Origin of the sequence: Steroidobacter agaridevorans (genome assembly GCF_009932555.1) — a bacterium.
Lineage (GTDB): Bacteria > Pseudomonadota > Gammaproteobacteria > Steroidobacterales > Steroidobacteraceae > Steroidobacter > Steroidobacter agaridevorans.
In genome coordinates this window covers 1,385,240-1,442,910 of the sequence record NZ_BLJO01000001.1, presented here as the reverse complement: position 1 = coordinate 1,442,910, position 57,671 = coordinate 1,385,240, and the positions used below count along the sequence as shown (strand labels likewise).

The following is a 57,671-nucleotide window of genomic DNA, read 5'->3' as shown; positions in this document are numbered from 1 at the left end:
GCATCGATGAATACGGCGTTCGTGAGTACTCGCGCCTGCCGGTCGAGCGGCGCCCGGCGCTGATTTCGAATCTGCTCGGCGCGCAGCTGTGTATCGCCGTCGTCGCGGTGCTCGTGCTCCTCGGATACTTATTGATTACCCAGCCGAGGCCGACGACGCTGACCATCATCGTCTCGATGAGCGTTTATCAGCTGGGCGCGGCGTTCTCGGCGACCCTGTTCGTTCCGGCGATGGCCGAACAACACATGCTGGCGCCGGCCATCATCAATCTGCTGGGCCGGGGTTCCGCGTTCGTCGTGACCGGGCTGCTGATCTGGGTGTTCGGCTGGTCGTTGCACGCGGCTTCGATCGCGTTCGCATGCGGCGGCTTGTTGATGCTGATCCTGGCGTTGCGCTCGGCCGCGTCGTTCAAGGCGCGTCTGCTGCCCAACCTCAGCGGCCGAAACGTGCTCGAAGGCACGCGGATGCTGTGGTCGTTCGCGGCGGTGAGCTTGCTCGGGCAGTTGTTGAATCGTATCGGAGTGATTGCGCTGTCCCTGCAGATAGGGGAAGCCGCCGCCGGCATCTATACGACTGGACTGAAGCTGGTCGAGGTGGCCTGCCTGCCGCTGTTCTTCATCGGGGTGGCCATCTATCCGCGCCTGTGTCACGCCTTCGCGGATGCAATGGCATTTCAAAGACTGGCACGGCACGGGCTCATCGTCGGCATCGCGCTCGCGGCCATTCTCGCTTTGGCGATGTATCTGCTGGTGCCGCCGCTGCTGGTGCCGGTGCTGGGCGAGCGCTTCGCCGGTTCCGAAACAATCATCGCCGCCATGGCGGCCATCGTGTTCGTGCAGGGCATGGAGATCGTGCTGGGCCGGCTGATGCTGGCGGCCAACTTGAACGTGGCGCGGGCGGTGCGCATCACCGTGGGCACCCTTGTCTGCGTGCTACTGACGGTGGGCTTTACACCTTTGTTTGGCATCGGCGCGACGATCGCGGCGCTGGTGGTTTCTTATCTGCTGGTCGATTTACTCTATTTCGGCAATTTGTTCGGCGCGCTGCGCCGACGCAGCTACGCCCCGGCCTGATATGAAACAGTTGACCAAGGCCCTGTTGAAAAGACTCAGTCGCGCCGCGCGGCCCTACCTGCAATCGTCAGGGCTTCTGCAAGTCTCGGGCGTCTACAATCATTCGGCCATGGTATGGCAGCCCGGCGCGGAAAAGATATTGGTCCTCGCGCCCCACATGGACGATGAAACGATTGGCTGCGGTGGGACGTTAGCCTTGCATGCACAGCGCGGAGCGCAGATCGCAGTGGTGTTTCTCACGGATGGGCGCAATGGAAGCAGTGAGGTAAACACCTTGTACGGCGAAGAACGAGAGCGAAAACAGCGGGAGCTCATCGAATTGCGCACCACCGAAGCCCGGGCGGCGCTACAGCGGCTCGGCGTGAACCGGATGATTTGCCTGGATGCCGAGGACGGCGCGCTCGACCGATGCGACTGGGCGGCCGGGCAACTGCGCGACGTCTTGTTGAAGCATCGGCCGGACATCGTGTACCTGCCGTTCTATCTGGAAGAACATCCGGATCATCGTGCCGCCAGCCGTGTATTGCTCGATGCGGCGGAGGGCACGTCGCTGCAGTTTCATTGCATGGGCTACGAGGTCTGGACGCCGCTGTTCCCGAATTGCCTGGTGCGCATCGACAGCACCGTCGAGACCAAGAAACAGGCGCTGCAGGAGTACCGCAGTCAACTCAAACAATGCGATTACCTGCATGCCAGCATCGGCTTGAATGCCCATCGCTCGGCGGGGCTGCTCAATCCCCCGGGATTCCAGGGCGGCTACGCCGAAGCGTTCTATGCGACGCCTTTGTCACAGTATCGCGAACAGTTCACGGCCTACCGTAACCATCGATGAGCGGCGATGAGTTGATGTCATGCGCTTAGGAATCATGTTGCGTCATTTCGATCAGCATGAAGGCGGGGTGAAGGTCTACACCCGCGAAATCGTGCGCTCGCTGATCGAGCAGAATCGCCAGCACGAGATCGTGCTGTTGTTCCGCAACCGGCAGCGTCTCGGCACTTATCGAGGCGTCGACGGCGTGCAGGAGGTGCTGCTGGAAGGCGGCCCGATCCTGTTGTGGGATCAGATCAAGGTGCCGCGCGCAGTGGACAAACTGGGCATCGATGTGCTGTTCAATCCGAAGTACTCCATTCCATTGCGAGCAAAGTGCAAGACCTCGTGGGTGTGTCATGGCCTGGATTGGTACGCCATGCCGCAGGCCTCGCCGCTGCTCGATCGGATGAGCCATAAATATCTGGTGCCGCGCTATGTCACCAAGGCCGATGCGCTGATTTCGGTGTCCGCCGTCACGACCGACCACCTGCAGAAATATCTGAGCGTGCCGCGCGAGCGGATTCACACCATTTATTCCGGGCTGAGCGATGGCTTCCGCACGCGGTTGTCGCCCGAGCAGCTCGAACAGGTTCGGCAGCGATTCTCATTGCCGCCGCGCTTTCTGCTGTACTGTGGCGCGATCTATCCACCAAAAAATTTCACGCGCTTGATCCAGGCGTACGCCAAAGTCGGTCCGGCTCAGGGGATGCCGCTGGTGATCGCGGGCGGGGGCAATCGCTATCTTTCCGCGCACGAGCTGGACGAGCCCAAGCGGCAGAACATCGCCGAGTGGGTGAAGTGGCCCGGCTGGATCGAGAACAAGGACCTGCCCGCGTTCTACCAGCTGGCCGACGGGCTGCTGTTGCCCTCATTATATGAGTCGGTCGGCATGCCCATCATGGAAGCCATGTCGTGCGGCTGCCCCGTGCTCACTTCCGATCGATTCGGAACCAAGGAGATCGCGGGCGATGCGGCATTGCTGGTCGATCCGGAGTCGGTGGACGCGATTGCCGCCGGCATCGATCAGTTGCTCAACGACCAGGAGCTGCGTACTGCCAAGATCGCGGCGGGCGAGGCTCGTGCCCGGCAATTCACCTGGACCCATACCGCCAGTGAATTGCTGCGCGTTCTGGAAAGCCTGTAGCATGATCCCCACTGCAGTTGAAGTAACTGCGCACTACCACGCGGGGATGCCATGCGCGTTCTGGAAACCGAGAGGCTGGTGCTGCGGCGGCTGACGCTCGACGACGCTGAGTTCATTTTCAGACTGGTCAACGAGCCGGCATGGCTGCGCTACATCGGCGACAAACACGTGCGCAATCTGGACGATGCGCGCAACTATCTGCGAACCGGGCCGTTGGACATGTACGACCGCTTCGGCTTCGGCATGTTTCTGTGCGAACTGAAGAGCACCGGCGAAGCGGTCGGCTCGTGCGGCCTGCTCAAGCGCGACACTTTGCCCGATCCCGACATCGGCTACGCTTTCCTGCCGGAGCACTGGGGCAAGGGCTACGCGCTGGAAGCCGCCTCTGCCGTGCTCAAGTACGGCCATCGCGAGCATCGCCTGCCGCGCATTCTCGCCATCACGTCGCCGGACAACGAGCGCTCGATCCAGGTGTTACAGAAGTGCGGCATGCACTTCCAGCGCTTCATCGAGATGGCGGAAAAGGACCAGGTGAAGCTGTTCGCGCTGGAGTTCGTCGGCTGAAGATTCAACGTCGCCGGCCGAGCACGGCGGCGAGGCTTTGTTGGGTGAAGGGCTTGCGGATGCGCGGGACGTGCGCGAGCTCGTCGGGGAAAGCTTCGTTTTCTCCGTAACCGGTCATGAACGCGAACGGCACGCCGAGCGCGAGCAGCCGGTTTGCGACCTCGAAACTGTTCTCGATCCCCAAGTTCACATCCAGTACTGCGAACTCCGGCTGGCGTTCTTCGATCATGCCCAGTGCGGCACTGACATTGCTCGCCGGCCGCACATCGCGAGCGCCTGCCTTGCGTAGCGCATCTACTGCGTCCAGAGCGATGATGAGATTGTCCTCGACCAGCAAGACATCCTGAGGTATCGGCAACTCGTCGGGCGCGATCGTTGCCGCCGCGGTCGGCTGTGCCGCGGCTTTGTCCATGCATTGCACGTAGGCTGACGGAATCAGGAAACGTGCGTGCACTCCGAGCGGCTCGAAGTCGATCTGCGCCTCGCCCTTGATATCGTATGGAATCGTTCGCTCGATCACGGCGCTGCCGAAGCCGCGACGCTTGGGTGTTTGCACCGGCGGACCGTCCCGCTCGCGCCAGTCGATGATGAGATTTGCCGATTCGTCGAGTTGCGTTGCGACGGTCACTGTGCCGCGCCGGTCGGAGAGCGCACCGTATTTGGCGGAGTTGGTGATGAGCTCGTGAATCACGAGCGCCAGCACATTGAATGCCTGAGGTTGCAGACGCGCGTCGGGGCCGGCGCGCTGGATGCGCATGGCGTCGCCGGATAGATAAGCGCCAGCCTCGGAGTCGATCAACGCGCTGAACAGCGACGGCCCCCAATGATCGGCTGTGATCAAGTCGTGCGCCCGAGCCAGCGCCTGCAGGCGAGAGCCGACCACGTCCATGAACTGCACCGAGGACAGATTCGGGTCGTGACTTTGATTGATCAGCCCGCGGATCAGGCTGAGGATGTTCCGGACGCGATGGTTGAGCTCGGCGATCAACAGGTCCTGTCTTTGCATCGCGCGACGCCGTGCTTCTTCGGATTGATCGGATTGGCGCAAGATCGCTTCGAGCAGGCTCATGCGCAAAGCGTTGGCGATGCGAAGGTCTGCCGCCGACCACGGCACCGCTTGTCCGGAGACCGTCTCACGCCACGACTCGAAGCTTTTGCGCGGCGTCAGCCGATCGCCGAGCGGGCCCGCCACGACCGGTTTGTTGGGATCGCCGGCCCAGGTGACCGTATGCGCCACTTCACGCCGAAAGAAGACCAGATAATCGCGCGGCAGCCTGGAGAGCGGCATCACCAGCATGCCGGCGGCGCGGCCCTGAAATTCCGAGGCTTGCGGGTAGTCGGCACGAATCGCGTTGATCGCATGGTTGCCCGATGTGGTCGTCGACGCGCGGATGTGCTCGATCAAGTCCACGAATTGCCGGGGTTCCGGCGTCATGCCATTCAGTGTGACTTTGCCGTCGATCGACAGGCCGATGCCGTCGCAGTTCAATTGGGTGGCGATGTCGCCCAGGCGCCGGGCGATGCCTTGGGCGCGGTTGTCCTCGCCGGTCAGCGCCTGCACCAGACGGTCGTTCAGCTCGCGGGCGCGATTTTCGTAACCGCTTTCGGTCTCGCGCTCACGATTTTCCATGAGCAGCGAGAACATCTGCCCGAACAGTTCCGCGGCCGTGCGCCGCTCGAAGCTGACGTGCAGAGGGGAGTAGTGATGACAGGCGAACAAACCCCACAAGCGTCCTTCCCTGAGGATCGACACTGACATCGAGGCGCGCACGCCCATGTTTCTCAGGTATTCGATATGAATGGGCGAGACGCTGCGCAATACGCTGTGCGAAAGGTCCAGCGGTTTGCCGGCCGAGTCGAGCGTCGGTCCAATGGGCGAAGGCACGGCCTCGATGTCGGGGATGATCCGCAGCCAATTCCGCTCATACAACAGGCGCGCCTGCCGGGGAATGTCGCTGGCCGGATAGTGCAGGCCCAGGAAAGATTCGATGCCGGCGTCGGTCGACTCGGCGATGACTTCGCCGGACTCATCCGGCGCGAAGCGATAGACCATGACCCGATCGAAGCCCGTCAGCGCGCGCAGTTCCCGGGCAGCGTTGCAACTCAGCGTGGATGGATCGCGCATGCCCTGCACCCGATTCATCATGCCTCGGACCAGCGCGCTCGCGTTCACCGAGCTGTCGGCGGCAGAGAGCTCGCACTCGATGACGACTTGCCCAGGCTGCGTATGCACGGCCATGTCGAAGCGGCGTGGCGAGTCGTCGATACGAATGCCGAACAGGCGGGCGGCAGTGCCCGTCACGTTCACGATTTGCAGTTGATTGCGCAGCGTGTGGATGGCGTCGACATGGATGAAGTCGAGCAGCCCACGGCCGAGCATGTCGGCCGGTGCGACTTTGAGCCAGTCGCCGACATTCGCCGACACGCGTTGTACCAGCCAATCCGGCGTCGATACTGCGATCAGAAATCCAAACGGCTGGATCGCGCCCAGCAGATGAATGGGCTCGCGATCGCAACTACTCGGATCGACGGACGCGTTGGCGGCAGTCATCGCTGGATTCTATGAGCGTCGAAGAACCGGGACCAAGCTTGTCCGTGCTGCCACTACAGTGGATTTCGCAACATTCGCCGTTAGGCAGAAGCCCTAAACGTCGCGTCCACAACGTAAAAAAATCCGGCGCTGACTCTGGTATGGCTCCAGGGAGCTACGCCCAAAGGCTAGATTTTTGAGATGCGTTGCGCAAGGGCGCGAGCAACTCATGCCAGAATAGCGGCAGCCCTCCGCCATTAGAGTTGCATGACAAGCGACCCCATTTTTCCCAAGCTACGTATCGGATCGCGCCTGGGGCCTTATCGCCTCATCGAGCTGATCGGCCGTGGCGGCATGGGAGAGGTGTATCAGGCCGAGCGTGCCGACGATCATTATCATTCGCGCGTTGCCATCAAGCTGGTGCGCGTCGATCACGATGCCTCCCGGGTCGCCTGGCGGTTCCGTTCCGAGCGGCAGATCCTGGCCCAGCTGGAACATCCCAATATCGGGCGTTTGATCGATGGCGGCGCGACCGAAGAGGGCGTGCCGTATCTGGTCATGGAGCTGATCGCCGGCCAGCCCATCGATGTCTATTGCGAAGAGCGCCATCTCACGATCTCGCAGCGGGTGCGCCTGTTTTTGCAGGTCTGCGCAGCGGTCAGCTTCGCCCATCAGCGCCTGGTCGTGCACCGGGATCTGAAGCCCGGCAACATCCTGGTCACCGCCGAAGGCACAGTGAAGCTGCTCGACTTCGGTATCGCCAAGCTGCTCGAGACCGAGCAGCCCACCACGCCTTCGGATATGACGGCGACTCACGTGCGCGTGATGACGCTGGAATATGCGAGTCCGGAACAGGTGCGGGGCGATCCCATCACTACAGCCAGCGATGTGTATTCACTGGGCGTCGTGCTCTATCGGCTGTTGACTGGCCGCAGTCCCTATCGTGAGGACAATGCCGCCGAGCGCGCGGTCGAGATCCTCAGCGATTCGCCGCTGAGCAAGCCGAGCACGGCCGTCAATGAAACGCGTGTCCGCACGCCCACTGGCGAGCTGACACCGCAAATGCAATTCGCCCGCAAGCGAGCCCGACGCGCGCTGCAGGGCGACCTCGACAACGTGCTGCTCATGGCTCTTCGCAAGGAGCCAGAGCGGCGCTACGCAAGCGTCGATCAGTTTGCCGAAGACCTGCGCAACTATCTCGACGGCATGCCGGTGCGCGCGCGAGGCGACTCGCTGCGCTATCGCGCCACCAAGTTCATGAGCCGTCACAAATACGCGGTGACGGCCGCGTCGCTGGGCGCGCTCGCGTTGGTTGCGGGCATCGTGACCACGACCTGGCAAGCACACATTGCGGCCGAGCAGACACTCATCGCTCAAGAGGAAGTGAGAAAAACGCGCGCGGTGCAGTCGTTCATGACCGCATTGTTCGAAAAGAACACCCGCCTGCAGCCCGATGCGCTCAAGGCACGCAACATGCCCGTGCACGAGTTGTTGGTGTCGGCGAGTGACAAAGTTCTCCATGACCTCACGGACACGCCGGCGGTTCGCATGGAAGTGATGAACACCGTCGCGCGGCTGCTGATCGATATCAACGAATTCGATCGCGCCGGCACTCTGTATCGGGAGTCGGTGAAGATCGCCCGCGAGATGCATCTCACGAACGGCGACGCTTACGTCGAAGGCTTGATCGGCGTCGCCTTCGCGGGCCGCTTGCTCGGCCGGGGCGAGGAGGCGGCTCAGGCTCGCGACGAGGCGCTGCGTGTGCTCGACCGACGGAACGATCGCACATCGCTGCTGCGAGCTCGCGCGATGGGCACGACGATCGCGCAGTTCTCTCCCGATCCCATGCACGAAATCGAGCTGATGACTGCGGCGGTGGAGCTGTTCAAGACGCGTTATCCGAACGATCCGGGACACTTCAACTCGGTGTACGCGCTCGGCCAGCTGTATCGAACCCAAGGCGACATGCATGCCGCCATCAAATATTTCCAGGCCGCCAACCAGGTATTCCAGCAATCGGGGCTGCAGGCTTACAGCGATCTGGGCGCGAGCTATGCGTGGGCGGCGTTTTGCGAGATGCAGCTGGGCTGGGTCGACGATGCCTTGCGCGATTACGAGAAGGGCATCGAGCTGTTGCGCAAGCATGCCGGCGATGTTTCGGTCTACACGCGCATTCATCTGGGCCTGTACGGCCAGGCGCTGCATCAGGCGGGCCAGCTCAAACAGGCGCACCGGTATTTCGACCTGGTGCTGACGCCGGAGCACGTTGCGAACCCAACCGCGGTCGAGTTCGATACTGCCGTGTACAAGGCGCTCGGGCTGCTGCAAGAAGGGCGGCCGCAACTGGCGCTCGCGGTGCTCGAGCCGTATGGTAAGCGTGCGATCGACTTCGGAACGCGCTTCGTTCCCAATGGCGTTCAGTACTTCGCCGTACGGGCGCGCGCCCTGGCCTCGCAGGGCAAGATCGCGGCCGCGAAGGCGGAACTGACGCACGTGGCTGAATTGCCGCAGTTCTACGGTGTGCCGGCGCAGAAGTCGGATTGTTATCTCGCCGCCGTCATCGATGTCGCGCTCGCCGACAACGATTTACCCACAGGGCGTGCGGCCTTGGCGCAGCGTGGACCGCTGGACGCTCCCAGGGAGTTCGACCTGGATTATCTGCAGCTAGCGACGGATAGCGCGCGTTTGAAGCAGCGCATGGGCGATCTGCAGGGGGCCGCCGAGTTGACGAACGCGGCGCTGGCGCATTTGCAGGAGCATGCCGGCACGTCGAACTTTGCATTCATGCGGCAGGAGCTGCAGCGGGTGCACGATGCAGCCCGGCGCAGCGGCGAATAGGTAACGTCCAGGATGGCGTCGGCGTCGCGTTGAGATTGTGCTGCCGGTTCTACGTGAAAGAACCGTGCGAGGCGATGAACACTGCTCCCGTGCTCGACCGCAAGCAGCTGCTCGAGATAACCGATGGCGATGCGGAGTTCGAGCAGGAACTGCTCGGCACCTACCGCGCCAGTGCGACGGGCACGCTTGGCCGGCTCAGAACGGCGTTAGCAGCGGGTGAATCAACTCAGGTTATCCGCGAGGCGCATGCTTTGAAGGGCGCCAGCCTCAACGTCGGCGCCTCCGCACTGGGCGAATGCGCCGCCGCCATCGAGAGGGCTGCGCGTGCCGGCAATCTGACGCTGGCCCGTCACGAGGCCCGCGAGCTAGGTGCCCATGAGGCGGCGCTGTGGGCGGAGCTCGATCGCTCCCGAGCGCCAGAACGTTAACCGGTTCGCAAAAGCGCACTCTCGCCCCGCCGGGAGCCGCCTCGGCTGCCGGCCGGTGGCACGCATCCTGCTCCTCTCCTGTCGTGACCTTCGGTTTGCGCCAAAGGTTTGACGTCATCTGACGGGAGTCGCGATGTTTGAAATCCTGCCCAATCCCTCGCTCGAGACGGTGCTGATCGCCGGCCGTGCCGTGTTGCTGATCGGCGCGTTCTGGGTGTTTGCGTTGGCGTTCACGCGCTGGCGTCGTGCCGACGAGCGGGATTCACAGGCGCTGCGGGATCAGCTCGAGCGTGCCTTCACCGAAATGCGCAGCCTGCACGAGACCGTGACGGTCATGAGCGCGCGCATCGAGGCGATGAGCGAGCGCGCCGAAACCGATTCGCGTCGTCCCCAGATGCCGGCAGTGGTGGCCACCGCGCAAGCGCGGGGTTATGACCTGGCGTTGCGTATGGCGAAGAACGGCTCGGCTGTCGAAGATCTCGTTGCGAACTGCGGCATCACCCGTCATGAAGCCGAGTTGTTGACTCGTCTGCATGCCGCGAAGTCTCAGCCCGAAGTCGCTGCCTGGCAGGCTCGCCAGCAGGTGGCTCAGCAACAGCAGGTTGCGCAGGCTCCGCAACAGCAGCAGCCGCAGTCGACGGGCCGTAAGCGTGGCTCGCTGCTGAGCGTCGTCAGCTAAAAGCTATAGACAGTGGGTGGCCGCAGGGATCGCGGCCTTTCTTTTCTCGTCACCATTTCGACGACGAGTAACCCAGCGCCGGGAGGCGCGCGGTTTGTTCTTCCGGTCTCGGCGAGCTCGCCGGCGGGCTCTTGCCCGCAACCGACCAGGCAAACGCAAGTACGTGCGCAACCGCGACGTACAATTCTTTCGGAATCTCCCGTCCGATATCCAATTTCGACAGCGCACCCGCCAGCGCTGCATCTTCCTGCAGCGGCACGTTGTGCTCGCGAGCGGTCTCGACGATTTTTTCGGCGATCTGACCGCCGCCTTTGGCGACGACCCGAGGCGCACCGCCACCGTTGACGTTGTAGTGGAGCGCGACGGCGATCGGCGGCTTGGGACGTTCGTTCATGCTCGTACGTCCAACAAGCGCGCGGGACGGGCGCCGGCGTCACCGACGGGCATGCCATGCAAACAAACGATTCGATCGATCTCGAGCCCGGCCTCGCGCAGGATCGATTCGAGCTCTCCGGCACGGGCGGACAGTGCATTGACGATGGCGGGCGACTCGGCCCGCAACTGCACGCCGATCCGATGACCGGTCAAAGTCACTTTCGCATGCAGTGCGCCGACCTGGCCGAGATCCATGGCCGCCTCGACACTCCACGAATCTCCGCCGCCCTGACGTTTGCGGGACTCGTCGTGCTCGACCCGCAGCCGAACCATGGAGGCCCGGTCTTCGTGGCGCACCGGCAGTTCGATCAGCATCGATTGCACGGCCGGGTCCGGCGCGGTGTTGGTGATCTGTGTCGTCGTCAGGCGCGCGATTGCCCCGTCGGTTTGACGTGACAACTCATTCATCTGCTGCTCGATCCCATCGATCATGGAGAACGTGGCCGGCGCTGCATTCAGTGCGGTCAGCGGCCCGCGAGCCGTGGGAGGAGCTGCATTCATTGCGATATCCGAATGCGCCGCGTTCGGGCGTGCGCCGTGATCTCGCAGCGTGCGGCTCAACGAGAGCATCAGCGACTTCAAATCGTTGACGAGCACTTTGGGGTCGGTCGCGCCCCGCGATGCGTCGGCGAGATTCGCTTCGAGAAAAGTGCCGGAGCGCTGGAGCGCATTCGCCAGCGTTTTAGGATCGCCGAGAGATTCCGCATCAGGCAAAGCCTGCCAGAGCTGCGCTGCGGCCTGCGTCACGGCCCTCGGCAACTCGTCCGCGCCATTCTTGCCTTGAGCAAGCCAGGAAAGATTGGCGAGCATGAGCGCCGGACTTTCCTGCCGAGGAACGAAACGACGCATGGCGTCGGCGACGACGGTCGCTTCGTTATCGGCGGTCACCGGGGTGGAAGAAGAGAGTGTCTCCAATGCCAGCACCGGGCTGTTACGCAGCACGCGGACATTCAACACCTCGCCATTGGCCGGGCCGGCGGTGTCGCCGGAGGCGAGGCGGGCGTTGTGCCGCTGGCCGCCGATATCGAGGAACAGCTGACCGCTGGCTGCGTCGCGCACGGCAATAGCCTGCAGGAGCGCGCCTACGCGCCACTCCGACAGCAGGCTCGGGCTAGTGCTCCCGGCCGGGCTGGTACTGCGAAAGTCCACCAGGTCGATACGCATGAATGGGTCACTCGTGCGAGTTCAGTTCCAACGTGAACTGCTTCACCAATTTAACGGCAGGGAATCCCCGAGCTTTAGCCGGCCACGGTTAAGTAGTGCGACGTGGCTCACCTAAAGCTGACCTCCCATATGCCGATATGAAACCCGAATCTGTGAAATTCGTATCACGAGCCCCTTAAGCCGCGTCATGAAAACAAGTAAGCGTAAACGTTCCGCCAAAGCCCAGCCCGTCGTCGAGGCTGTGGGCGCGGACGTTGTTGCCGCTGAAACGCCGGTCGTTGCCGGCGAACAGATTGCGGAAGAGGTTGCCGGGTCGGTAGTCGATGCGTCGGTCGAGCAGGTCGCCGAAGTGATCTTCCAGCAGGCCGCCGATGTTTCTATCGAGCCGGCTGCGGAGGTCGTCGCCGAGCCGGTCGCCGAAGTCGCCGCCGAGCCAGTGGTCGAGTCCCTCGAAACCGTCGTCGCTGAAGCCGCCGCCGAACCGGCCGCCGAAGCCGTTGTTGCCGAATCTGCCGAGGCCGTCGTCGTGGGCGATCCGATCGTGGTGCTGGCTTCCAACTGCAGCGTGAAAGATGCCGCTGCGCTCAAGTCTTCCTTATGCGCTTTCTCGAATCACGGCGACGCCGTGACTCTCGATGTGAGCGCCGTCGAACGTGTCGATACCGCGACCATGCAGCTGCTGTGCGCTTTCGTGCGCGATCGCAGCGGTCGCAACCAAAGCGTCGCCTGGCGCGGTGAGTCGGCGGCTCTGCAGGATGCCGTGCGCCTGCTCGGCGTCGGGGCGCTGCTCGGTCTCGAGACAAAAGGAGTTGCCGCATGACGCGGATACTGGCCGTCGACGATTCTCCTTCGATGCGCGACATGGTGCGCATCGCGCTTACCAGCGCCGGCTTCGATGTGACTTCCGCCAGCGATGGCCAGGAAGCGCTCGACCTGGCGCGTCAATCGGGCTTCGACCTGGTGCTCTCGGACGTCAACATGCCGGTGATGGATGGCATCCAGCTGATCCGCGCGCTGCGCGCCGAATCCGCCTACCGCCACACACCCATTCTGATGCTGACCACCGAAGCGGGCCCGGACCGTAAAAAAGAAGGCAAGGACGCCGGCGCCACCGGCTGGATCGTCAAACCGTTCGATCCGGCGCAACTGGTGGCGACTATGCATCGCGTGCTGAGGTAAACAAGAGTGGCCATCGATCTCGCCCAATTTCACGATGCCTTTTTCGAAGAGAGCTTCGAAGCGCTCGACTCGATGGAGGCGGCCCTGCTGCAGCTCAACCCGGGTGCTCCGGAGCCCGAGCTGATCGGCACGATCTTCCGCGTTGCTCACTCGATCAAGGGCGGCAGCGCGACCTTCGGTTTCTCCGAAGTGGCCTCGTTCACGCACACTTGCGAAACCTTGCTCGACGAGCTGCGTGCCAATCGCATGCAGGTGACTCGTCACGTCACCGATCTGCTGCTGAAGTCAGTGGACGTGATGCGCGACATGCTCCGCGCACAACAGCGTAAGGAAGCGATCGACGCGCAGAAGGTCGCCGATCTGCAGTTCGATCTCGAGCTGGCCATCGCGCAGAAGAATCAGCCCGCGGCTGCCGCGCCTGCGCCCGCTCCAGTGGTCGAAGCCGCTCCGGCTCCCGTTGAAGCGGCCAAGCCGGCGGTTGCGCATCGCTGGCGCATCAGCTTCCGTCCGTATCCGCAGTTGTTCGTGCACGGTAACGATCCGTTGCGCATGATCCGTGAGTTGAGCGAGATCGGCGAGCTCACCGTGAAGCTCGATGGCAATGCGTTGCCGTCGCTCGAACAGCTCGATCCGGAAAGCTGCTATCTCGCCTGGGATCTGACGCTCGACACCGACGCCGCGCGCGAAGTCGTCAATGGCGTGTTCGATTGGGCCGAAGGCGATTGCGATCTCAAGATCGAAGAAGAAGCAGTGCCCGTTGCCGCGCAACCCGCGGTGGCTGTCGCTGCGCCGGCGCCGGAGGCGAAGCCTTCCAACGTCGTGAACATTGCGGACGCGAAGCCTGCTGCTGCCGAGCCTCCGCATCAGCCGGCCGCGGCTGCTGCTGTTGAAGTGGCGCCGAAGGCCGGCGCAACCGACGGCGGTTCGATCCGCGTCAGCACCGAAAAAATCGACGAGTTGATGAACACCGTCGGCGAGCTGGTGATCACGCAGTCCATGCTGACCCAGCTGGGCTCGAAGTTCACCGGCCATGTCGCCGAGCAGTTGCGCTCGGGTCTGGCCACGCTGGAAAGAAACGTTCGCGAGCTGCAGGAGAGCGTCATGCGCGTGCGCATGTTGCCGATCAGCTTCGTGTTCAGCCGCTTCCCGCGCATGGTGCGCGATCTGAGCGGCCGCCTCGGCAAGCACGTGGAATTGAAGATGACCGGCGACCAGACCGAGCTCGACAAGACGGTCATGGAAAAGATCGGCGATCCGCTGGTGCACCTGGTGCGTAACAGCGTCGACCACGGCATCGAAATGCCCGACGTGCGCGCCGCCGCTGGCAAGCCGCAGACGGGCACCGTGTTCCTCAACGCGTATCACAAGGGCGGCAGCATCACCGTCGAAGTGGGCGACGACGGCGGCGGCTTGAACAAGGACCGCATCCTGAAGAAGGCGCGCGAGCGCAATCTGATCGGCGCCAACGAGACGCTGACCGACGACCAGATTTACGAGCTGATTTTCATGGCGGGCTTCTCGACCGCCGAGCAGACCACCGACATTTCCGGCCGCGGCGTCGGCATGGACGTGGTGCGCAGGAACATCAAGGAGCTGGGCGGCACGATCGAGGTGAAGTCGACGCTGGGCAAGGGCTCGCGCTTCATCATCACGCTGCCGCTGACGCTGGCCATCGTCGACGGCCAGTCGGTCGCGGTCGGCACCGAAACCTACATCGTGCCGCTGATCACCATCATCGAGTCGCTGCAGTTGAAGCAGGGCATGGTGAACCGCGTCGCCGGCCAGGGCGAAGTGTTCTGGTTCCGCGATGGCTACGTGCCGGTGGTGCGCTTGCATGAAGTGTTCGGCCTCGAGCCGCGCACCACCCAGCTGCACGAAGGCTTGATCATGGTCGTGGAAGGCGAGGGCCGCAAAGTCGGCTTGTTCGTCGACGACCTGCTCGGCCAGCAGCAAGTGGTCATCAAATCTCTGGAAACGAATTTCCGTCGAGTCGACGGTGTGTCCGGCGCGACCATCCTGGGCGATGGCGCGGTGGCGCTGATTCTCGACGTGCCGGGCCTGATCCGGGTCGCGACGCAGAGACTCGCTGCTTAAAGAAAGCAGCGAGCGCTCGCATAGCCGCCCGGCCAGGCGGCCCGCGACTTCGATCGACTCTGCATGGGTGCGCCCTTCCAGCACGAAGGGCGTCCGCGCCTGAACGGATTGCACGGGCGCGCGCATTGGATTGTTTTGGGGTTCACAAAAGCAAGTTGGGGCTCAAAAAGCGAGCTAAGGAATCGATGTTATGAACACGTGGAATATTTCCGTTAAGGCCAAGCTGTTCGCGACCCTGGCGATGACCGGCATCGTGATGATCCTGGTCGGCGCCATCGGCCTCGGCGGCACCAAATCTTCCAATACCGATCTGGATGGGATCTTCTCCAACCGGTTCATGCCCACGGGCTGGGTCGGCACCATCGAAACGCACGAGCGCGCGGTGCTCGAAAAGGCCGAAGAAGTGGTCATCCGCCAGGATGCCGCTGCGGTCAAAGCGGCGCTCGATCTGCTCCAGGAACGCCAGGGCGAAGTGAAGGAGCTGCTCGCGAAGCTCGATGCCACCGACCTTACTGCCAAGGAGCGCGAGATCGTCGAGCAGTTCCGCGGCTTCGGCGCCGACGTGCTCGGCCTGGTGCAGGAAGCGATGCTGGCCGCGCAGTCTGGCAATTTCAGCGCCGCTGAAAGCACGCTGATCGAGAAGGCCCGCCCCGCCTACGAGAAGCTCAACAACGCCGGCGACACTCTGCTCCGCACGCAGATCGAAGTGGCGCAGCAGATGCGCACCGAAGCGGATGCGTCGTTCAAGAAGAACAGCACGTTCATCATCGCCGCCATCGTGGTCGGCATCGGTCTGTCGGGTCTGCTCGGCTGGCTGATCATCCGTTCCATCGTCAGCACGTTGAACACGGCGGTGAGCATCGCCGACCGCATCGCCAGCGGCGAGCTGGGCAACGACGTGCGCGTCGACAGCAACGACGAGCTGGGTCGTTTGCTCGAAGCGTTGAAGCGCATGGATGGCAAGTTGGTTGAAATCGTCGGTGGCGTGCGCGGCAGCGCGGACGCGGTCGGCGCGGCGGCTCGTCAGTTGTCACATGGCAATGACGATCTGTCGCAGCGTACGCAGGAACAGGCAGCCGCTCTGGAAGAAACCGCTTCCAGCATGGAACAGATGACTGCGACGGTGAAACAGAACGCGGACAACGCGCGCCAGGCGAATCAGCTGGCCGTCGGTGCTCGCGAGCAGGCCGAAAAGGGCGGCGCAGTCGTGCAGCGCGCGATCGCAGCGGTGGGCGAGATCAACAACTCCAGCCGCAAGATCGCCGACATCATCGGCGTGATCGACGAAATCGCCTTCCAGACCAACCTGCTGGCGTTGAACGCCGCCGTGGAAGCGGCGCGTGCCGGCGAACAGGGCCGCGGCTTCGCGGTGGTCGCGACCGAAGTGCGCAACCTCGCGCAGCGTAGCGCCAGCGCCGCGAAGGAAATCAAAGGTCTCATCAACGACTCCGTCGACAAGGTCAAGGTCGGCTCGGAGCTGGTCGACGAGTCGGGCAAGACGCTCTCGGAGATCATGGAAAGCGTCAAGAAGGTCACCGACATCGTCGCCGAGATCGCGGCCGCGTCCGAAGAACAGTCGGCCGGCATCGAGCAGGTCAACAACGCCGTCAGCCAGATGGACAACGTCACGCAGCAGAACGCCGCGCTGGTGGAAGAGGCGTCCGCGGCCAGCAAGTCCATGGAACAGCAGTCCGGCACGCTGGTCACGCAGATCGGTTACTTCCGTCGCTCCGATGGCACCGGCATCACGGGCTCGGGCTCGCATGCGCCGGCTGAAGTGGTGCGCGCTGCGGCTCCGGTCGCCCGTCAGCGTCCGGCGGCGGTCCGCAAGGCCGGCCTGGGCGCTGCCAGCAAGCCGAGGGCCGTGGCTTCATCGGGCTCGCCCGCGCCTCTGGCCCGCGCCAGCGGCGACGACAGCCAGTGGAGCGATTTCTAACGCATAGCGGCTCCGGGTTTCGCTAAACGAGCCCGGAGCCGGCGCACGACTGATGCAGCGAATGTCTTACTCATCCTGTGCAGACGAACGCCGATACATCTTTTGAGTGCTGTCACTGACACCGGCCGGTCGCCGGGTCGACCCGACAGACAGTAGGAGACTCGTTTCATGACCAATCAAGTTGCCGCGCAGATCGATGCCGCCGCTGCCGGTTCCAACCAGATGCTGACCTTCACTCTGGGCGACGAAACTTACGGCGTGGACATCCTGCGAGTGCAGGAAATCCGCGGCTGGCAACCGGTCACGCGCATTCCGCAGGCCCCGAGCCACGTGCTCGGCGTGCTGAACCTGCGCGGCTCGATCGTTCCGATCGTCGACCTGCGCATGCGCTTCAACCTGCAACACGCCGAATACACCCCGCTCACCGTCATCATCGTGCTGTCGGTGCAGTCGCCGATCGGCCGTCGCGATTTCGGCGTGGTGGTCGACGGCGTCTCCGACGTGATCGACGTGGCTGCGAACGACGTGAAGCCGGCGCCGGAGTTCGGCGCGCACGTCAGCACTGAATTCATCGAAGGTCTGGCTGCTGTGTCGGGACGCATGGTGATGCTGCTCGACATCGATCAACTGATCGGCGCAGACGTCACGGGAGTGGCGCTGAATCCCGCAGCTTAATCGATGAGATGTGAGTAACGGCTCGCGAGGGCCACCTTGCGAGCCGTTGATCACACACGCGAACCGTCCATATGCCGATTCAAGCCTCAGCTTCCGCTCCCGCCGACTCCGCGCACTATGGACCTCAGCTCGGCGACGCCGAGTTCGACTTCATCCGCCACGTGGTCGGCGAGAACGCCGGCATCGTGCTGGGCCCGAACAAGCGCCAGCTGGTGCAGGGCCGCCTGGCGCGTCGTCTGCGCGAGCTTGGGCTGCCGAGTTACGAGGCCTACTGCGAATATCTGCGCGACGCCGGGCCCGAAGAGCTGGTCGGTCTGATCAACGCGATCACCACCAACGTCACTTCGTTCTTCCGCGAAAATCATCACTTCGAGGCGCTGGCCTCGTACATGCTGCCCGAAGCGATGAAGCGCAACGCCGCTTCGCGCCGGATCCGCATCTGGTCCGCGGGCTGCTCGACCGGCGAAGAGCCGCACTGTATCGGCATGGTCGCCGGCGAAGTGCTGCCGTCCTCGCCACGCTACGATTTCAAGATTCTCGCGACCGACATCGACAGCGACGTGGTGGCCGCCGCAACGTCGGGCATCTACCCGGTGGACCGCATGTCGAGCGTGTCGCCGGAACGCCTGAAGCGCTTCTTCCAGAAGGGCAGCGGCGCGAACGAAGGCGCCGCCGTCGCCAAGCAAGAGCTCAAGTCGATGATCACGTTCCGCACGCTCAACCTGCTGCACACGTGGCCGATGAAGGGCCCGTTCGACGTGATCTTTTGTCGCAATGTGATGATTTATTTCGATCAACCGACGCGCGAAAAGCTGGTGAACCGCTTCAGCGAAATGCTTATCCCCGGCGGTTACCTGTGCATCGGTCATTCGGAATCCATTCATGCAGGCAGCGCGCCCTTCAAACTGGTCGGCAAAACCATCTACCGCCGCAACGGGGGCGCCAATGGCTGAGAAACCAGCATTGGCCAAGGTGCTGCCGGGCTTCGAGACCATCCGCCGTTACACCAATCCGCAGGGCCAGGTGATCGCCAAGCTGTTGCCGGGCGACTTCTACGTGACCACCAACGATGAAGTGCTCGACACGGTGCTCGGCTCGTGCGTGTCCGCCTGCATCCGCAATCCCAAGCTCGGCATCGGCGGCATGAATCATTTCATGTTGCCGCGTCCTAGCGGCAACGGCCACGACACGTGGGAAAACAAGGCTGGCGCGGCGACGCGCTACGGCAGCGCGTCGATGGAACAATTGATCAACCGCATCCTGAAGGCCGGCGGCACACGCGCCGACCTCGAAGTGAAGATCTTCGGCGGCGGCCGCGTGTTGAAGACGCTGACCGATGTCGGCGATCACAATGTGACTTTCGTGCGCGAGTTCCTCAAGCAGGAAGGCTTGCGCGTGACCTCCGAAGACGTGGGCGATACCTGCCCGCGCCACGTGCAGTATTTTCCGTTGACTGGCCGCGTACGCGTGCGCCATCTGACTTCGAGTCATAGCAGGGATGTGGCCTCGCAGGACGAACAATTCCTCAAGGGCCTGGAGAAGACGCCAGTGGCCGGCGAGATCGATCTGTTCTGACGGCGGAGCCGACTACCATGGCCATCAAGCTTCTGATCGTCGACGACTCCGCGCTGGTGCGCAAACTGTTGAGCGAAATGCTCAGCAAAGATCGCGAGATCGAGATCGTCGGCACCGCCACCGATCCGTACGCGGCGCGCGAGAAGATCAAACAGCTCAATCCGGACGTCATCACGCTCGACGTGGAAATGCCGAGGATGGACGGTGTCACGTTCCTCGAGAACCTGATGCGTCTGCGGCCGATGCCGGTCGTGATGGTGTCGTCGCTGACTGCCAAGGGCGCCGATGTCACTTTGCGCGCGCTGGAGCTGGGTGCGATCGATTTCGTCACCAAGCCGAAGGTCGACCTCGCCGGCAGCCTGGAGAAATACGCCGACGAGCTGATCGCGAAAGTGAAGGTTGCTTCCAAGGCACGCGTGAACGCGCGTGTGTCGTCGCCGAAGCCGACGGTGTCTGCGTCGTTGCACGCCGAACAGCGCCGCAGCGCCGACGCCGTGCTGCCTGCTGGCGGCGGCAAACGGTTCCTGCGTACCACCGATCGAATCATTGCCATCGGTGCGTCGACGGGCGGCACCGAGGCCATTCGCGAAGTGCTCGAATCGCTGCCGCCGGATGCGCCGGCCGTGGTGATCTCTCAACACATTCCCGCAGCTTTCAGCAAACCGTTCGCCGAGCGCATGAACCGATGCTCGCCGATGTCGGTGTGCGAGGCTGCCGACGGTCAATACATTCTTCCCGGCCACGTCTACATCGCGCCTGGCGATCAGCATCTGTTGATCGAGCGCGACGGTGCGCGCTATCGCTGCAAGCTGAGCAACGGCCCGCACGTGAATCGTCATCGGCCCAGCGTGGACGTGATGTTCCGCTCGGTCGCGCAGAACGTCGGCCCGAACGCCGTGGGCGTGATCCTCACCGGCATGGGCGACGACGGCGCCCGGGGCCTGAAGGAAATGCTCGAAGCCGGTGCGCCGACCATCGCGCAGGACGAAGCGACCAGCGTGGTCTGGGGCATGCCCGGCGCGGCCGTGAAACTGGGCAGCGCCCAGCACGTGTTGCCTTTACATCGGGTCGCCAGCGAGGTGCTGCACCTGACGGCGGATCAGCCGAACAGCAAGGCGGCGCACGGCTGATCGCGTGTTTCCCGACCCTTTTCGGGAAATGCCAACCGCGCCGCAGATCTTGAGATGCACGTCGCAGTAGAGTTCGCGACCATGAGCACTCCTCATAATGCCTATCAGGCCGCCCAACAAGCTCAGGCGACACCCGTCTCCGAGCACGCTGCTGCGTTTGCGTTCGTGGGCGAGCTGGCTCAGGAAGTCTCCACCGGCAAGGTGGAGCTGCCGTCGTTTCCGGACGTGGCCGTGCGGGTCCGCAAGGTGCTGGCCGACGAGGCCGTTTCCAACGATCAGATCGCACGCGTGGTCGGCTCCGAAGCAGGGCTCGCGGCGCGCGTTTTCACGCTGGCCAATTCGGCGGCTTTGAATCGCAGCGGTCGCGCGGTGTCCGATCTGAAGACCGCGGTGAATCGCATCGGTCACAACAACGTGCGCACCGCGGCGGTGTCGTTCGCGATTGCCCAGTTGCGTAAGGCCAGCGAACTGAAACATATCTCCAAGGAGCTGGAGTCGCTGTGGCAGGAAGCGACCACCGTGGCTGCGCTCGCTTATGCGGTCGCGTCGCGCACCAGCGTGAACGCCGACGAATCCATGCTTGCCGGGCTGCTGCACAACGTAGGCAAGATCTACATCCTCGCCCGCGCGTACAAGCATCCATTTTTCAAGGAAGAGGCGACGCTGCAGCAGTTGCTGCGCGACTGGCATGCGAACATCGGCAAGGCCATCGTCGAGAACTGGGGTTTCCCGGAGCACATCGCCGAAGCCATCGGCGAGCACGAGAACATCGAGCGAATCAACGACGAGCGCGACGTGACTGACGTGCTGACGGTGGCAGTGATGATGGCCGGCTTCTTCGGCCACGAGGCCGATCTCGAGCTCAACATGCAGGGCGTGAAATCGTTCTGGCGCCTGGGCCTGGACAATCAGAAGTGCGTGCACGTGATGCGCGATTGCGCCGACGAGATCAGTGCGCTGCGTACGGCGCTCGGCGACTGACACAAGCGGATTCTTCGATCTCGACGCCGGCCGATGTGCCGGCGTTTTCATTTGCGCGCCTGAATCGCCGGTAAGACCGACTCGCAGCACCTTGCTCGGTGCACCCTGATTCGTACATTCCGATATTCATTGGCGACCGCTTAGGGTCGATAGACCAATGACTAGTACTCATTGGTAGATCGGCATGAACTTCGGGTCCCTCAGTATTCGCGCGCGTATTATCGGCACACTGGTGGTGCTGGCTTTGTCGATGCTCATCGTCGGCTCGCTCGGCTTGTATGGCATGAATGGCATCGTCGACGACCTGGAGCAGATGTTCAGCCGGCGCGTCGTCGGCGCCGCGCAGCTCGGCGAGCTCAAAGCCAAGGAGCTGGACCGGCAGGCGATGATTTCGCTCGAGGTGCTGGCCGACGATCCGGCCACGGTCAGCAGGATTCAGGCCGAAGTCAGGGAGCTCGACGCGACCGCGAACCGTTTGCTCAAGGAGTTTGGCGACACGCAGATCACGCCCGAAGGCCAGGCGAAATTCGCCAAGGTGAAAGCGGCGCACGACGGCCTGGAGCGCTCCATCGAGCAGATCAATGCGGCCCTCACCACCAACGACGACGAACGCGCCGCGAAGTTGATCGTCGACCAGCTGGATCCGGCGTTCGGTGTGCTGAATGCCGCGCTGGATGACGCTTCCCAACATCAGTTCAAGCGCGCCGAAGATTCGTTGGCCGCGGCGCAGGGCGAGTTCCGCACCAGCCGCGCCATCGCGATCGGTTCGATGATCATTGCGCTGGCGCTGGCTATTGTGTTCGCGCTGTTCCTGATGCGCGCCATCATGTCCGGTCTGAGCACGGCGATGAATGTCGCCGAGCAGATCGCCGACGGTCACCTCGGCCATCGGATCGATACCACGCGTCGAGACGAATTCGGCGTCATGCTGAGCGCACTCAAGCGCATGGATGAAAAGCTGCACGAGATCGTGGGCAGCGTGCGCAGCGCGTCCGATGCAGTCGGCGGTGCGGCTTCACAGCTCTCGCGCGGCAACGACGACCTGTCGCAGCGTACGCAGGAACAAGCGTCGGCGCTGGAAGAGACCGCGTCGAGCATGGAAGAGATGACCGCGACGGTGAAACAGAACGCCGACAACGCGCGGCAGGCGAATCAGCTGGCCAGCGGCGCACGCGGTCAGGCCGAGCGCGGCGGCGAAGTGGTGTCGCGTGCGGTGAGCGCGATGGAGGAGATCAACAACTCCAGCCGCAAGATCGCCGACATCATCAGCGTGATCGACGAGATCGCGTTCCAGACCAACCTGCTGGCGCTGAACGCGGCTGTCGAAGCGGCGCGCGCCGGCGAGCAGGGCCGCGGCTTTGCCGTCGTGGCCTCCGAAGTTCGCAGCCTCGCTCAGCGCAGCGCCACCGCCGCCAAGGAGATCAAGGATCTCATCGGCGACTCGGTGGAGAAGGTCCGCAGCGGCAGCGCGCTGGTCGACGAGTCCGGCAAGGTGCTGGGCGAGATCATGGAGAGCGTCAACAAGGTCAGCGACATCGTCGCCGAGATCGCGGCCGCCAGCGAAGAGCAGGCGCAGGGCATCGATCAGGTCAACAATGCCGTCACACAGATGGACGACACCACTCAGCAGAACGCGGCGCTGGTGGAAGAGGCGGCTTCGGCGGCCAAGTCCATGGAGCAGCAGGCTCAGCAGCTGGTGGAAGAGATTTCATTCTTCCGCACGACGCACACCTCCGCGCCGGTTCAGTCGAGCACTGTCATAACGACAAAGCCGAGCGCCTCGGTACGCCCCATGGCGCGCCCCGTTGCAAAACGTTCAGCCGCGAAACCCGCCGCTCGCCCGGCCCCGGCGCCCATGGCCAAGGCCAGCGGCGACGACAGCGCCTGGCAGGAATTCTGACCCGAGGTAGAACGCTCTGGGACAGGCGGCGCGCAAAGTGAACAGGCTCACGTTCCGAAACCATTGAGGGATTGCCCTATCCTCGTAGAAGAGGTTTACATTAGGAACGCGGTTGTGCAGTGAAACGTACTGATTGCGTTCGTTGGCGAGGGACGCCAGCTTGTGGCGATTTTCATTTCAACGATGGCCGCACAAATGAAGGCCACGGGGATCGGGACGTGGCGAAGGGCGGAAAAATACTGGTCGCGGAAGACGATGCCGAGGCGCGCGAGCTGCTCATGTTGTCGCTGGCGGACGGCGACTATGACCTCTTGCAAGCGGCCGACGGCATCGAGGCGCTGCATTTATTGCGCACCGAGCATCCCGACCTGCTGATCACAGACATCGTCATGCCGCGCATGGACGGTTACGAGCTGGTGCGCAAGCTGCGCCAGGACGAAAGCATGTCCAGCACGCCGGTGATCTTCTGTTCGGCGTCCTATCACGAGCGCGAGGTGCGCGAGATGGCCCGGTCGCTGGGCGTCCGTAGCACTTTGTCCAAACCCTACGATCTGGAAATCGTGCGCGAGACCGTGAACGCGGCGTTGGCGACCAAGCCGCCTGCTGCCACGGGCGGTCCGCCAGCCCTGATCGAGGACGGCGGCGCGCAGGAACGATTGAGCGCGCTGGTGACATTCAGCCGCCGCGTGTTCGGTCAGACCGATCCGGCCGTGATTCTCGAATCGACGTGCGATGCCGCCCGCGACATTCTGCTCGCGCAGGTCGCGCAACTCGTGATCGTCAGCGACGATGGTTCTCGCCAGGTCACCACGTCCAGTGGCTTGTCCGGCGAGGAGATGGAACGACTGCTGTCCTCGCGCATGTATCGCGACATGGTGCAGTCCCTGGAGAGCGGCGGCTCGGCGCTCTATCCCATGTCCCCGGATGAATCGGTTGCCAACGACGGCGCACCCCAGCGCGGCGATTTTGTTTCCATGCTGGGCGTGCCGATCGCGTCGGTCACCAAGTCCTATGGCTATCTGTGCGTGCTGAATCGCATCGGTCTGCCGGGCTTCACCGAGGAAGATCTGGCGGTGGCGCGCGCCATCGCGGCTCAGGTCGCCGTCGCTTATGAGAATGCGCTCCAGCACCAGGCGCTGCAGGATGAGATCGACCGGCGCGCCGAAATGGAGAGCGAAATCCGGCGCCTGAACCAGGACCTGGAAAAGCGCGTGGCGGAGCGCACCGCCGAGCTGGAAATCGCCAATCGCGAGCTCGAGGCGTTTTCCTATTCGGTGGCGCACGATCTGCGTGCGCCGCTGCGGCTGATCCATGCGCACGTGCAGATGCTTCGCGAGCACAAGGGCCCGCCGGGTGCGCGCGAGCCGACCATTCACATGGAACAGATTCAGCGCGGCGCCAAGGAGATGAGTGCGCTGATCGATGGCTTGCTGGCCTTGTCGCGAGTCAGCCATGTCGAGATGCGGCGCGAGCCGTGCTCACTCGACAACCTGGTGAAGCACGCTGTCGATCGCGCCAGCCAGGAGGCGCAGGGGCGCGAGATCGAGTGGCGTCTACACCCGTTGCCGGCTGCGAGCTGCGACCCCGAGTTGATGCAGCAGGTGTTCGCGAACCTGATCGGCAACGCCGTCAAATATTCGCGACCGCGGGCCAAGCCGGTCATCGAGATCGGCTCGGGCGTGGTCAGCGAGAGCGACACCGGCACGACGGCCGCGCCGGGGGAGCGATATATCTACGTGCGGGATAACGGCGTCGGCTTCGACATGCGCTATGCGCGCAAGCTGTTCGGCGTGTTCCAGCGGCTGCACCGGCAGGATGAATTCGAGGGGACCGGGATCGGGCTGGCGACGGTCAGCCGTATCGTCGAGCGGCATGGCGGCACTATCTGGGCTGAGGCCAGCCCCGGCCGGGGGGCGGAGTTCCGGTTTACCCTGCGCGGGATGGATTGAAAGGGCTTTTGCTTTGCCGGCCGGGTGAGCCTCTGGCCGCCGAATAGCCACCCTCTGGTATCCTTCGCCCCCTTTAAACCGACCCCGGGGCCTGTTAAGGCCCGTCTTACAACCATGCAGTCCCAATACGAACCCTCCGCCGTAGAAGCCGAGGCGCAGGCTTTTTGGACCGAGCGCCGGGCCTTCGCCGTCAAGGAAGATCCCAGCCGGCCCAGCTATTACTGCCTGTGCATGTTCCCGTACCCGAGCGGCCGGCTGCACATGGGGCACGTGCGCAATTACACCATCGGCGACGTGATCACCCGGTTCCTGCGCATGCAGGGCTACAGCGTGCTGCAACCCATGGGTTGGGACGCTTTCGGCCTGCCGGCCGAGAACGCCGCCATGAAGAACGGCGTGCCGCCCGCCAAGTGGACTTACGAGAACATCGCCTACATGAAGCGCCAGCTGCAGTCGCTGGGCTTCGCGCTCGACTGGGATCGCGAGCTGGCGACCTGCCAGCCGGAGTACTACCGCTGGAATCAGTGGCTGTTCCTGAAGATGCTGGAAAAGGGCATCGCCTATCGCAAGACCGGCGTCGTGAACTGGGATCCCATCGATCAGACCGTGCTCGCGAACGAGCAGGTGATCGACGGCCGCGGCTGGCGCACCGGCGCGCTGGTCGAGAAGCGCGAGATTCCGATGTACTACCTGCGCATCACCGATTACGCGCAGGACTTGCTCGATGCACTGAACGACATGCCCGGCTGGCCCGAGCGCGTGCGCGCCATGCAAGCCAATTGGATCGGTCGCAGCGAAGGCGTGCGGCTGAGCTTCCCGTATGAATTGCAGGGCGAGCAACGTTTGCTGAGCGTGTTCACGACGCGCGCCGACACCATCATGGGTGTGACATTCGTTGCCGTCGCCGCCGAACATCCGCTCGCGACGCATGCCGCGCAGTCGAATCCTCAGCTCGCTGCATTCATCGAAGAATGCAAACTGGGGACGGAACAGGAAGCCGAGATTGCGCAGATGGAAAAGAAGGGCATGCCGACGGGCTTGTTCGTCAACCATCCGATCTCGGGGGAACAGGTGCCGGTGTGGGTGGGCAACTATGTGCTCATGACCTACGGCGAAGGCGCCGTGATGGGCGTGCCCGCGCACGACGAACGCGACTTCGCGTTCTCGTTGAAGTACGGCCTGCCGATCAAACAAGTGATCGAGGTCAAGGGTGCGGAGCCGGCGTTCACCGATAAGGAATGGCACGGCTGGTATGGTGAGTACGGCACGCTGATTCACTCCGGCAAGTACGACGGACTGGATTACAGCCAGGCCATCGATGCCATCGCCGCTGACCTCAACGCCAAGGGCTGGGGCGAAAAGCACGTGCAATGGCGTCTGCGCGATTGGGGCATTTCTCGTCAGCGTTACTGGGGCTGCCCGATTCCGCTGATTCACTGCCCGAAGTGCGACGTCGTGCCGGTGCCGGAAGCCGATCTGCCGGTGGTGTTGCCCGAAGGCCTGGTGCCCGATGGCAGCGGCAATCCGCTCAACAAGACGCCGTCGTTCCTCGACTGCAAATGTCCGAAGTGCGGCGGCCCCGCGCGCCGGGAGACGGACACGATGGATACGTTCGTCGACTCGTCCTGGTACTTCCTGCGTTTCGCCTCGGCCAAGAACGACAAGGCGATGGTGGACGAGCGGGCCAACCATTGGTCGCCGGTCAATCAATATATCGGCGGCATCGAGCACGCGATTCTGCACTTGCTGTATGCGCGTTTCTGGACGCGGGTCATGCACGACATGGGCCTGGTGAAAGTGCAGGAGCCGTTCCAGAACCTGCTCACGCAGGGCATGGTGCTCAACGACATTTATTCCCGTCGCATCGGCGAAGCCGGCAAGGAATATTTCCATCCGAACGACGTGAATGTGCCGCTGGATGAGAAAGGCGCTCGCACCGGCGTGCCCACCTTGAAATCCGACGGTCAGCCGGTCGACTGGGAAGGCATGCGCACCATGTCGAAATCCAAGGGCAACGGCGTCGATCCCACCGAGCTGGTCGAGACGTACGGCGCGGACAGCGTGCGCTTGTTCATGATGTTCAAGGCGCCCCCGGAAGATACGTTGGAATGGTCGGACGACGGCGTCGAAGGCGCGTCGCGTTTCATGCGCCGTTTGTGGCGCATGGTGCACGAGCATGTCACGGCCGGTCTGGTGAGCCCGAAGGTGTCGGGCGAATTAACCGACGAGCAACGCAACGTGCGTCGCGCTGCGCACAGCACATTGCAGAAGGTGACCGACGATCTCGGTCGGCGTCGTGTGTTCAACACCGCGATCGCCGCGGTGATGGAATTCATGAATACGCTGTCGAAGTTCGAGGACCAGTCGCCGCAAGGTCGCGCTGTACGGCAGGAAGCGCTCGAGTTCGTCGTGCAAATGTTGTCGCCCATCGTGCCGCATGCCGGACACGTGCTGTGGCAGGCGCTCGGCCACACCGACGCGCTGATCGATCATCCTTGGCCGCAGCCGGATGCCGCCGCGCTGGTGCGTGACTCGATCGATGTAGTGATCCAGGTCAACGGTAAGCTACGTAGCCAGATCACGCTCGAAGCGAGCGCCACCGAAGAGCAGATCCGCACGGCGGCCCTGGCCGACTCCACTGTGCAGAAGTGGATCGAGGGCAAGCCGGTCCGTAAAGTGATCGTGGTGAAGGGCAAGCTGGTAAACGTCGTGGTATAGGCCCAAAGGCTGGGCAACCAAGGGCGCTCAGCCGGGGTCATCCCGCGGGAAGCTTGTGGGGCTTGCTGCAATGGCGTTAGCCTCCGGTGAGGACTCACCGGGGGATTTCATATGTCAGCTGCAGAACGTGCCGTCGCGGACGTGCGTGCTCAGGTGTCGGCCGAGGAATGGGCGACGCGAGTGGATCTGGCGGCCTGTTATCGTCTCATCGCGCATTTCGGCTGGGACGACCTGGTCTTCACTCACATCTCGGCGCGCGTGCCGGGCACTCATGACTTTCTCATCAATCCTTACGGCTTGATGTTCGAAGAGGTCACCGCATCCAACCTGGTGCGCGTCGACCTCGCCGGCAATAAAACATTGCCGAGCCCGTACGAGATCAATCCGGCCGGCTACACGATTCACAGCGCCATTCACGAGGTGCGCGAGGACGCCGGCTGTGTGCTGCATCTTCATACGATGGCGGGCATCGCGGTCTCGGCGCAGCGCAAGGGTCTGCTGCCGATCTCACAACAGTCGACGTTCATTCTGCTGAGCCTGTCGTATCACGATTACGAAGGCATTGCGCTCAACCAGGAAGAGAAGGGGCGCTTGCAGGCGGATCTGGGCAATACACGGCACATGATCCTGCGCAACCACGGCTTGCTCACGGTCGGCCGCACCATCTCCGACGCCTTCATGACGATGTACAGCCTGCAGCGCTCTTGTGAGATCCAGATCATGGCGCAGGCGGGCGGCGAGCCGTTGCTCGCTATCCCAGAATCGGTTCTTGCCACTGTGCCCGAGTACGTGAAGCAGGTGACGCGCGGCGCCGGCACGGGACTGGTCTGGCCGGCGCTGTTGAGAAAAATGGACCGCATCGACCCCGGTTATCGGGAGTAAGCGTACAAACCGTGGTTGCCACCCGCACCCGCGAATGATAAAGCAACGCGGGTAGTGCAAATTTTGTACGGTCTCGAGAGATATACGGATGAAAGCGGGTGTCATGGCGACGCGGCTGTCGGTGCTGCAGCGTGCGTTGCCGTCACGGATCCTGGTCGTCGATGACGACGAACAGGATCGCGAGCTGATCACGCGGCGGCTCACGGCCGCGGGGTTCGAAGTCGAACATGCTGCCAATGGCCAGGAGGCGCTGGATGCGCTCGATCGCCAGTGGTATCCGCTGGTGGTCACCGACTGGCACATGCCGGTCATGGATGGCCTGGCCCTGACCCAGACGCTGCGCGAGCGCGGGGCCGAAGATACTTACATCATCATGCTGACCATGCGCGATGCGAGCACTGACTTCGAGCAGGGCTACGTCGCCGGCGTCGACGACTATCTCACCAAGCGAGTTTCCGATCCCGAGTTGTTCGCCCGCATCTACGCCGCGTTCAACACGCTGGCGTTGCGTCGGTCGCTGCGCGAGGCGCAGGAAGCGGTGATGGAGCAGTCGGTCAGCATCGATGTCGAGTCCGGCGCGTTTTCGCCCGGCGAATTGCAGGCCCGGCTGCTGTCCGAAATCCGTCGCGGGCAACGCTACGGTCGCCAGCTGGCGGTGCTGACGCTGGGCGTGCGGGTCGAAGGTGCGTCTGCCGATGACTGCGTGCCCGATGCGACTACTTTGAAGGGGGTGGTCCAGGCGATAGACGCCTCGGTCCGCGCGCATGTCGATTGGATCGGCCGCATGGAGGCGCCGGTGGGGGCGGTATTCGCGGTCGTGTTTCCCGAGGCCAGCATCACCGAAGTGCCGCTCATCAAAGAGCGCATGATGGTGACGTTGACCCGCTATGCCAGCAGCATTTCCATACCGCTGGTCTTCAGCTATGGCGTCGCGGCGCTGGAGCGGGACGGCAACGACAGTGCGCCGGTCGAAGCGACCGAAATGCTCAATGTGGCCGAGCATTGCCGGGGCTGCCCGGGCCATTCAGGGAACGAACAGCTGGCCGCCGTTCAGCGCAGTGTGGCCACCCATGCCGGCATCGTCTGCCGCCATGGCTATGTCGTCGACAGCGAGTGCGTGCTGAAAAGTCCGGCCGCGATGCGCGCCACCCAGCCGTTTACCGCCGTCCGCTGACCCGACACATTGACCGCGAGGGCGGCGCCCGCGAACATGGCGGCCCTGTTTCGCCCTCGCGAGTGTCATCTGTGACGCCTTCCGCCTCCGCCCGTCGTTTCCGCTGGTTGCTGCTTTCCATCTGCCTGGCTTCGGTGCTGGCGGGCTGCGGCTGGCGCCTGCAGGGCACGACCAAGCTGTCGCCGGTCATGGCGACGACTTATGTCGATACCCATGATCGCTACACCGACTTCAACCGGGCGTTGCGGGAGAGTCTGGAGGCTTCCGGAGCGCGGCTGACCAACAACGAAAACGAAGCGACCGCGGTCGTGAAGATCATCAAGGATGAGAGCGGACAGCGCGTGCTGACCGTGTCCGGCCGCAACACGCCCGAGGAATACGAGGTGTTCTACACCATCGAGTACTCGGTCAATGGCCGCACCGAGGAGCTGATCGCGCCGGAGAAGCTCGAGCTCACCCGCGACTACAGCTACGACGAAACCGCCGTGCTCGCGAAGCAGAAGGAACAATCGATTCTGCGCGAGGCGCTGGCTCGCGATCTGGCGGGTCAGGTCGTGAGACGTCTCGCTGCGCTCTAACAGCTCCTATGGCTGACGTGTTGAAAGTCACAGACGTCGGTGTCGACGTCGTGACCGGTCTGCTCGAGCGCTACGGGATGGAATGCATCGCGCTCGGCCCCGAGGAAACCATTCCCGGTTCCTATTGGGGCGACAGCGAAGCCGGCCTGGTCGGCTCGAAGATTTACTGGCGCGCCGATACGCCGCTGCATTCTCTGCTGCACGAAGCCGGTCATTTCATCTGCATGGACGACGAGCGTCGCGAGCAGTTGCACAAGGACGCGGGCGGCGACTACGACGAGGAAAACGGTGTTTGTTATCTACAGATCGTGCTGGCGGGCGAGCTGCCGGGCGTCGGTCGCGAGCGCATGTTTCATGACATGGACGCGTGGGGTTACACCTTTCGACTCGGCTCGGCGCGTGCGTGGTTCGAACAAGACGCCGAGGATGCGCGAGCCTGGCTGATCGGCCGCGGCGTCATAGATGACTACGCGCGGCCGACCTGGCGCAGAAGAACTACTCTCTGAATCGATCCGTCGCTGAAATCAGCTGATGCGTGTTGCCGGGCTCGAACGCCGAATGGCCGGCGTCGGGCACGACATGGAACTCCGCTTCCGGCCAGGCTTGATGCAGCTTCCACGCGGTCTGCATCGGGCACACCACGTCGTACCGGCCCTGCACGATCACGGCTGGAATGTGACGGATGCGCTCCACGTTGCGGATCAGCTGATCTTCGGTTTCCAGGAAGCCGCGATTGATGAAGTAGTGACATTCGATGCGCGCGACCGCGACGGCGAAATCCTCTTCGCCCCACTTGTGCAGCTGATCTTCGTTCACGTGCAGATAGCTGGTCGCGGCTTCCCAAATCGACCAGGCGCGCGCGGCCTTCACTCGCGTGTCGCGATCTTCGCTGGTCAGGCGCTTGTAGAACGCTTTGATCATGTCGCCGCGCTCGGCGGGCGGAATGGCGGCGACGTAGTTTTGCCAATGATCCGGGAACAGCGCGCTCGCGCCGCCTTCGAAATAGAACCAGCGCAGCTCGAACTGCGACAACGTGAAGATGCCGCGCAGGACGATCTCGCTGACGCGCTCGGGATGAGTCTGCGAGTACGCCAGCCCCAGCGTCGAGCCCCATGAGCCGCCGAATATCAACCATTGCTCGATGCCGAGGTGCTTGCGCAGCTTTTCCATGTCCTCGACCAGGTCCCAGGTGGTGTTGGCCTCGAGGCTGGCGTACGGCTTGCTCCTGCCGCAGCCGCGCTGATCGAACAGGATGATGCGATAGGCGTCGGGGTCGAAGAAGCTGCGGGCGCGATTGTCACAACCCGCGCCGGGGCCGCCATGCACGAATACGGCAGGCTTGCCCTTGGGATTGCCGCATTCCTCGTAATAGATCTCGTGCGTGTCCGAGACGCGCAGCATGCCGGACTTGTTGGGCTTGATGGCGGGATACAAAGTGCGCAGGCCGGCGGTCTTGGCTTTGGCCGGGCGCTTGCGCTTGGCGAGTACGGCGTGCCGGGCATGATTGCGTTGTTTGCTGGCAGGGGCGGGGCGGGCCGAGCGACGCGTCGTCTTGCGCTTTTTGGTAGCCATCTATGCTCCGGAACCAACTTTAGAAAGATTCAATTCTCGGCTCTCGCGGGCAGATAGGGAAGCGCCGCGCGTGCGACAATGGTCGGTATGCCACTAGCGAACCACACCCGCTCCATGCTCCTGCTGCTGCTCACCATGACGGTGTGGGGCAGTACTTTCATGGTGACCAAGGAACTGATTGTGGTCTGGCCGCCATTCACGCTGGCATTCGTGCGCGTCGCGGTGGGCGCCCTGGTGCTATTGCCGTTCGCGTTATCCCGAAAGACGCCCGGCGTCCGCTTGCCGTGGGGTTCCATCTGGTCGATGGGCCTGATCGGCGTGGCGCTGTACTACCTAGTGTTCAACACCGCGATGGTGTACGTGTCGGCATCGCAGGGGGCGCTGGTTCAGGCATCCATTCCGGCGATGACGGCGCTGGTTGCGGTGCTGTGGCTGCGTGAGCGTGCGTCGTCATTGCGCTGGCTCGGCATCGCGTTGTCGGTCGGCGGTGTACTGATCGTGTTCTCGGGCAGCGGCTCGGAGGGCGGCCAGTCGAGTTTGTTCGGCAATCTTTTGATGTTTGCTTCGGTGGTGTGCTGGGGGTTGTATACCGCGCTGGCGAAACGCGTCGCCGGTTTCGACTCGTTGGTGATCACGACGGCGGTCACCGGCACGGGTGCATTGCTATTGTCGCCGCTCGCCGGCTACGAAATTGTCACGGCGAATCTGGCGGGCAATGGGTTGCCGCCGCTGCCGCTGATCGGGTGGACGGAGCTGCTTTATTTGGGCGTCATCGCATCCGGCATGGCCTATCTGCTGTACAACGCCTCGCTCCGCCACCTCGACGCAAGCGAGGTGGGCGTCTACACGAACTTGATTCCCATCGTCGGCGTGCTCAGCGGCGTGATCGTGCTGGGCGAGCCATTATCGACACGCGCCGTCATTGGCGGCTTGGTGGTGATGCTGGGGGTGTGGATCACCAGCCGATCGGAGCGGCCCGTGGCGGTGACGGCTTAGGCCTTCGCGACCCACATTTCCATGTCGAGCGGCTGCGCGAGCGATTTCACCAGGTCCTGCGCGTAGATCGGCAGATCCCGCAGGCTGCGCACGCAGATCATCAGATTGCGCGGCGCCCAGTCATCGCTCAGCTCGATCACGTGCAACTTCATCGTGCGCATGGCGCGAGCGGCGGTGGTCTCCGGCACGACACCGATACCGACGTTGCCTTCGACCATGCGGCAGACGGCGTCGAAGCTGCGCAGCTGCACGCGGAGCTTGAGCCGACGGCCGATGCGCTCGGCTTTGTCGGAAAGAAACCGCTGCAGTGAGCTGGCGCGATCCAGGCCGACGAAGTCGCTGTCCAGCGCCTCGACGAACGCGATCTTTTTCTTTTCGGCGAGCGGGTGAGTCGGCGACGTCACCAGCACGAAGCGGTCCACGCGGAACGGAAAGACTTCCAGGCCGGTGACATCTTCGGTGCCCGCCACGATGCCGATATCGGCTTTGCCGTCGGCGATGGCGGCGACGATCTCATCGCTCAAGCGCTCCTCCAGGTCGATGTTCACCTGGGGATGCGATGTCAGGAAATTGCTGAGCGGTTCCGGCAGGAATTCAGTCAGCGCGTTGGTGTTGGAGAGCAGCCGGACGTGACCCTTCAGCCCGTCGGCGTACTCACCCAGCTCGGCGCGCATGCGCTCCGCTTGTTGCAACATCTGCCGGGCATGGTGAACCAGCGTGCGGCCCGCGGGCGTCGGGTGAACGCCCTGGCGCTCGCGGTTCAGCAACGGCGTGCCCAGCTCGATTTCCATGTTGCGGATCCGGGTGCTGGCGGCCGCCACGGCCAGGTGCATGCGCTCCGCGCCGGCGGTGATGCTGCCGGCTTCGACAACGTGCAGGAACAACTTGAGATCGGTCAGATCGAAACGCATCGGCGCAGTTTATACGCTATCGAGGTACCAGTCGTGGTCTGTCGGCGGCACCAGCGCGTTGTACTTGTCCCATTCCTGGGTCTTGATCGCGACGAAAGCACGCAGAAACTCTTCACCTAGCGCTTCGCGCAGGAACATCGAGCTTTCGGCCGCCTCGATCGCGCCCAGCCAATCCCGCGGCAACGAGGCGGTAATGCTGCGTTCATAGCCATTGCCGGTGATCGGCGGACCGGGATCGATCTTGGCCGCGATGCCTGCATGTACGCCGGCCAGCACTGTGGCGGCAACCAGATACGGATTCGCGTCCGCACCGCTGACCCGATGCTCGACGTGTCGGCTCGATGCTGCGCCGGCCGGCACGCGCAAGCTGACGGAGCGATTGTTGATGCCCCACGTCGGCGCCATCGGCGCATAGCTTTGATGTCGGAAGCGCCGGTACGAGTTCGCGTTGGGAGCGAAGATCAGCATGCTCTCCGCCATGGTCTTTTGCAGTCCGCCGATGGCATGACGTAGCAGCGGCGTGCCGGCCGGATCGTCGGCGGCGAATGCGTTGTTGCCGCTCTCGTCCTGCACGCTGACGTGCATGTGCATGCCACTGCCGGCCTGTTCCGCGAAAGGTTTTGCCATGAAGCAGGCGGTGAGGCCGTGTTTCAGAGCGGTGGCGCGAATCAGGCGCTTGAACAGGATTGCATCGTCGATAGCGCGCAGGGCGTCGTCGCGATGGAGCAGGGTGATTTCATACTGGCTCGGCGCGTACTCAGACATTAGTGTCCGCAACGGCAGTCGTTGCGCGCGGGCGCCGGCGTAGATGTCGTCGAACAGCGGCGCCATGTCTTGCAGCTTGCCCAGGCCGTACGAGTCGAGTCGTTGCGGCGAGCGTTGTGACAACAGTCCGGGCGCGGGCACGAGCTTTCCCTGCGCGTCTCTCGCGACCAGGTAAAATTCGATCTCTGCGGCAACCACCGGCCGCAGTCCGATCTGCTGCAGTCGTTGTACTGAACGGGCTAAAGCATGTCTTGGATCCGCGGTGCACGGTCGACCGTCTGCTTCGTACATGCTCATCAGCACTTGCGCGCCGGGGCGAGACATCCAATTCGCTCGCACCAGCGTGCCAGGCACCGGCCGGCAGATGCGATCGGCATCGCCGACCGACCAAACGAGTCCGGTCTCTTCCACGTCTGCACCGGTGACATCGAGACCGAGGATCGATCCGGCGACGCAGCGCCCTTCGTTGTAGAGCGAGAGCAGTTCCTCGCGCGCGATCAGCTTGCCTCTCGGCACGCCGCCCGGATCGGTGATCAGCAGCTCGATGGCTTCGACATCGGGATTCGCGTCGAGAAACTGCTGGGCTTCGTTGCTGGCGACGTTCATGACAACTCGTGCAGAAATTCTTCGAAGTGGTCGAGCAGCGCCTGCACCTGTCCGGCCGGGGTCACCGGGCTCACCAGCATCATGTTGTGGAAGGGCGTGACCAGCACGCCGCGATTCAGCAGGTAAAGATGTAACAGACGTTCGAGCATTGGCGACGCGGCTGCCAGGGACTCGCGTGCAGTTCGCGCTGGCGTCGGCGTGAAGACCAGCTCACTGCGTGCGCCAACTGTTGTTACGTGCCAGGGCAAGCTGCGTTGAGCGATTCGCTCGCGCAGGCCATCAGCCAGCGTCGCCGCGTGCTTCAACATGTGTGCGTAGGCTTCATTCGTCATCACGTCCTGCAAACACGCGACCAGCGCGGCGGTCGCGAGCGCATTCGCTGCTAGCGTCGTGCCCATGCCCGAATGTCCGGCCGGCTTGGTCTCGAGCAGGCGTTCCATCCGATTCGCCAGCTCGGCGGTGAAGCCATAGACCGCCATCGGCATGCCGCCGGCAATCGCTTTGCCTGCAATCAAGAAGTCCGGCGTGAGCCCCAGGCGATGCGCGTGCCCGCGCGGGCCGCTGCTCAGCGTGTGAGTTTCGTCGATGGCGAGGAGCGTCCCATGCCGCGTGCACAGCTTGCGCACTTCGGCCCACAAGCCTTCCTCGGGCAACACCATGCCAGCATTCGTCATCACCGGCTCGGCGAGCAAGCATGCGACTTGGCCATCGGCGAGCGCGGCCTCGAGTGCGGCGAGATCGTTGAACTCGACCACGCGTGCATAAGACGCGAAGTCGGCAACCTGGCCGATCTGCCCGGGCCGAGTGACAACTCTGCCCCGATCGAGTCGCACCAACGTGTCTTCGAGCGAGCCGTGATAACAGCCATCGAACACCAGGATCAGCTTGCGATCGGTCAACGCACGAGCCCAGCGCAGCACGGCGCGATTCGCATCGGTGGCGGTTTGAGTGATCTGCCAACAGGGCAGGCTGAAGCGCTCAGCCAATAGCTCACCGGCCCGTGCGGTTTGGTCCGTGGGCAGCATGCAGGTGAAGCCGTGGGCCGCTTGATGTTTCAGCGCATTCGCCACTGCGGGTGGCGAGTGACCGAACATGGCGCCGGTGTCGCCCAGACAGAAGTCGGCATAGGTCCGGCCATCGACATCGACGAAGCTCGATCCGGAAGCTGCGCGCACGATCAGAGGCGCGGGCAACTGCCAGTCCGACATCCAATGCATGGGCACGCCATTCAGCCAATGCTCACGCAAAGCCTTGTCGCGACGGATTGTCTCGGGATGCTCGTCGATGAAGCGGTGCTGCTCACGGGCCAACAGCGGTGCGGCGAACGCACTGACAAAGGACAAAGTGTTTTCCCCTGAGGTCATGCACTAAGTGGCTGGCTCAAATCATAGACCATCGATTAGGGGGCGGATCAGACGTTCCCTGAATCGACCTTGGAATACTGCATTCCTGGCGGCAGCGGTCGATAAGTCGGACATATCCCGCATCTTGCCACGGCCGGCGTTTTCCCGCGGGACGGCCCCGTATTCAACACAGGCAAGAGTTCATGTCGATGCTTACGATCAAAACCCGGATGTACGTGAATCTGGGTGTTTTAGCCGTCGCAATGCTGGTGGTCTGCGGTGTCGCGCTCAGCGCGTTCAATGCCAGCTCGCGCCGCATGCAGCAACTGCATGCCGAGAACCTGGTGCCGATCACGCAGATCAACGAGATCTACCAGCGCTCGCTGCAGAGTCAGCAGTATCGTCTGGAGGGTTACGTGCATCGCGACCCGACCTTCACCAAGTCGAACTACGACATGGTGAAAGAGAACCGCGGCCGCATCAACGAGCTCACCGATCTCTTCAGCCAGTATCCATTGAGCGAGCAGGAGCGCCGCCTGCTCGATGAGATCAAATCGCAGCGTGCGGCCATCGTCGACGCCGGCAAGCAAGAAATCGAGCTGCTGCTGGCCGGCGACTACGACGCCGCCACCAAGGTGCGGATCGAGGCCATCGAGCCGGTCATCGACCGCATGGACGTGACGACCGAGCGGTTGGCGAAGGCGCGCGAGCAAGCCGCGGCGGAAACCATCGCCCAGGCCCAGCGCGAGTTGAATCGCGATCGCAATGTCATGATCGGCTGCTTCATCGCGGCGCTGGCGGTGGCGATCTGGTTTGCGTGGCTGCTGACGAAGCATATTTCCAGCGGTTTGGCCCGCGCCGAGGATCTGGCTCGTCGCGTGAGTCGCGGCGAGCTGGGTAATCAGGTCACGATCACGGGCAATGACGAGATTGCAGCGCTGTTGCTGAGCCTGAGAGACATGGATTCCAAGTTGATGGAGACCATGACGCAGGTGAGCGAGAGCGCCGCCGAAGTGGACCGCGCCGCCCGTCAGCTGTCCCAGGGCAGTGATGACTTGAGCGAGCGCACGCAGGAACAGGCCGCTGCGCTGGAAGAAACCGCCGCGAGCATCGAAGAGATGACCGCGACGGTGAAGCAGAACGCGGACAATGCGAAGCATGCGAATCAGATCGCTACCAGCACCCGCACGCAGGCGGACCAGGGCGGTGTGGCTGTTCAGCGCGCTGTCGGCGCGATGGGCGAGATCACTTCGTCCAGCAAGCGCATTGAAGACATCATCGGTGTGATCGATGAGATCGCGTTCCAGACCAATCTGCTGGCGCTGAACGCGGCGGTCGAGGCTGCGCGTGCAGGTGAGCAGGGTCGCGGCTTCGCAGTCGTCGCCGGTGAAGTGCGCAGCCTCGCTCAGCGCAGCGCCACGGCGGCGCGCGAGATCAAAGGCTTGATCAGCGACTCCGTCGGCAAGGTCGACGCGGGCTCGCAGCTGGTCGGTAATTCAGGCAAGTCGTTGGCGGATATCGTCAGCGGCGTGGTGAAGGTGACGAACATCGTCGCCGAAATCGCCGCCGCCACGTCCGAGCAGTCGACCGGCATCGATCAGATCAATCACGCTATCTCGAATATGGACACTGCCACTCAGCAGAACGCTGCGTTGGTTGAAGAGTCCGCCGCGGCCGCGAAGTCGATGCAAGCGCAGGCGCAGCGGTTGCAGGAGTTGGTGTCGTTCTTCCGGTTTGGGTCGCAGACGCATGCGTCCTACGATACCGCTACGTCCAGCTATTCGAGCTACGGCGGCGATCATCACGAGTCGTTCGCTCGCGCGGCGTAATGAGGTTTGGCAAGGGAAAGAGGTTTGCCCAGGGAATAGACGTCGCCGGGTCCTCGCTCGAAGGTACATCTGCCGCCCTGGCGCTGCGAGCCACCGAGGCCTCTTCTCTTAATCTCCTCGGTGGCCCATACACCTAACGCCGCTAGAACTCCGCTCTCGCTCCAATGTGCCACGACCGTCCGGCCAACGGCGCGATGTCCTTCAGCGGCGATGCGTGTTGACGCGCATCTTCATCGAGCAGGTTCGTTCCGCGAAGGAACAGGAACACGCTCGTCGATCCCACAGGCACTCGATAGCTCGCATCCACTTCGGCCAGCGTGAAGCTCTCGGTCGGCAGTTCGTTCGTCGCGACCTTGTCCTGCGTATCGTAGTAGAACGCTTGCGCCCCGATGTGCCACGCGTCCTGATCGTAGTGCACGCCTGCGCCGAAGCGTAGAGGCGGAATCTGCGGCAGGTCTTCGCCGTTATCGAGCTTGCCACGCACATAGTCCGACGCGAGACGCAGGCCCAAGTGGCGGTTGCCGTCATCGATCAGCGGCACGTTCAACTCCGCCTCGAAGCCGTGGAACTTCGCGCCGTTCTGAAGATAGACATACACCGGCAGATCATCCTCGATGTCGCCCGTCGGGGAGGCATAGATGTAATCGGTGTAGTCGTTGTAGTAGGCGCTCAGGGTCCAGTTGATGCCTTCGCCCGTGTGACGCAGCGACAGATCCGCCGTCACCGATGTTTCCTGATCCAGGTTCGCATCGCCGACCTCGAAGCGTTGCGCGGCGATGTGCGGGCCGTTGGCGTACAACTCGGCGGCCTGCGGGTTGCGTTGAGTGCGCGTCAGGTTCAGCGCTAGGGCCTGATCTTCCGCGAAATCCCACACTCCACCGGCAGACAAGCTGACGGCAGTTTCGTCGTAATTGGGCAATTCAGCGTCGACGTCGATCTTCTGCTGCTCGGCTCGCGCGCCCAGCTCGACAGTGAAGTCATCGAAGTGACGTTCTTCGAACGCGAACACGCTCAGCGTCTTGGTTTTCGAGCTCGGCACGAACGCTTCGTCGCCGATGGCCTCGAAATCCACGTTGACGTACTGCAGACCCGTCGTGCCGCGCCAGCCCGAGCCGAATGCATGATCGGCGGTGAAGCGCAGCTCGTAGGCGTCCTGGTTGAAGACGGTGCCGGGCTCGCCGGGCGCTTCGAACTCGGTGTGCGTGTAATCGTTGTACGCACCCGTCAGGCGCAGCTTGTTGAACACGCCGTCCAGATCGAGCTCGGCCTTGCCGTCGAAGCGATCCTGCTTCATATCGATGAAGGCTTCTTCTTCGCCGGGGATGCCGTACGTCGTTTCGTAACGGCTATACGACAAGCCGCCGAGCGCGTTCTGGCCGATGTACGAGCCGCCGATCGCGCCACCGCTTGCTTCGCCCGCCGTGTTTGGAATGTGGCCGCGGACGTTGTCCGGCTCTTCGCCGGCTTCGATCAGCTGACGGCGCAGAGCGTCCGACTGCGTGAAGCCGGGGATCTCCACATCGTCGGTCTCGCGATCGAAATAGTCGGCGTGGAAAGCGAAGTTGCCCGCGCCGCCATCGAGGCTGAAAGCGCCGGTGCGTTCGTCACTGGCCGTATCGTGGCGAACTTCGGCGGCGCCGGTGATCACCTTCTCCGGCACTTCCGTGGGCACGCGGGTGCTGACGACATTCACCAATCCGCCCGACGCACCGCTGCCATACAGAAGCGCGGCCGGGCCTTTGATGATTTCGATCTGCTGCGACACCACCGATTCCAGCGTGACGGCGTGATCCTGACTGAGACTGGAAACATCGAGCGACGCCAGGCCGTCTTGCAGGACCTGCACACGATCGCCGCTGAGGCCGCGAATCACCGGCCGGCTGGCGCTCGGGCCGAAGTAGGTGGAGCTGACGCCCAGCTCGCTCGACAACGTCTCGCCGAGGCTGCCGGCGATCTGTCGGCGCAGCTCGTCACCGCCAACGACGGTGGTCGGTTGCGCGACGTCGAGTGGGTTTTCGCGCAAGGCCGAGGACGTGACGACGACTTCCTCGGTTTTGGTTTCCTGAGACAAAGCGGCATGACTGACCAACAACGCGGCCACGCCCACGCGCAACAAATGAGAACGACGCATGACGAAACATTCCTGAATAACTGCAGCGACCTCGCGGTCGAATTGGTCGACGCACGAGCAACGACCCCACCGCTTCGGGTGAGGAATGACTACGGACTGCGAGTTATCGAGGCGGTGCGCGCGGTTGCGCGGTGACGGTGGGGCGGAAGGAAACAGAAGCTGCGGCAACCGGAGCTACATAAGTCGTGACAGTGACGGCGGTAACCGCCGCGTAGCTCTGTTTCGGGGCATCGATCAGGCCGTCGAAGGCGGCACAGTAGCCGCAGGCCGGGCCGTGGGCGCCAAATGTTTTGACCGTATCGTCGTGCCGGTGCACGACGTGGGCGATCGAATCCACGGCAAACGCCAGCAACAGAGTGACGAGCATTGCTCGCACCCATGCCGATGGATTTCTTGCCAGATGGAAAATGGACATAGCGCCAGAACGAAAAGCCGAGGGGCTGGAGAACACCTCGATCACGTAAGCTAACGGAGGACCTGTCTCTTGCCAAGCACAATACACCGCGATCCTGGCCAAAGCCTGAGCACGTAGGGCTTTGTGGGGCGGGAGCAACTGGCGCTTGCCGACCGCCTTAGGCCATAATCCGAGCGTCGCAATCAGGCCGCAGCCCCACTAATTCATTTTGGCGCAAGCTATTTTGGCGCGAGTGTTTTTGACCGTTCCCTCCGTGTCCGCCACAACTTCAAGCCGGTGCTCCGGCGCCCCGCTGTGAAGCTGTCAGGCGATAACCTCGCGGCCAGCCTGTCGCGGCAGCTCTCGTCGATCTATCTGATCTCCGGCGACGAGCCCCTGTTGGTCAACGAAGCGGCCGATGCCGTGCGCGCGCGCGCCCGCAGCCAGGGCTTCACCGAGCGCGAACTGCATGTGGTCGAGCGCGGCTTCGACTGGCAGGCGCTGCTTTCCAACAGCAAAGCCATGTCGTTGTTCGCCGAGCGCAAGATCATCGAGATCCGGATGACCAATCCGACGCCGGGCGAGCAGGGCGCCGACGCCATCATCGAGCTGGCGACCGAGCCCTCGGCCGACAATCTGGTGCTGATCGTCACCGGCAAGATGGACGGTCGCGTGGCGGGCTCGCGTTGGGTCAGCGCCATCGAAAAGCATGGCGTGGTCGTGCAGATCTGGCCGCTCGAGCTGGCGCGTCTGCCGGCGTGGATCCGCGATCGCCTCGCCAAACAGAACCTGAAAGCCGATGCCGAAGCGGCGTCGCTGCTGGCCGAGCGCGTCGAAGGCAATCTGCTGGCCGCCCATCAGGAAGTCGAAAAGCTGGCGTTGTTGTTGCCGCCAGGCGCGGTCACCGCGGACACCATCGTCGATGCGGTCGCCGACAGTGCGCGTTTCGATGTTTTGCAGCTCGGCGATGCGGCGATGAAAGGAAACGCAGCGCGAGCCCTGCGCGTGCTGGAAGGATTGCGCGGCGAAGATGTCGAGCCGCCGATCGTGCTCTGGGCGCTCAACAAGGATTTGCAGTGGATCGCGCGCTGCCAGCATCTGATGCGTCGAGGCCAGAGTTCCGACAGCGCCATGAACGCGCTTTACGTGTGGCGCAATCGTCAGCCGGCGATGAAACATGCGTTGTCACGGCTGAAGCCGAAGACGGTGCGAGAGCTGCTGCTCAGCGCCGAGCGCGCCGATCGCATGATCAAGGGCGTGATCCGCAGCGACCCCTGGCTGGAATTCGAGCGTCTGGTGGCCGGGCTCGCCGGCGTCCGACTCGCGACCGCCGCCTGACCTTCATGACCTTCCCCGCATGACGACGATCGGTATTTTCGGCGGCACCTTCGATCCGATTCATTTCGGTCATCTGCGCACCGCCTTTGAATTGCTGCAAGCGCTGCGCTTGAACGAAATGCGCTTCATGCCGGCCGGCACGCCGCCGCATCGTGACACCACGGTGGCGGATGCCGAGCAGCGTCTGGCCATGGTCAAAGCCGCGACCGAGGGCCAGCCGGGCTTCACCGTCGACGATCGCGAGATCCGGCGCGAAGGACTGTCTTATTCGGTCGATACCATGCGGACCTTGCGAGCGGACTTTCCCGACCACTCGCTGTGCCTGATCGTCGGCATGGACGCATTTTTAGGCTTGCCGAAATGGCACCAGTGGCGTGAACTGCTGGAGCTGGCGCACCTGGTCGTGGCCCACCGCCCCGGCTGGCGCGCGCCGAGCATGGGGCCGTTGGGCGAGCTGCTGGTGGATCGCGGCACGGGCCGCATCAACGATCTGCACGAGCAGCGCGCCGGATGCATTTACATTCACGCGGTGACGCAGCTGGAAATCTCGTCCACTGAAGTGCGCAAGTTGATCGCGATGGGTCGCGATCCGCGCTATCTGATGCCCGATTCGGTCCGGGCGATCATCGAACAGACCGGCTGTTACAAGTCGCAACCCAAGAGGTGAGCATGGCCGTCAAGCGAGCGAAAACTTCCCGACCCAGTGCCGGCGCCAAGAAGAAGGCTTCTTCCAAAGCGCCTGCCAATGTGACCAAGCTGAGCACTGCCCGTAAGAAGCTCGCGAGCCAGGGCCCAACCACTGCCCGTAAGAAGAAGGCCGCTGCCAGCAAGGCGCCGGCGGTGACGGCTCCGAAGCAGCAGCCGGTGGTTTCGGTCGTGGAGCACGCGCTCGATGAGATGAAGGCCGTGAATGTGAAGGTGCTGGCGGTGAACAAGCTCACCGACATCACCGACACCATGATCATCGCCAGCGGCAACTCCGATCGTCACGTGCGTTCGATCGCCGATCGGGTGGTCGAGCACGCGAAGAAGGCGGGCTTCCGGCCGATGGGCGTGGAAGGCGAGCGCGACGGCGAGTGGGTGCTGGTCGATATGGGCGACGTGATCGTGCACATCATGCTGCCGAAGGTGCGCGAGTTCTACCGGCTCGAAAGCCTGTGGGACGTGAGCGCCGCCCGCCGCGAAGCGGCCGAGCAGAGCGCCTGATTCCAGAGCTATGAATAACTCATGCGGCTGATCGTCGTAGCCGCTGGAACCAGGCTGCCTGACTGGGTCAACGCCGGTTTCGAGGAATACGCGGGCCGGTTCACGCGCGATTACAAGCTCGAACTAAAAGAAATCGCGCTCGGCCAGCGCGCCGGGTCCAGCCCGCCGGCGCAGGCCATCGCCAAAGAAGGCGAGAAGATGCTCGCCGCCATCCCGCAAGGCGCTTACGTCGTGGCCCTGCAGGTCGGCGGCAAGAACATTTCCAGCGAACAGCTCGCGCAGTTTTTGCAGCAGCGCGCGCGTGACGGCCGCGACGTCGTGTTCTGCATCGGTGGGCCCGAAGGCTTGGCGCCCGAAGTCGATGCGAAAGCCGAGTTCAAGTGGTCGCTGTCAGCCCTGACTTTGCCGCATGCCCTGGCACGCGTCGTTGTCGCCGAGGCGTTGTATCGCGCGGTGATGATTATCAAGGGTCATCCGTACCACCGGGCGTGATCAAACTTTCAACCGCGCCATCTCCGCAACCGCGGAAGCAACGGTGGGAAACCGCTCAGCGGGCTCTTTGGCGAGCATCCCATCGATCAGGCGCTGGAACCGACTGAACGACTCCGGCAGCACCGGAATCGGGTCATTCCGATGTGATTGTATGATCCCGATCACCGAGGTTCCCTTGAACGGCCGCTGCCCGGTGAGCATCTCGTAGAACATGATGCCCAGGCTGTAGATGTCGCTGCGCTGATCGACCTCGGCGCCCTCGGCCTGTTCGGGGCTGATGTAATAAGGCGAGCCGCGCACTTCACCGGCGTTGGTGTGCGAAGTGCCCAGATGTTTGGCGAGGCCGAAGTCGATGAGCACGATGCGCCCATCGGGCCGCATCATCACATTGGCGGGCTTCAGATCGCGATGACATAGGTTGGCCGCGTGCACGACCTGCAGGGCCGCCGCGATCTGCAGAAAAATATCCACGCTGTCTTTCGCTGTCATCAAGTTGCGGATGCGCAGCTCGAGGCTGCCGCCGGGGAAATACTCGGTGACGATGTAACGGAAGTCCTCGCCGTGGCCCCAGTCGTAAACGTCGACGATGGCCGGATGTTTGATGCGCATCAGCAGCTCGCGCTCGCGCTCGAAGCGCTCTTCTTCGCCGGCTTCGAGGCTCGACAGCGGACCGGTGCGCAGCACCTTGATGGCCACGTTGTGACCTAACTCCACCGACAACGCCACGTGCACCTCGGACTTCGGCGAGCGTGCGATGGTTTGCAGGAACCGATACCCGGCAATGATCGGAAACGCCGCGCGCTGCCGGCTGACGGGCATTTTTTTATCCTCGGGGCGCATCCTTCACCCTACTCAAGTTCATCGATTCGAAACGTTGACTCGACATCGGTCGCGGCAATGTATAGAACATCCTAAGTTGAATCCCTCAGCACCCCGGTTGAGACTGGCGCAGTCGCAAACGAAGGTGAGGAGGTTATGATAGGAAGCGGCCACGGCATTGGCCAGGATGGGATCGAAGGTATGGCGATAGTCATGGAGTCCAGTTACTCGATCGACGCCAGCGCGAACCTCATTAGACTCAAAGTCTGGGGCGAGTTGACGGCGGAATCGTTGATGGAGTTGCTGAATCAGGCACGCGCCGATCCGGAATATGTTCCGGGCATGCACACCATCGCCGACTACCGCGAGGCGTACGGCAACTGGGACTACAGCGAAATCCAGCGTTTCCGCGACTACCTGGTGCACATCGCAGTCCCCTGCGAAGTGCGCTGGGCCGCAATTTTCAAACCTGGCAACCTGGCCGCCGCCGGCCATGTGCTGATCCTGATCAGCGAGGCGGTCGGCTCTGACATAAAGTTGCGCATGTTCGAGGAGCCGGCCGCGGCCCTGCGCTGGGTGCGCGGGGAGGACCGCCCGGAAGCCAGCATGAGTTACGAATTCTTGAACGGCCGGGTCGAGGTGCGCACCGGCGATATTACCGGCCTCAAGGTCGATGCGGTCGTGAACGCGGCCAATTCCTCCTTGCTCGGCGGCGGCGGCGTCGATGGCGCCATCCATCGGCGCGGCGGTCAGGAAATCCTGCGGGCCTGTCAGGAGCTGCGCGAAACCTGCTATCCGCGCGGCCTGCCGGCCGGTGAGGCGGTGCTGACGACGGCGGGCAATCTGCCGGCGCGTTACGTGATTCATACCGTCGGACCGGTGTGGGGGCGGGATCAGCAGCCCGATACGCTGCTCGCGTCCTGTTACAAGAAATCCATTGCGCTGGCGGCGAATCATGCGCTCGGCTCGGTGGCGTTCCCGGCGATTTCCACCGGCGCCTATGGCTACCCGAAGGACGAGGCGGCGGCAATCGCATCCACTGCGATCAGCGAGGCCCTGTCGCAGGCCGACGCGATCGAGCGGGTGTCGCTGGTGTTCTTCTCGGACGCCGACCTGGACGTGTTCCTGGCGAACCAGCAATTCTAAGCGGCACCAGCCGAGGGTACAGGAGGTAGCTCATCCTGTATCCTTCGGCGCATGTCAGTACCTGCAACTTCATCCGCCAAGCCGTTGATCTATTTGGCCTCGGCGTCCCCTCGCCGTAGCGCCTTGCTGACCCAGATCGGGGTCGCGCACCGCGTCGCGCCGGTGGCTGTCGACGAGTCCGTGGCCGGGGCCGAGGCGCCGGAAAAATATGTCACACGGCTTGCCGCCCTGAAGGCCGACACGCTCTGGGACAACCTCCCTCCGGACCAGCGGCTGCCGGTGCTGGGTTCGGATACGACAGTTGTGGTCGACCGTAGCATCCTCGGCAAGCCGGCCAACGAAGACGACTGTGTCCGCATGCTCCAGCTGTTGTCCGGGCGGACGCACCAGGTGCACACCGCCGTCGCCGTCCGCAGCGCTCGCGGCAGCGAAGTGCGCCTGAGCGTCAGCGACGTGACTTTTCGCGAGCTGACAGCGGCGGAGATGCGGGCGTACTGGCGCACCGGCGAACCCGCCGATAAAGCCGGCGGCTATGCCGTTCAGGGGCGAGGCGCCGTGTTCATCCGCCATATCGCCGGCAGTTACTCCGGCATCATGGGGTTGCCGTTGTTCGAAACCGCCGAATTGTTGGCCGCGCACCGGATTGCCAGTGAGGTTCAAGGATGACGGCCGAGATCCTCATCAACATCAGCCCCCGCGAGGCGCGCGCCGCCCTGGTCGAAAACGGCGTGCTGCAGGAGATCTTCCTGGAACGGGCCAACAAGCGCGGGCTCATCAGCAATATTTACAAGGGACGGGTGTCGCGCGTGCTGCCTGGCATGCAGGCGGCGTTCGTCGACATCGGCCTGGAGCGCACCGCGTTCTTACATGCGTCGGACATCGTGCATCCGGCGGTGGGCGAAAACGGCAGCCCCGATCAGCCGGTGGACGAGGGGCGCACGCCGGATATTCAGACATTAGTCAGCGAAGGTGGCGAAATATTGGTCCAGGTGCTGAAGGACCCGCTAGGTACCAAGGGCGCGCGCCTGACGACGTTCATCACGATTCCGTCGCGTTATCTGGTGTACATGCCCAAAGGGCGTGGCATCGGAATCTCGGCGCGCATCGAAGATGAGGCTGAGCGGCAGCGTCTGCGCGAAGCCGCGAGCCTGTTCGTGCGGCCCGATGAACCCGGCGGTTATATCGTGCGTACTGCTGCTGAGGGCGCGACGCCAGACGCGTTGCGCGCCGACATGATGTTCCTGCAGAAATTGTGGAGCGTGCTCAGCGAGAAGGCGGCCGGCACGCGGCCGGGCAACCTGGTGCACGAGGATCTGCCGCTGCCGGTGCGCGTCATGCGCGATGTGGTGTCCACCGGCATCGAACACGTCGGTGTCGATCAGCCCGAGACCCATCAACGCATGCTCGAATTCGCGCGCACCTTCATGCCGGAGATGACCGAGCGCATCGAGCTGTACAAGGGCGAGCGGCCGATTTTCGATCTGTACGGCGTCGAGGAGGAAATCCAGAAATCGCTGGAGCGCAAGGTGCCGCTGAAGAGCGGCGGGCATCTGATCTTCGACCAGACCGAATCGATGACCACCATCGATGTGAACACCGGCGCGTATGTCGGCCAGCGCTCGCTCGAAGAGACGATTTTCCGGACCAATCTGGAAGCGGCGGTCGCGATCGCGCGCCAGCTGCGCCTGCGCAACCTGGGCGGCATCATCATCATCGACTTCATCGACATGGAAGAAGAGGAGCATCGCAAGCAGGTGCTGCAGGCGCTGGAGAAGTCGCTGGCCGCCGATCATGCGAAGAATCACATTTCCTCCGTGTCGCCGCTCGGCCTGGTCGAGATGACGCGCAAGCGCACGCGCGAGAGCCTTGAACATATGCTGTGTTCGGCGTGTCCAACGTGCGAAGGACGCGGTTTCGTCAAGACGACGGAAACAGTTTGTTACGAGATCTTCCGAGAGATTCTGCGACAGTCGCGCCAGTTCCAGTTCCAGGAACTGATGGTGCTCGCGCATCAGGATGTGATCGAGCGGCTCCTCGACGAGGAGTCGGCGGCGCTGGCCGAGCTGGAAGTGCACACCGGCAAGCCCATCCGTCTTCAGACCGAAGCGCTGTACCAGCAGGATCAGTACGATGTGGTGTTGATGTGACGCCAGTGTGATGCCGTCCGGTAATGTCTTTAAGTCCACGCAAAGTTGTTAAATGGCTGTTCGGCACGCTGGTGGTGCTGGCCATGCTCGTGGGCCTGTTGTTCGCCACGTTCGGCTTCATCGTCGGGCGCGTGCCGGAATATCGAGTACAGCTGCAGGACTGGATCGGCGAGCGCAGCGGCCTGATCGTCGAGTTCCGGACCTTGAGCGCGCGCTTGCGATTCTACGGACCGGAGCTGGTGTTCGATGACGCCGTCGTGCGCACACCGGATCGCACACGCACGTTGTTCGTTGCCCGGAGGGGCAGCGTCGGTTTCGATCTGTGGACCTCCATCGTCAATCGTCGTTTGACGGGCGGACGCTTCGCGCTCGAGGCGCCGGAGATCGCGCTGATCCGCACGCGCGAAGGCAAGATTCAATTGTTGGGTCAGAGCGCGCTGCCGGAGCGCGAGATCAAGCCGATTGCGTTGGAGCAATTGCCGACCGGCCGCTTCGTCGTGCACGACGCCGTGGTCAGTTTTCGCGACGCCATCACGGGGCGCGGACCTTGGTCGCTGTCGGGTGTGAGTTTCGAGCTCGCGCGCAGCACGGACTCGATGGAACTGAACGGCACCGCGTCCTTGCCGAAAACCCTCGGCGACGAACTGAAATTCTCGGCGACGGCGGAAGGTGCGCTCGAAAATTCCGCCGCGCTGCTCTCTACCTTCGATGTGCAAGGAGCCAAGCTGGATCTGGCGGGCTGGGCCGATTTGCTCCCCGATGCGTGGCCGGCACCGGAGAGCGGGCACGGTGCTATCCGCGTGAGCGGCACATTGAAAGGCGCGGAGTTGCTGCAACTGTCAGCGGCTGTCGATGTCGGCCAGCTCACCACCGAGTTGCCAGTGTGGACGATTCCACTGCCGACGGCCGCGCCGCTGGTGCCGCCGGTGCCGGACGATCCGCCGAAACGCGCACCCAAGCATCCCATCGAGCCGGAACCTGCCATCGTCGAACCGGAACCCGCGCCGCCTGCGCCGCAAATCTTGAGCTATTCGCGACTGGCATTCGCACTCAACGCGCAGAAGTCGGGCAATCAGTGGAGCGTCACGCTGTCGGACATCGATGCGACTCGCACCGACTCGTCGTGGCAGGCCAGGAAGATCGCGGCACGCTGGTCGCGCAACGCTCAGGGCATGCTCAACGTCAGCGGCGAAGCAGATCGCATCGTGCTCGGCAACGTCTGGCCCTGGCTCGTGTATCTGCCGGAGAGCGAAGCGCTCGCACGTGTACGTGCGATGCAGACCACCGGTGCATTGACGGATGTGAAGTTCTCGTTCGCGCGCACCGCCCCCGACGTGCCCGCCAAATACTCGGTGGAAACGAAGCTCGAAGAGGTGGGATTCGCGCCGGTGTTGCGCACGCCCGGGCTCACGCGCATCAGCGGCAGGCTCGACGCCAACGATCACGCCGGCCAACTGCATCTGGCGAGCAAGGATATCGAGTTCAATCTGCCGCGGACGTTTCGCGGTGTGCTGGGTGCAGCGTCGGCCGAGGGCGTGGTGTCGTGGGAGCGCAATGACGCGGGGCTGATCGTAAGCACCGATCAGCTACGTATGCAGGGCGAAGACGGTCGCGCCGTCGCGCGCATGCATCTGACCCTGCCGAGCGATGGCACGTCGCCGGTGTTGGATCTGTTCGCGCAGGGGGAGGATCTGAAGATCGGCGCGACCCACAAATATCTGCCGGCCGACAAGCTCGGGCCGAAGACGCTCGAATGGTTCGATCGAGCCTTGCTCGACGGTCGCATCTCTACCGCGGAGTTCACATACAAGGGGCCGATGCGTCAGTTCCCGTTCCGTAAGAACGAGGGAACATTCCTGGCGCGCGCGCAGGTCGAGAACGCGCTGTTCGATTATCAGGAAGGCTGGCAGCCGGCGCGTGAACTGAAGGCTGAAGTCGAGTTCCGGAATCAAGGCATGCGGGTGCACGCGACCTCTGCGATGGTTGGCAATCTGCGCATGAACGAGGCGACTGCCGAGATTGCCGATTTCCGCCAGAACGAGCTGTCGATCAAGGCGGCGGCCGCGAGCGATCTGGATGCCGGGCTCTCGTTCCTGCGCAACAGCCCGATCGGCCCACGCCTCGGCGAAACATTCGCGCGCTTGGGCGGGCGAGGGCCGATGACCGCGGACGTGCGTTTGGACCTGCCGCTGCGGCATCTCGACGATCGCAGGATCGATGTCATCGCGCGCTTTGCCGATGCGACAGTGACGATGCAGAAAATCTCGGCGCCGGTGCAGTCGCTGACTGGCGAGCTGAGAGTCAAGAACGCATTGATCGCCGAAGCTGACTTGAAAGGCCGGTTCCTGGGCGGTCCGCTCACCGTGAAGATCGATCAGCAGAGCGCGACAGCTGCACAGCTGGATGCACAAGGCCACGCACAGGCAACTGAGCTTCATTCATTGTTCTCGTTGCCCGCGACGGTGAAGCTCGCTGGCGACACCGACTATCACGTCAGCATGCCGATCGCGAGCGGCGATAGCGAAGCCGCCCAACGCCGCAACATCAGAATCGATTCCAACCTGCGCGGACTCGGTGTGACTTTGCCGCAGCCGCTGGGCAAGGGCGTCGCGGATGAGCGGCCGTTGCAGGTGGCTTTGGAAATAGACGACGAGCAGATTCTTTCGCGCACCGCTTATGGCGATGTGCGGGCGTTGATCCGGATGCGTCAGTCCGACGACGGCTGGACGCTCGATCGCGGCGGTGTGCGGGCCGATGCGGTGGCGCCGGCGCTGCCCGGTCATCGCGGTCTGCGCATCGAAGGTAACGTGCAACGTTTCGTTCTGGATGACTGGCTGGCGCTGCGAGGCGCCGATTCAAATCCTGGCGCCGCGCCGCGCGACGACGACGGCCCGAAGCTGTCGGACTATCTGCAGGCGGCGAACGTGCGAGTGGCCGATTTTCAGATCTTCGGTTATCGCTTCGCCGATTTACGTGGCGTGCTGCAGTCGACTCAGAGCGGCTGGCGCGTCGATGTGAGCGGCGATAACGCGGCGGGCCAGGTGTTGATTCCCGAGTCGTTCACGGGATCGCAGCCGCTGCGCGCGACGATGGAGCGACTGGTCATCAACAAGGCGCCGGCTCCGGAAGGCGCGCCGCCAGATGACAATGAGGACGCCCTGGATCCACGCAATCTGCCGAACATGCAAATTTACGTGGGCAACGTGCTTCTCGGCACACGCGTGCTTGGCGCAGTCGATTTGAAAGCGACGCGAGTTCCGCAAGGCATTCGCTTCGACAACGCAACCATCCTCGCCGAATCGGTGCGCGCCGAGGCGAAGGGTGAATGGTTTACCACCGTTGACGGGCCGCGTTCGACGTTGAACGCCTCCATCGAAAGCAAGGATGTCGCCGCGACGCTCAAAGCGCTGAGCTATACGCCGTTCCTCGAAGCCAGGCGTGGCGCGATCAAAGCGGACCTTGCGTGGAATGGCGGTTACGACAGCAACATTCTCGAGCATGCATCGGGCGCGATTCGCATCGAGGCGGAGACCGGGCAGATTGTGAATTTGCAGCCGGGCGCGGGTCGCGTGCTCGGATTGTTCAGCGTGGGTGCGCTACCGCGTCGCCTCGCGCTCGACTTCAGCGACCTCACTGAGAAAGGCCTGGCGTTCGACACCATTCATGGCGATTTCGAATTACGCGACGGCAATGCGTTCACGAACAATCTGCTGTTGCGAGGTCCGGCTGCGGAAATCGGTATGGCTGGCCGCACTGGTTTGGGCTCGCGCGACTACGATCAAACCGCGGTCGTGACTGGAAATCTCGGCGCTTCGTTGCCAGTGGCGGGCGCGCTGGCGGGCGGGCCCGTCGTGGGCGCGGCGGTGTTGCTGTTCTCGCAAGTCTTCAAAGAGCCCCTCAAAGGCATCACCCGCGGCTACTATCGAATCACCGGACCCTGGGATGCCCCAGTGGTGGAACGGGTCGATGCGGCAGACGCCAAGGCGGAAGTAACGGGTGACGACTAATCCTATGATCAAAAGCGGCCAAGGCCCTTTTGATGAGCCCGGCAAAAGGCGCGACTTTTGCCGGACTCCCATTCGAGCCGCTGTACTGCAAATGACCTCGGCGCCGGAGGTCGAAGCCAATCTCACGATGGCGCGCGTCCTGTTGGAGCGTGCGCGCGCCGAAGGTGTGACGCTGGCGGCGCTGCCTGAAAACTTTGCCATCATGGGCCGCAAGGAGACCGACAAGGTCGAAGTGGCCGAAACTCCCGGCGAGGGGCCCATTCAGGCGTTTCTAGGCCACTGCGCGCGTGAGCTCGGCTTGTGGATCATCGGCGGCACGATTCCGCTGCGCGTCGACAACGAGCCTGAGCGCGTCGCCTCGGCGTCGCTGGTGTTCGACGATCACGGCCGCTGTCTGGGGCGCTACGACAAGATTCATCTGTTCGACGTCGGCATTCCTAATCACGACGCGCCTCAGCGCGACGAGCGCTATCGGGAATCTGCCACTGTCGCTCCAGGCAGTCAGCCCACGGTCGTGCCCACGCCATTTGGCAGAATTGGCATGGCGGTCTGTTACGACGTGCGCTTTCCCGAGCTGTTCCGCGTGCTGTCGGAGCGGGGGGCGGAAATCCTTAGCCTGCCTTCAGCGTTTACCGCACCCACGGGTAAGGCACATTGGGAATTGTTGATGCGCGCGCGGGCGGTTGAGAATCTGTGCTACATCCTGGCCCCAGCACAAAGTGGCATCCACCCCAATGGGCGGGAGACCTGGGGAGACTCGCTCATCGTGGATCCCTGGGGCCAGGTGCTTTCTCGAGTCGCCGAGGCCGGTCCCGGCCTTGCAGTGGCGGAAATCGACCGCACTGTGCAACAAGAGCTCCGCGAACGATTCCCTGCCTTGTCGCATCGGCGTTTTACAATCGCGCCGCCGTCTTTAAATCTCGCGGACTGATTACGAGGACCCGCCACGCGCATGAGCACCACGACCACCGCCGTTCACGACCGTCTGCATCTGGAGCTGCCCAAGGCGTTCGACGCGTCGCAGCCGCTGGATGTGGCGCGTCAGGCCATCCTCGCGCCGTCGGGGCTGGATGAAAACCGCATCGCCGGCGTGCTCGGCAGCGTCATGGGCTACAGCGTCGATTACGCCGATTTGTATTTTCAGCTGAGCCGCGAGGAATCATGGTCGCTGGAAGATGGCATCGTCAAAGACGGCTCGCACAGCATCGAGCAGGGCGTCGGCGTGCGTGCGCTCGCGGGTGAGAAGACCGGCTTCGCATATTCCGATGAGATCGTGTTGCCGGCGCTGACCGAAGCTTCGATGGCGGCGCGTGCGATTGCTCGCAGCGGAGCAAACAAATCCATGCAGGCCTGGCGCTCGACCGCGGGTCATCAGTTGTATCTGCCGTTCGATCCGCTGGAAGGCTTGAGCGATACCGACAAAGTGCAATTGCTCGAGCGTGTCGATCGCGAAGCGCGTCGAATCGATTCGCGCGTGACGCAGGTGATGGCGAGCCTCTCCGGTGCGCACGAGGTGGTGCTGGTGATGGCGAGCGACGGCACCGTCGCCGCCGACGTGCGTCCGTTGGTGCGCATGAATGTTTCTGTGATCGTCGAGAAAGACGGTCGGCGCGAACAGGGTTATGCGGGCACGGGCGGCCGTTACGGCTTCGCCAAGTTCCTGGAAAAAGATCGCTGGAAAGAGCTGGTGCACGAAGCGGTGCGCAGCGCGCTGGTGAATGTCGACGCGGTTCCTGCGCCGGCGGGCACGATGACCGTCGTGCTCGGCCCGGGTTGGCCCGGCGTGTTGTTGCATGAGGCCGTGGGCCACGGCCTGGAAGGCGACTTTAACCGCAAGGGCACGTCGGCGTTCTCCGGCCGCATCGGCGAACAAGTGGCTTCCGAGCTTTGCACCATCGTCGACGACGGCACGCTCGGCTCGCGCCGTGGCTCGCTGAACATCGACGACGAAGGGGTGCCGACTCAGTGCACGACGCTCATCGAGAACGGCATCCTGCGCGGTTACATGCAGGACAAGCTGAACGCGCGGCTGATGGGTGTCGCGCCGACGGGCAACGGCCGTCGCGAATCGTTTGCGCACATGACCATGCCGCGCATGACGAATACATACATGCTGGCCGGCAAGCACGACCCGCAGGAGATCATCGGCTCGGTGCAGAAGGGCCTGTATTGCCGCAACTTCGGCGGCGGCCAGGTGGATATCACTTCCGGCAAGTTCGTGTTCTCCGCCAGCGAGGCTTATCTGATCGAGAACGGCAAGCTGGGCGCGCCGGTGCGCGGCGCCACGCTGATCGGCAACGGTCCCGAGGTCATGCGCCGGGTGTCCATGGTCGGCAACGATCTGAAGCTGGACGAAGGCGTGGGGACCTGCGGCAAGGAAGGGCAGGACATCCCGGTCGGTGTCGGTCAGCCGACTTTGCGCGTCGATGGTTTGACGGTCGGCGGCACCGCCGCCTAGTCCTTAGGTCTGACAGTTTCCCGGGACGGTGGCCGCGCTGCTAGGATGGCGCGGTCGCTGGCTGTGCTGCTTTCCTTATGTGGATTTCTCGTCCCATCTACGAGCTGCTGCCCTACCTGTACATGCTGGCAGGCGCCGGCCTGTTGGCCGCGGCGTGGCTGGTCGACGCTGGAATCTGGTCCAGCCTGTTTCTCGTGGTCGGGGCGCTGAGCCTGATGGGCGGGCTGGTGTTATGGCTGCGCCGGAAGGATTATCGAACCAAGCAGGCCGAGTACGACAGCCGCTCGCTCGACGACAAGATCTGAGCCGCGCTAGAGACTAGCGACCGCCTCCGAACTCATTCGCCCGCTGCTCTTCCTCTTCGTCCTCACGCTCCGCCCGCTCCTCGAGCGAGCCGCCTTCCTGCGCTAACGTCGCCGCGTGACCGCGATCCGGGCCGTCATGCAGGGGTGCCGCGTCGTCGTCCATTTCGTGGAACGCCGTGCGGCTGCGGTTGGTGCGCTCGTCGAAATACATGATTTCGTGCTGACCGATCTGCACCACGTCGCCGTCGTTCAGCATGCGGCGGCGGACGCGCTTGGAGCGCACGTAAATGCCATTGGTGCTGTTCAGGTCTTCGAGCACCGAGGTATGAATCGAAGTGATGATCTGCGCGTGATGACGGCTGATGTATTTGCTGTCGATCTGCAGATCGTTGTCGGGTGTGCGGCCGATGATGAACCGTCCCGGCGTGAGCTCGCGCTCCGCGATGGTCTGGCCGTTGAAGCCGACCAGGATGCGACCGAGCACGATACGGCGCGAACCGGCGGCCGGTTCTTCACCGCCATTCATGCCACTGTGCATGCCGCCGTTCATGCCGCCAGGCATGCCATGCAGCGCCTGCAATTTCACAGAACGTTCGGCGTATTCCACCCACTGCAGCTCTTCGACCGCCGCTTTCACATCGTCGACCGTTACCGAGGGGCGATCCTGCGCGAACGCAGCCATCATCGCGGTGTCGGCGAGTGTGTTCACCAGGCGCGGCACGCCGCCGGTATAGCGATAAATCAGCGGGAATGTTTCCGGATCGAAAATCTGCCGTCCCTGCGAGCCGGCCACCTCCAGACGATGCTGGATATAGGCGGCCATGTCGGTCTTGGACAGCGCGGTCAGATGGAAGCGCAGGCGGATACGCTGCGCCAGCTGCACCAGGCCGGGGCCGTTGAGCTTGTCGTTCAGCTCCGGCTGGCCGGCGAGAATGATGCGCAGGACCTTCTCTTTGGTGGTCTCCACGCCCGAGAGCATGCGGATCTCTTCCAGCACCTTATGTGAAAGATTCTGCGCTTCGTCGACGATCAGCAGCACGCGGCGGCCGTTGGCGTATTGCTCGACCAGGAACTCGTTCAAGGTCGAGAGCAGCTCGGCCTTTTTCATCTTGAACGGCGAAAAGCCGAACTGCACCAGCACGCTCTGCAGGAATTCGATGGCGGTGACCTGGGTCTGATTGATCTGCGCCACCACCACGTCCTTCTCCAGCTCCTTGAGGAAGGTCTCGATCAGGGTGGTCTTGCCCGAGCCGATCTCGCCGGTGATGACGACGAAGCCGTCGGTGAACCAAATGGTGGACTCCATGTACGCCTTGGCGCGCGCATGGTGCTTGGACAGGTACAGGAACTGCGGGTCCGGGGTCAGCCGGAACGGCAACTCGTGCAGCTTGAACAGTTCTAGATACATGCAGTTGGGTATCTGGTCCGTGGCCTGTCGAGGGCTTGGTGGGCAGGCGCCCCGGGAGCCCGCCGTCGAGGCGATGCAAGTTTACGCAAGAACCGGCGCCGGACACAAAAACACCGGCGCGATTCACCAGAATCTGGCGATTGGCCGGCGGTTCCCGCTCGAGTTACATCTTCAGCCGGAGCAACTGCTGCAATGCCCGGTCCCTGGCGGTCGGCGATGGGGCGTTGATGGTGCAATGTCCGAGCTTGCGGTTGGGCCGCGGTTCTTTCCCGTAGCTGTGAAAGTGTACGCCCGACACCCGCAGAATGTTCCCGAGCTCGGGGATGCTACCGATGAAGTTCATCATCGCCGAGTGACCGTTCGGACGGGTGCTTCCGAGCGGCAATCCCAGAATGGCGCGCACGTGATTTTCGAACTGACTGGTCTGCGCGCCCTCGATGGTCCAGTGTCCGGAGTTGTGCACGCGGGGCGCCATTTCGTTGGCGATCAGCTTGCCCCCGCGCACGAAGAACTCGATGGTGAGCACGCCGGCGTAGTCCAGATGTTTCAACAGCCGGCGCATGTATGTTTCCGCCTGCTTCTGCAAAGAGGCGTTGCGATACGGCGCGATTGAATAGCGCAAAATGCCTTGCGAATGGGTGTTCGCCGACAGCGGATAAAACAAAGTTTCGCCACGCGTGCTACGCACGCCGATGATGGAAACCTCGCGCGAGAAATCGACGAAGCCTTCGTAGATCAGCGGCACGCTGCCGAGCGTCTGCCAGGCAGTTTCGATGTCGGAGGCTTTCTTCAGATAGAACTGGCCGCGGCCGTCATAGCCAAGCCGGCGAGTCTTGAGCACGCCGGGCAGGCCGATGTTTTCGACGGCGGCACGCAGGTCTTCGATCGAATCGACCGCCATGAACTCGGGCGTCGGAATCTTCAATTGCCGGAACAATGTTTTCTCGTGCAGCCGGTCCTGCGACGCGCCGAGCGCTTGCACCGGCGGCAGGAAAGGTTTCTTGGCGGCAACCGGCTCGACCGCGGCGACCGGCACGTTCTCGACATCGAAGGTCACGACATCGACTTCGTCGGCCAGCTCCGCAAGCTTGGCAGCATCGTCGAAGGCGCCGGGAATGATCCGGCCGACCTGGCCGCCGGGCGCATCGCTGCTCTGATCCAGGAATACGAAGCGCAAGCCGAGCGGATAGCCCGCCAGGGCCAGCATGCGTCCCAGCTGGCCCGCACCGATAATGCCGATTTTCATGGCCGGGAAACGGAAGTGATGGACGGGTCGGGATTGGCCAGCACGGTCGCGGTCTGGTCCGCCCGGAACTTGTCGAGCGCGGTACGCACCGGCTCGTATTTGTTGGCGAGGATGG

General features: G+C 63.1%; 48 protein-coding genes and 1 pseudogene (1 of these 49 cut by a window edge). 36 read left to right on the top strand and 13 right to left on the bottom strand.

Annotated features, from left to right (window positions below; all coding sequences use genetic code 11):
- The 4 genes in view from GYH35_RS06080 to GYH35_RS06065 are tightly spaced (at most 51 nt apart) and all read left to right on the top strand, a layout consistent with a single transcriptional unit that may run on beyond the window.
- Positions 1-1,073, top strand: partial view of an oligosaccharide flippase family protein gene (locus GYH35_RS06080; protein ID WP_161814783.1) — the 3' portion only. Its footprint begins 202 nt before the window's first position; 1,073 of the gene's 1,275 nt are visible here — the last part of the coding sequence; its start codon lies beyond the left edge, outside the window; the stop codon is at positions 1,071-1,073.
- 1 nt (position 1,074) lies between these two features.
- Complete coding sequence (locus GYH35_RS06075; protein ID WP_161827894.1) at positions 1,075-1,905, top strand: PIG-L deacetylase family protein; 831 nt, start codon at positions 1,075-1,077, stop codon at positions 1,903-1,905.
- Positions 1,906-1,924: 19 nt separating this feature from the next.
- Positions 1,925-3,028, top strand: coding sequence for a glycosyltransferase family 4 protein (locus GYH35_RS06070; RefSeq protein WP_161827893.1), 1,104 nt, complete (start codon positions 1,925-1,927; stop codon positions 3,026-3,028).
- Between the two features lie 51 nt (positions 3,029-3,079).
- Entirely contained in the window at positions 3,080-3,592 is a 513-nt protein-coding gene (locus GYH35_RS06065; RefSeq protein ID WP_161814780.1) for a GNAT family N-acetyltransferase, read from the top strand.
- 4 nt (positions 3,593-3,596) lie between these two features.
- On the opposite strand, the gene GYH35_RS06060 is transcribed toward GYH35_RS06065, so the two are convergent.
- On the bottom strand, positions 3,597-6,143 hold the full coding sequence (locus tag GYH35_RS06060) for an HWE histidine kinase domain-containing protein (RefSeq protein WP_161827892.1): 2,547 nt from the start codon (positions 6,141-6,143) through the stop codon (positions 3,597-3,599).
- 246 nt (positions 6,144-6,389) lie between these two features.
- Here GYH35_RS06060 and GYH35_RS06055 point away from each other — a divergent pair, with 246 nt between their 5' ends.
- The 3 genes from GYH35_RS06055 (at position 6,390) to GYH35_RS06045 (ending at position 10,067) form a co-directional block, all read left to right on the top strand.
- Positions 6,390-8,960: a serine/threonine-protein kinase gene (locus tag GYH35_RS06055; protein ID WP_161827891.1), complete on the top strand. Its 2,571-nt coding sequence runs from the start codon at positions 6,390-6,392 to the stop codon at positions 8,958-8,960.
- Positions 8,961-9,034: 74 nt separating this feature from the next.
- Positions 9,035-9,388 (top strand): Hpt domain-containing protein, encoded by a 354-nt coding sequence (locus tag GYH35_RS06050; RefSeq protein ID WP_161814777.1) that lies wholly within the window; start codon positions 9,035-9,037, stop codon positions 9,386-9,388.
- A 133-nt stretch (positions 9,389-9,521) separates the two neighbouring features.
- A complete protein-coding gene (locus GYH35_RS06045; protein WP_161827890.1) occupies positions 9,522-10,067 on the top strand; it encodes a DUF2802 domain-containing protein in 546 nt (181 codons plus the stop codon).
- Positions 10,068-10,116: 49 nt separating this feature from the next.
- Here the strand turns inward: GYH35_RS06045 and GYH35_RS06040 are convergent, their stop codons facing one another.
- Positions 10,117-10,461: an EscU/YscU/HrcU family type III secretion system export apparatus switch protein gene (locus GYH35_RS06040; protein ID WP_161814775.1), complete on the bottom strand. Its 345-nt coding sequence runs from the start codon at positions 10,459-10,461 to the stop codon at positions 10,117-10,119.
- On the bottom strand, positions 10,458-11,666 hold the full coding sequence (fliK, locus tag GYH35_RS06035) for a flagellar hook-length control protein FliK (protein ID WP_161827889.1): 1,209 nt from the start codon (positions 11,664-11,666) through the stop codon (positions 10,458-10,460). The genes GYH35_RS06040 and fliK overlap by 4 nt, the downstream gene beginning before the upstream one ends.
- Positions 11,667-11,853: 187 nt before the next feature.
- On the opposite strand from fliK, the gene GYH35_RS34520 reads away from it, so the two are divergent.
- From GYH35_RS34520 to GYH35_RS05955, 16 genes are all read left to right on the top strand, one after another.
- The gene (locus tag GYH35_RS34520; protein ID WP_202624099.1) at positions 11,854-12,486 is read left to right on the top strand and encodes an STAS domain-containing protein; all 633 of its coding nucleotides are present in this window, start codon (positions 11,854-11,856) and stop codon (positions 12,484-12,486) included.
- Positions 12,483-12,845 carry a response regulator gene (locus GYH35_RS06025; RefSeq protein ID WP_161814772.1) on the top strand — a complete coding sequence of 121 codons (363 nt, stop codon included), beginning with the start codon at positions 12,483-12,485 and terminating at the stop codon, positions 12,843-12,845. The genes GYH35_RS34520 and GYH35_RS06025 overlap by 4 nt, the downstream gene beginning before the upstream one ends.
- A gap of 6 nt (positions 12,846-12,851) precedes the next feature.
- Positions 12,852-14,939 (top strand): chemotaxis protein CheA, encoded by a 2,088-nt coding sequence (locus tag GYH35_RS06020; RefSeq protein ID WP_161827888.1) that lies wholly within the window; start codon positions 12,852-12,854, stop codon positions 14,937-14,939.
- A 190-nt stretch (positions 14,940-15,129) separates the two neighbouring features.
- On the top strand, positions 15,130-16,875 hold the full coding sequence (locus GYH35_RS35235; protein ID WP_161814770.1) for a methyl-accepting chemotaxis protein: 1,746 nt from the start codon (positions 15,130-15,132) through the stop codon (positions 16,873-16,875).
- Positions 16,876-17,043: 168 nt separating this feature from the next.
- Positions 17,044-17,550, top strand: coding sequence for a chemotaxis protein CheW (locus GYH35_RS06010; protein ID WP_161814769.1), 507 nt, complete (start codon positions 17,044-17,046; stop codon positions 17,548-17,550).
- A 71-nt stretch (positions 17,551-17,621) separates the two neighbouring features.
- Entirely contained in the window at positions 17,622-18,503 is an 882-nt protein-coding gene (locus GYH35_RS06005; RefSeq protein ID WP_161814768.1) for a CheR family methyltransferase, read from the top strand.
- Positions 18,496-19,125, top strand: coding sequence for a chemoreceptor glutamine deamidase CheD (gene cheD, locus GYH35_RS06000; protein WP_161814767.1), 630 nt, complete (start codon positions 18,496-18,498; stop codon positions 19,123-19,125). The genes GYH35_RS06005 and cheD overlap by 8 nt, the downstream gene beginning before the upstream one ends.
- Before the next feature lie 17 nt (positions 19,126-19,142).
- Positions 19,143-20,255: a protein-glutamate methylesterase/protein-glutamine glutaminase gene (locus GYH35_RS05995; RefSeq protein ID WP_161814766.1), complete on the top strand. Its 1,113-nt coding sequence runs from the start codon at positions 19,143-19,145 to the stop codon at positions 20,253-20,255.
- Between the two features lie 81 nt (positions 20,256-20,336).
- Entirely contained in the window at positions 20,337-21,236 is a 900-nt protein-coding gene (locus GYH35_RS05990; RefSeq protein ID WP_161814765.1) for an HDOD domain-containing protein, read from the top strand.
- 184 nt (positions 21,237-21,420) lie between these two features.
- Positions 21,421-23,136 carry a methyl-accepting chemotaxis protein gene (locus GYH35_RS35230; protein WP_161827887.1) on the top strand — a complete coding sequence of 572 codons (1,716 nt, stop codon included), beginning with the start codon at positions 21,421-21,423 and terminating at the stop codon, positions 23,134-23,136.
- Positions 23,137-23,354: 218 nt separating this feature from the next.
- The gene (locus tag GYH35_RS05980) at positions 23,355-25,085 is read left to right on the top strand and encodes an ATP-binding protein (protein ID WP_161827886.1); all 1,731 of its coding nucleotides are present in this window, start codon (positions 23,355-23,357) and stop codon (positions 25,083-25,085) included.
- Between the two features lie 114 nt (positions 25,086-25,199).
- Entirely contained in the window at positions 25,200-27,803 is a 2,604-nt protein-coding gene (gene leuS, locus GYH35_RS05975) for a leucine--tRNA ligase (protein ID WP_161827885.1), read from the top strand.
- Positions 27,804-27,914: 111 nt separating this feature from the next.
- A complete protein-coding gene (locus tag GYH35_RS05970) occupies positions 27,915-28,685 on the top strand; it encodes a class II aldolase/adducin family protein (protein WP_161814761.1) in 771 nt (256 codons plus the stop codon).
- Positions 28,686-28,773: 88 nt separating this feature from the next.
- Entirely contained in the window at positions 28,774-29,859 is a 1,086-nt protein-coding gene (locus GYH35_RS05965; RefSeq protein ID WP_161814760.1) for a response regulator, read from the top strand.
- 71 nt (positions 29,860-29,930) lie between these two features.
- Positions 29,931-30,437 (top strand): LPS-assembly lipoprotein LptE, encoded by a 507-nt coding sequence (locus GYH35_RS05960; protein ID WP_161814759.1) that lies wholly within the window; start codon positions 29,931-29,933, stop codon positions 30,435-30,437.
- Positions 30,438-30,445: 8 nt separating this feature from the next.
- Positions 30,446-30,943: a hypothetical protein gene (locus tag GYH35_RS05955; RefSeq protein ID WP_161814758.1), complete on the top strand. Its 498-nt coding sequence runs from the start codon at positions 30,446-30,448 to the stop codon at positions 30,941-30,943.
- On the opposite strand, the gene pip is transcribed toward GYH35_RS05955, so the two are convergent.
- Positions 30,933-32,009, bottom strand: a complete 1,077-nt coding sequence (gene pip / locus GYH35_RS05950) for a prolyl aminopeptidase (RefSeq protein ID WP_161814757.1) — start codon at positions 32,007-32,009, stop codon at positions 30,933-30,935. The two genes, GYH35_RS05955 and pip, sit on opposite strands and share 11 nt — an antisense overlap.
- An 87-nt stretch (positions 32,010-32,096) precedes the next feature.
- Between pip and GYH35_RS05945 the strand changes: the two genes are divergently transcribed.
- On the top strand, positions 32,097-33,005 hold the full coding sequence (locus GYH35_RS05945; RefSeq protein WP_161814756.1) for a DMT family transporter: 909 nt from the start codon (positions 32,097-32,099) through the stop codon (positions 33,003-33,005).
- Here the strand turns inward: GYH35_RS05945 and GYH35_RS05940 are convergent.
- The 3 genes from GYH35_RS05940 to GYH35_RS05930 are packed head-to-tail and all read right to left on the bottom strand — an operon-like array spanning position 33,002 to position 36,630.
- On the bottom strand, positions 33,002-33,916 hold the full coding sequence (locus GYH35_RS05940) for a LysR family transcriptional regulator (RefSeq protein WP_161814755.1): 915 nt from the start codon (positions 33,914-33,916) through the stop codon (positions 33,002-33,004). The two genes, GYH35_RS05945 and GYH35_RS05940, sit on opposite strands and share 4 nt — an antisense overlap.
- Positions 33,917-33,925: 9 nt before the next feature.
- On the bottom strand, positions 33,926-35,287 hold the full coding sequence (locus tag GYH35_RS05935; RefSeq protein ID WP_161827884.1) for a glutamine synthetase family protein: 1,362 nt from the start codon (positions 35,285-35,287) through the stop codon (positions 33,926-33,928).
- Positions 35,284-36,630: a transaminase gene (locus GYH35_RS05930; protein WP_202624098.1), complete on the bottom strand. Its 1,347-nt coding sequence runs from the start codon at positions 36,628-36,630 to the stop codon at positions 35,284-35,286. Before GYH35_RS05930 ends, GYH35_RS05935 begins: the two co-directional genes overlap by 4 nt.
- A gap of 209 nt (positions 36,631-36,839) precedes the next feature.
- On the opposite strand from GYH35_RS05930, the gene GYH35_RS05925 reads away from it, so the two are divergent.
- A complete protein-coding gene (locus tag GYH35_RS05925) occupies positions 36,840-38,459 on the top strand; it encodes a methyl-accepting chemotaxis protein (RefSeq protein WP_161827882.1) in 1,620 nt (539 codons plus the stop codon).
- Positions 38,460-38,601: 142 nt separating this feature from the next.
- On the opposite strand, the gene GYH35_RS05920 is transcribed toward GYH35_RS05925, so the two are convergent.
- Both GYH35_RS05920 and GYH35_RS05915 read right to left on the bottom strand, forming a co-directional pair.
- The gene (locus tag GYH35_RS05920; RefSeq protein ID WP_161827881.1) at positions 38,602-40,590 is read right to left on the bottom strand and encodes a TonB-dependent receptor; all 1,989 of its coding nucleotides are present in this window, start codon (positions 40,588-40,590) and stop codon (positions 38,602-38,604) included.
- A 103-nt stretch (positions 40,591-40,693) separates the two neighbouring features.
- Positions 40,694-40,957: a DUF2946 family protein gene (locus GYH35_RS05915; protein WP_161827880.1), complete on the bottom strand. Its 264-nt coding sequence runs from the start codon at positions 40,955-40,957 to the stop codon at positions 40,694-40,696.
- 342 nt (positions 40,958-41,299) lie between these two features.
- Here GYH35_RS05915 and holA point away from each other — a divergent pair, with 342 nt between their 5' ends.
- From holA to rlmH, 4 genes are read left to right on the top strand one after another with little or no spacing between them, the layout of a single operon-like run.
- Positions 41,300-42,322 carry a DNA polymerase III subunit delta gene (holA, locus tag GYH35_RS05910; RefSeq protein ID WP_161827879.1) on the top strand — a complete coding sequence of 341 codons (1,023 nt, stop codon included), beginning with the start codon at positions 41,300-41,302 and terminating at the stop codon, positions 42,320-42,322.
- Positions 42,323-42,341: 19 nt separating this feature from the next.
- Positions 42,342-42,989 carry a nicotinate-nucleotide adenylyltransferase gene (gene nadD, locus GYH35_RS05905; RefSeq protein WP_116812021.1) on the top strand — a complete coding sequence of 216 codons (648 nt, stop codon included), beginning with the start codon at positions 42,342-42,344 and terminating at the stop codon, positions 42,987-42,989.
- 2 nt (positions 42,990-42,991) lie between these two features.
- The gene (gene rsfS, locus GYH35_RS05900; RefSeq protein WP_161814748.1) at positions 42,992-43,528 is read left to right on the top strand and encodes a ribosome silencing factor; all 537 of its coding nucleotides are present in this window, start codon (positions 42,992-42,994) and stop codon (positions 43,526-43,528) included.
- A gap of 21 nt (positions 43,529-43,549) precedes the next feature.
- Positions 43,550-44,020 carry a 23S rRNA (pseudouridine(1915)-N(3))-methyltransferase RlmH gene (gene rlmH, locus GYH35_RS05895; protein ID WP_161814747.1) on the top strand — a complete coding sequence of 157 codons (471 nt, stop codon included), beginning with the start codon at positions 43,550-43,552 and terminating at the stop codon, positions 44,018-44,020.
- Here the strand turns inward: rlmH and GYH35_RS05890 are convergent, their stop codons facing one another.
- Positions 44,021-44,839, bottom strand: coding sequence for a serine/threonine protein kinase (locus GYH35_RS05890; RefSeq protein WP_161827878.1), 819 nt, complete (start codon positions 44,837-44,839; stop codon positions 44,021-44,023).
- Positions 44,840-45,181: 342 nt separating this feature from the next.
- Between GYH35_RS05890 and GYH35_RS05885 the strand changes: the two genes are divergently transcribed.
- From GYH35_RS05885 to GYH35_RS05855, 7 genes are all read left to right on the top strand, one after another.
- Positions 45,182-45,985, top strand: coding sequence for an O-acetyl-ADP-ribose deacetylase (locus GYH35_RS05885; protein WP_202624097.1), 804 nt, complete (start codon positions 45,182-45,184; stop codon positions 45,983-45,985).
- 51 nt (positions 45,986-46,036) lie between these two features.
- Positions 46,037-46,651 (top strand): Maf family protein, encoded by a 615-nt coding sequence (locus GYH35_RS05880; RefSeq protein WP_161827877.1) that lies wholly within the window; start codon positions 46,037-46,039, stop codon positions 46,649-46,651.
- Positions 46,648-48,132, top strand: a complete 1,485-nt coding sequence (gene rng, locus GYH35_RS05875) for a ribonuclease G (RefSeq protein WP_161814744.1) — start codon at positions 46,648-46,650, stop codon at positions 48,130-48,132. The genes GYH35_RS05880 and rng overlap by 4 nt, the downstream gene beginning before the upstream one ends.
- Positions 48,133-48,155: 23 nt before the next feature.
- Complete coding sequence (locus GYH35_RS05870) at positions 48,156-52,139, top strand: YhdP family protein (protein ID WP_161827876.1); 3,984 nt, start codon at positions 48,156-48,158, stop codon at positions 52,137-52,139.
- A gap of 4 nt (positions 52,140-52,143) precedes the next feature.
- Positions 52,144-53,070, top strand: coding sequence for a carbon-nitrogen hydrolase family protein (locus GYH35_RS05865; protein ID WP_161827875.1), 927 nt, complete (start codon positions 52,144-52,146; stop codon positions 53,068-53,070).
- A gap of 21 nt (positions 53,071-53,091) precedes the next feature.
- Positions 53,092-54,597, top strand: coding sequence for a metalloprotease TldD (gene tldD, locus GYH35_RS05860; protein ID WP_161814741.1), 1,506 nt, complete (start codon positions 53,092-53,094; stop codon positions 54,595-54,597).
- 77 nt (positions 54,598-54,674) lie between these two features.
- The gene (locus GYH35_RS05855; RefSeq protein WP_161827874.1) at positions 54,675-54,902 is read left to right on the top strand and encodes a hypothetical protein; all 228 of its coding nucleotides are present in this window, start codon (positions 54,675-54,677) and stop codon (positions 54,900-54,902) included.
- A gap of 13 nt (positions 54,903-54,915) precedes the next feature.
- Here GYH35_RS05855 and GYH35_RS05850 read toward each other — a convergent pair whose 3' ends face one another.
- The 3 genes and pseudogenes from GYH35_RS05850 to GYH35_RS34795 form a co-directional block, all read right to left on the bottom strand.
- Entirely contained in the window at positions 54,916-56,310 is a 1,395-nt protein-coding gene (locus tag GYH35_RS05850) for an AAA family ATPase (RefSeq protein WP_161827873.1), read from the bottom strand.
- Positions 56,311-56,473: 163 nt separating this feature from the next.
- On the bottom strand, positions 56,474-57,556 hold the full coding sequence (locus GYH35_RS05845; RefSeq protein WP_161827872.1) for a 5-(carboxyamino)imidazole ribonucleotide synthase: 1,083 nt from the start codon (positions 57,554-57,556) through the stop codon (positions 56,474-56,476).
- Positions 57,553-57,671 (bottom strand): annotated as a pseudogene (locus GYH35_RS34795) (hypothetical protein); the annotation flags it as partial. The gene GYH35_RS05845 and the pseudogene GYH35_RS34795, both read right to left, overlap by 4 nt.

Excerpts from the sequence above, each read along its gene's own strand:
- GYH35_RS06065 (WP_161814780.1), top strand. The coding sequence starts at position 3,080 with ATGCGCGTTCTGGAAACCGAGAGGCTGGTGCTGCGGCGGCTGACGCTC.
- GYH35_RS06045 (WP_161827890.1), top strand. The coding sequence starts at position 9,522 with ATGTTTGAAATCCTGCCCAATCCCTCGCTCGAGACGGTGCTGATCGCC.
- GYH35_RS05865 (WP_161827875.1), top strand. The coding sequence starts at position 52,144 with ATGATCAAAAGCGGCCAAGGCCCTTTTGATGAGCCCGGCAAAAGGCGC.
- pip (WP_161814757.1), bottom strand. The coding sequence starts at position 32,009 with ATGGCTACCAAAAAGCGCAAGACGACGCGTCGCTCGGCCCGCCCCGCC.
- nadD (WP_116812021.1), top strand. The coding sequence starts at position 42,342 with ATGACGACGATCGGTATTTTCGGCGGCACCTTCGATCCGATTCATTTC.
- rng (WP_161814744.1), top strand. The coding sequence starts at position 46,648 with ATGACGGCCGAGATCCTCATCAACATCAGCCCCCGCGAGGCGCGCGCC.
- GYH35_RS06025 (WP_161814772.1), top strand. The coding sequence starts at position 12,483 with ATGACGCGGATACTGGCCGTCGACGATTCTCCTTCGATGCGCGACATG.
- GYH35_RS06005 (WP_161814768.1), top strand. The coding sequence starts at position 17,622 with ATGCCGATTCAAGCCTCAGCTTCCGCTCCCGCCGACTCCGCGCACTAT.
- GYH35_RS05880 (WP_161827877.1), top strand. The coding sequence starts at position 46,037 with ATGTCAGTACCTGCAACTTCATCCGCCAAGCCGTTGATCTATTTGGCC.
- GYH35_RS05995 (WP_161814766.1), top strand. The coding sequence starts at position 19,143 with ATGGCCATCAAGCTTCTGATCGTCGACGACTCCGCGCTGGTGCGCAAA.
- GYH35_RS05915 (WP_161827880.1), bottom strand. The coding sequence starts at position 40,957 with ATGCTCGTCACTCTGTTGCTGGCGTTTGCCGTGGATTCGATCGCCCAC.
- GYH35_RS05845 (WP_161827872.1), bottom strand. The coding sequence starts at position 57,556 with ATGAAAATCGGCATTATCGGTGCGGGCCAGCTGGGACGCATGCTGGCC.
- GYH35_RS06010 (WP_161814769.1), top strand. The coding sequence starts at position 17,044 with ATGACCAATCAAGTTGCCGCGCAGATCGATGCCGCCGCTGCCGGTTCC.
- GYH35_RS06070 (WP_161827893.1), top strand. The coding sequence starts at position 1,925 with ATGCGCTTAGGAATCATGTTGCGTCATTTCGATCAGCATGAAGGCGGG.
- GYH35_RS05965 (WP_161814760.1), top strand. The coding sequence starts at position 28,774 with ATGAAAGCGGGTGTCATGGCGACGCGGCTGTCGGTGCTGCAGCGTGCG.
- GYH35_RS05940 (WP_161814755.1), bottom strand. The coding sequence starts at position 33,916 with ATGCGTTTCGATCTGACCGATCTCAAGTTGTTCCTGCACGTTGTCGAA.
- rlmH (WP_161814747.1), top strand. The coding sequence starts at position 43,550 with ATGCGGCTGATCGTCGTAGCCGCTGGAACCAGGCTGCCTGACTGGGTC.
- GYH35_RS05945 (WP_161814756.1), top strand. The coding sequence starts at position 32,097 with ATGCCACTAGCGAACCACACCCGCTCCATGCTCCTGCTGCTGCTCACC.
- GYH35_RS05920 (WP_161827881.1), bottom strand. The coding sequence starts at position 40,590 with ATGCGTCGTTCTCATTTGTTGCGCGTGGGCGTGGCCGCGTTGTTGGTC.
- GYH35_RS06055 (WP_161827891.1), top strand. The coding sequence starts at position 6,390 with ATGACAAGCGACCCCATTTTTCCCAAGCTACGTATCGGATCGCGCCTG.
- rsfS (WP_161814748.1), top strand. The coding sequence starts at position 42,992 with ATGGCCGTCAAGCGAGCGAAAACTTCCCGACCCAGTGCCGGCGCCAAG.
- GYH35_RS06060 (WP_161827892.1), bottom strand. The coding sequence starts at position 6,143 with ATGACTGCCGCCAACGCGTCCGTCGATCCGAGTAGTTGCGATCGCGAG.
- GYH35_RS05935 (WP_161827884.1), bottom strand. The coding sequence starts at position 35,287 with ATGAACGTCGCCAGCAACGAAGCCCAGCAGTTTCTCGACGCGAATCCC.
- GYH35_RS05885 (WP_202624097.1), top strand. The coding sequence starts at position 45,182 with ATGCACACCATCGCCGACTACCGCGAGGCGTACGGCAACTGGGACTAC.
- GYH35_RS05855 (WP_161827874.1), top strand. The coding sequence starts at position 54,675 with ATGTGGATTTCTCGTCCCATCTACGAGCTGCTGCCCTACCTGTACATG.
- GYH35_RS05925 (WP_161827882.1), top strand. The coding sequence starts at position 36,840 with ATGCTTACGATCAAAACCCGGATGTACGTGAATCTGGGTGTTTTAGCC.
- GYH35_RS05955 (WP_161814758.1), top strand. The coding sequence starts at position 30,446 with ATGGCTGACGTGTTGAAAGTCACAGACGTCGGTGTCGACGTCGTGACC.
- GYH35_RS35230 (WP_161827887.1), top strand. The coding sequence starts at position 21,421 with ATGAACTTCGGGTCCCTCAGTATTCGCGCGCGTATTATCGGCACACTG.
- GYH35_RS06040 (WP_161814775.1), bottom strand. The coding sequence starts at position 10,461 with ATGAACGAACGTCCCAAGCCGCCGATCGCCGTCGCGCTCCACTACAAC.
- GYH35_RS35235 (WP_161814770.1), top strand. The coding sequence starts at position 15,130 with ATGAACACGTGGAATATTTCCGTTAAGGCCAAGCTGTTCGCGACCCTG.
- fliK (WP_161827889.1), bottom strand. The coding sequence starts at position 11,666 with ATGCGTATCGACCTGGTGGACTTTCGCAGTACCAGCCCGGCCGGGAGC.
- cheD (WP_161814767.1), top strand. The coding sequence starts at position 18,496 with ATGGCTGAGAAACCAGCATTGGCCAAGGTGCTGCCGGGCTTCGAGACC.
- GYH35_RS05890 (WP_161827878.1), bottom strand. The coding sequence starts at position 44,839 with ATGCCCGTCAGCCGGCAGCGCGCGGCGTTTCCGATCATTGCCGGGTAT.
- GYH35_RS05870 (WP_161827876.1), top strand. The coding sequence starts at position 48,156 with ATGTCTTTAAGTCCACGCAAAGTTGTTAAATGGCTGTTCGGCACGCTG.
- GYH35_RS06050 (WP_161814777.1), top strand. The coding sequence starts at position 9,035 with ATGAACACTGCTCCCGTGCTCGACCGCAAGCAGCTGCTCGAGATAACC.
- GYH35_RS05850 (WP_161827873.1), bottom strand. The coding sequence starts at position 56,310 with ATGTATCTAGAACTGTTCAAGCTGCACGAGTTGCCGTTCCGGCTGACC.
- GYH35_RS06075 (WP_161827894.1), top strand. The coding sequence starts at position 1,075 with ATGAAACAGTTGACCAAGGCCCTGTTGAAAAGACTCAGTCGCGCCGCG.
- GYH35_RS05990 (WP_161814765.1), top strand. The coding sequence starts at position 20,337 with ATGAGCACTCCTCATAATGCCTATCAGGCCGCCCAACAAGCTCAGGCG.
- tldD (WP_161814741.1), top strand. The coding sequence starts at position 53,092 with ATGAGCACCACGACCACCGCCGTTCACGACCGTCTGCATCTGGAGCTG.
- GYH35_RS05970 (WP_161814761.1), top strand. The coding sequence starts at position 27,915 with ATGTCAGCTGCAGAACGTGCCGTCGCGGACGTGCGTGCTCAGGTGTCG.
- GYH35_RS34520 (WP_202624099.1), top strand. The coding sequence starts at position 11,854 with ATGAAAACAAGTAAGCGTAAACGTTCCGCCAAAGCCCAGCCCGTCGTC.
- leuS (WP_161827885.1), top strand. The coding sequence starts at position 25,200 with ATGCAGTCCCAATACGAACCCTCCGCCGTAGAAGCCGAGGCGCAGGCT.